General features: G+C 67.5%; 44 protein-coding genes, 1 tRNA gene and 1 pseudogene (1 of these 46 running past the window's edge). 21 read left to right on the top strand and 25 right to left on the bottom strand.

Annotated elements, in window-relative coordinates:
* Positions 1–117, top strand: the 3' portion of a protein-coding gene (locus A5759_RS08495) for a PLP-dependent aminotransferase family protein (protein WP_255392418.1). The gene continues 1,272 nt to the left of window position 1, outside the view; 117 of the gene's 1,389 nt are visible here — the last part of the coding sequence; its start codon lies off the left edge, out of view; it ends in the stop codon at positions 115–117.
* Here the strand turns inward: A5759_RS08495 and A5759_RS26465 are convergent.
* Positions 114–434, bottom strand: a complete 321-nt coding sequence (locus A5759_RS26465; protein WP_197506002.1) for a hypothetical protein — start codon at positions 432–434, stop codon at positions 114–116. The genes A5759_RS08495 and A5759_RS26465 overlap by 4 nt on opposite strands.
* A 136-nt stretch (positions 435–570) precedes the next feature.
* Here A5759_RS26465 and A5759_RS08490 point away from each other — a divergent pair, with 136 nt between their 5' ends.
* On the top strand, positions 571–1,059 hold the full coding sequence (locus A5759_RS08490; protein ID WP_082962053.1) for a hypothetical protein: 489 nt from the start codon (positions 571–573) through the stop codon (positions 1,057–1,059).
* Positions 1,060–1,070: 11 nt separating this feature from the next.
* Here the strand turns inward: A5759_RS08490 and A5759_RS08485 are convergent.
* Both A5759_RS08485 and A5759_RS08480 read right to left on the bottom strand, forming a co-directional pair.
* Positions 1,071–1,157: transfer RNA gene (locus A5759_RS08485), tRNA-Ser, on the bottom strand.
* A 48-nt stretch (positions 1,158–1,205) separates the two neighbouring features.
* On the bottom strand, positions 1,206–1,718 hold the full coding sequence (locus A5759_RS08480; RefSeq protein WP_064394906.1) for a MarR family winged helix-turn-helix transcriptional regulator: 513 nt from the start codon (positions 1,716–1,718) through the stop codon (positions 1,206–1,208).
* A gap of 78 nt (positions 1,719–1,796) precedes the next feature.
* Between A5759_RS08480 and A5759_RS08475 the strand changes: the two genes are divergently transcribed.
* The gene (locus tag A5759_RS08475) at positions 1,797–2,771 is read left to right on the top strand and encodes an NAD(P)H-quinone oxidoreductase (protein WP_068196212.1); all 975 of its coding nucleotides are present in this window, start codon (positions 1,797–1,799) and stop codon (positions 2,769–2,771) included.
* An 8-nt stretch (positions 2,772–2,779) separates the two neighbouring features.
* Here the strand turns inward: A5759_RS08475 and A5759_RS08470 are convergent, their stop codons facing one another.
* The gene (locus tag A5759_RS08470; protein WP_068196209.1) at positions 2,780–3,976 is read right to left on the bottom strand and encodes a cysteine desulfurase-like protein; all 1,197 of its coding nucleotides are present in this window, start codon (positions 3,974–3,976) and stop codon (positions 2,780–2,782) included.
* Between the two features lie 414 nt (positions 3,977–4,390).
* Between A5759_RS08470 and A5759_RS08465 the strand changes: the two genes are divergently transcribed.
* Genes A5759_RS08465 through A5759_RS08445 form a run of 5 tightly spaced genes read left to right on the top strand, consistent with a single transcriptional unit; the run spans position 4,391 to position 7,846 of the window.
* Complete coding sequence (locus A5759_RS08465; protein WP_064394860.1) at positions 4,391–4,897, top strand: bacterial proteasome activator family protein; 507 nt, start codon at positions 4,391–4,393, stop codon at positions 4,895–4,897.
* Positions 4,898–4,906: 9 nt separating this feature from the next.
* Positions 4,907–5,698 carry an ABC transporter ATP-binding protein gene (locus tag A5759_RS08460; protein ID WP_064394861.1) on the top strand — a complete coding sequence of 264 codons (792 nt, stop codon included), beginning with the start codon at positions 4,907–4,909 and terminating at the stop codon, positions 5,696–5,698.
* The gene (locus A5759_RS08455) at positions 5,695–6,654 is read left to right on the top strand and encodes a glycosyltransferase (protein WP_064418456.1); all 960 of its coding nucleotides are present in this window, start codon (positions 5,695–5,697) and stop codon (positions 6,652–6,654) included. The genes A5759_RS08460 and A5759_RS08455 overlap by 4 nt, the downstream gene beginning before the upstream one ends.
* On the top strand, positions 6,651–7,481 hold the full coding sequence (locus A5759_RS08450) for an ABC transporter permease (RefSeq protein ID WP_064394863.1): 831 nt from the start codon (positions 6,651–6,653) through the stop codon (positions 7,479–7,481). The genes A5759_RS08455 and A5759_RS08450 overlap by 4 nt, the downstream gene beginning before the upstream one ends.
* Positions 7,482–7,528: 47 nt before the next feature.
* The gene (locus tag A5759_RS08445) at positions 7,529–7,846 is read left to right on the top strand and encodes a zf-TFIIB domain-containing protein (protein ID WP_068196206.1); all 318 of its coding nucleotides are present in this window, start codon (positions 7,529–7,531) and stop codon (positions 7,844–7,846) included.
* Here A5759_RS08445 and A5759_RS08440 read toward each other — a convergent pair.
* A complete protein-coding gene (locus A5759_RS08440; RefSeq protein ID WP_068196203.1) occupies positions 7,843–8,589 on the bottom strand; it encodes a phosphotransferase family protein in 747 nt (248 codons plus the stop codon). The two genes, A5759_RS08445 and A5759_RS08440, sit on opposite strands and share 4 nt — an antisense overlap.
* Positions 8,590–8,653: 64 nt before the next feature.
* Between A5759_RS08440 and A5759_RS08435 the strand changes: the two genes are divergently transcribed.
* The 5 genes from A5759_RS08435 (at position 8,654) to A5759_RS08415 (ending at position 16,445) form a co-directional block, all read left to right on the top strand.
* Positions 8,654–9,049, top strand: coding sequence for a GtrA family protein (locus tag A5759_RS08435; protein ID WP_064425864.1), 396 nt, complete (start codon positions 8,654–8,656; stop codon positions 9,047–9,049).
* Between the two features lie 72 nt (positions 9,050–9,121).
* On the top strand, positions 9,122–10,522 hold the full coding sequence (locus A5759_RS08430; protein ID WP_068196198.1) for an FAD-binding oxidoreductase: 1,401 nt from the start codon (positions 9,122–9,124) through the stop codon (positions 10,520–10,522).
* Positions 10,523–11,305, top strand: coding sequence for a decaprenylphospho-beta-D-erythro-pentofuranosid-2-ulose 2-reductase (locus tag A5759_RS08425; RefSeq protein WP_064425847.1), 783 nt, complete (start codon positions 10,523–10,525; stop codon positions 11,303–11,305).
* Complete coding sequence (locus A5759_RS08420; protein ID WP_068196194.1) at positions 11,305–13,200, top strand: galactan 5-O-arabinofuranosyltransferase; 1,896 nt, start codon at positions 11,305–11,307, stop codon at positions 13,198–13,200. Before A5759_RS08425 ends, A5759_RS08420 begins: the two co-directional genes overlap by 1 nt.
* Before the next feature lie 11 nt (positions 13,201–13,211).
* Positions 13,212–16,445: an arabinosyltransferase domain-containing protein gene (locus tag A5759_RS08415; RefSeq protein WP_064394869.1), complete on the top strand. Its 3,234-nt coding sequence runs from the start codon at positions 13,212–13,214 to the stop codon at positions 16,443–16,445.
* Between the two features lie 206 nt (positions 16,446–16,651).
* Here the strand turns inward: A5759_RS08415 and A5759_RS08410 are convergent, their stop codons facing one another.
* Positions 16,652–17,449 (bottom strand): hypothetical protein, encoded by a 798-nt coding sequence (locus A5759_RS08410; RefSeq protein ID WP_231984597.1) that lies wholly within the window; start codon positions 17,447–17,449, stop codon positions 16,652–16,654.
* A 187-nt stretch (positions 17,450–17,636) separates the two neighbouring features.
* On the opposite strand from A5759_RS08410, the gene A5759_RS08405 reads away from it, so the two are divergent.
* The 3 genes from A5759_RS08405 to A5759_RS08395 all read left to right on the top strand — a co-directional run bounded on the left by A5759_RS08405 (position 17,637) and on the right by A5759_RS08395 (position 25,261).
* The gene (locus tag A5759_RS08405) at positions 17,637–20,882 is read left to right on the top strand and encodes an arabinosyltransferase domain-containing protein (RefSeq protein ID WP_068196191.1); all 3,246 of its coding nucleotides are present in this window, start codon (positions 17,637–17,639) and stop codon (positions 20,880–20,882) included.
* Complete coding sequence (locus tag A5759_RS08400; protein WP_068196187.1) at positions 20,879–24,088, top strand: arabinosyltransferase domain-containing protein; 3,210 nt, start codon at positions 20,879–20,881, stop codon at positions 24,086–24,088. Before A5759_RS08405 ends, A5759_RS08400 begins: the two co-directional genes overlap by 4 nt.
* A 756-nt stretch (positions 24,089–24,844) precedes the next feature.
* Positions 24,845–25,261 (top strand): hypothetical protein, encoded by a 417-nt coding sequence (locus A5759_RS08395; RefSeq protein WP_131805083.1) that lies wholly within the window; start codon positions 24,845–24,847, stop codon positions 25,259–25,261.
* Between the two features lie 16 nt (positions 25,262–25,277).
* On the opposite strand, the gene A5759_RS08390 is transcribed toward A5759_RS08395, so the two are convergent.
* From A5759_RS08390 to glf, 13 genes are all read right to left on the bottom strand, one after another.
* Positions 25,278–26,828: an acyl-CoA carboxylase subunit beta gene (locus A5759_RS08390; RefSeq protein WP_094288866.1), complete on the bottom strand. Its 1,551-nt coding sequence runs from the start codon at positions 26,826–26,828 to the stop codon at positions 25,278–25,280.
* Positions 26,829–26,848: 20 nt separating this feature from the next.
* Entirely contained in the window at positions 26,849–32,281 is a 5,433-nt protein-coding gene (gene pks13 / locus A5759_RS08385) for a polyketide synthase Pks13 (protein WP_197506004.1), read from the bottom strand.
* 49 nt (positions 32,282–32,330) lie between these two features.
* The gene (fadD32, locus tag A5759_RS08380; protein ID WP_068196182.1) at positions 32,331–34,220 is read right to left on the bottom strand and encodes a long-chain-fatty-acid--AMP ligase FadD32; all 1,890 of its coding nucleotides are present in this window, start codon (positions 34,218–34,220) and stop codon (positions 32,331–32,333) included.
* Positions 34,221–34,398: 178 nt separating this feature from the next.
* Positions 34,399–35,403 (bottom strand): cutinase family protein, encoded by a 1,005-nt coding sequence (locus A5759_RS08375; RefSeq protein ID WP_068196179.1) that lies wholly within the window; start codon positions 35,401–35,403, stop codon positions 34,399–34,401.
* 18 nt (positions 35,404–35,421) lie between these two features.
* The gene (locus tag A5759_RS08370) at positions 35,422–35,877 is read right to left on the bottom strand and encodes a DUF732 domain-containing protein (RefSeq protein WP_068196176.1); all 456 of its coding nucleotides are present in this window, start codon (positions 35,875–35,877) and stop codon (positions 35,422–35,424) included.
* Positions 35,878–35,935: 58 nt separating this feature from the next.
* Positions 35,936–36,823, bottom strand: a complete 888-nt coding sequence (locus A5759_RS08365; RefSeq protein ID WP_064425866.1) for an alpha/beta hydrolase-fold protein — start codon at positions 36,821–36,823, stop codon at positions 35,936–35,938.
* A gap of 140 nt (positions 36,824–36,963) precedes the next feature.
* On the bottom strand, positions 36,964–38,013 hold the full coding sequence (locus tag A5759_RS08360; RefSeq protein ID WP_064394879.1) for an esterase family protein: 1,050 nt from the start codon (positions 38,011–38,013) through the stop codon (positions 36,964–36,966).
* 120 nt (positions 38,014–38,133) lie between these two features.
* Positions 38,134–39,132, bottom strand: coding sequence for an alpha/beta hydrolase family protein (locus tag A5759_RS08355; protein WP_064427484.1), 999 nt, complete (start codon positions 39,130–39,132; stop codon positions 38,134–38,136).
* Between the two features lie 69 nt (positions 39,133–39,201).
* A complete protein-coding gene (gene zomB / locus A5759_RS08350) occupies positions 39,202–41,277 on the bottom strand; it encodes a flagellar motor control protein ZomB (protein ID WP_064394881.1) in 2,076 nt (691 codons plus the stop codon).
* Positions 41,255–42,169: a decaprenyl-phosphate phosphoribosyltransferase gene (locus tag A5759_RS08345; protein ID WP_068196173.1), complete on the bottom strand. Its 915-nt coding sequence runs from the start codon at positions 42,167–42,169 to the stop codon at positions 41,255–41,257. The genes zomB and A5759_RS08345 overlap by 23 nt, the downstream gene beginning before the upstream one ends.
* 38 nt (positions 42,170–42,207) lie before the next feature.
* Positions 42,208–42,780: a phosphatase PAP2 family protein gene (locus tag A5759_RS08340; RefSeq protein WP_082962050.1), complete on the bottom strand. Its 573-nt coding sequence runs from the start codon at positions 42,778–42,780 to the stop codon at positions 42,208–42,210.
* Positions 42,773–44,710, bottom strand: coding sequence for a glycosyltransferase (locus tag A5759_RS08335; RefSeq protein WP_068196171.1), 1,938 nt, complete (start codon positions 44,708–44,710; stop codon positions 42,773–42,775). The genes A5759_RS08340 and A5759_RS08335 overlap by 8 nt, the downstream gene beginning before the upstream one ends.
* Positions 44,707–45,945: a UDP-galactopyranose mutase gene (gene glf / locus A5759_RS08330; protein ID WP_064394883.1), complete on the bottom strand. Its 1,239-nt coding sequence runs from the start codon at positions 45,943–45,945 to the stop codon at positions 44,707–44,709. Before glf ends, A5759_RS08335 begins: the two co-directional genes overlap by 4 nt.
* 233 nt (positions 45,946–46,178) lie before the next feature.
* On the opposite strand from glf, the gene A5759_RS08325 reads away from it, so the two are divergent.
* Positions 46,179–47,078: a hypothetical protein gene (locus tag A5759_RS08325; protein ID WP_068196168.1), complete on the top strand. Its 900-nt coding sequence runs from the start codon at positions 46,179–46,181 to the stop codon at positions 47,076–47,078.
* Between the two features lie 132 nt (positions 47,079–47,210).
* Positions 47,211–48,833, top strand: coding sequence for an N-acetylmuramoyl-L-alanine amidase (locus tag A5759_RS08320; protein ID WP_068196165.1), 1,623 nt, complete (start codon positions 47,211–47,213; stop codon positions 48,831–48,833).
* Between the two features lie 3 nt (positions 48,834–48,836).
* Here the strand turns inward: A5759_RS08320 and A5759_RS08315 are convergent, their stop codons facing one another.
* The 3 genes from A5759_RS08315 to A5759_RS08305 are packed head-to-tail and all read right to left on the bottom strand — an operon-like array spanning position 48,837 to position 51,239.
* Entirely contained in the window at positions 48,837–49,652 is an 816-nt protein-coding gene (locus A5759_RS08315; protein WP_068196163.1) for a Cof-type HAD-IIB family hydrolase, read from the bottom strand.
* A gap of 43 nt (positions 49,653–49,695) precedes the next feature.
* Positions 49,696–50,457: a 1-acyl-sn-glycerol-3-phosphate acyltransferase gene (locus A5759_RS08310; RefSeq protein WP_064425860.1), complete on the bottom strand. Its 762-nt coding sequence runs from the start codon at positions 50,455–50,457 to the stop codon at positions 49,696–49,698.
* A gap of 5 nt (positions 50,458–50,462) precedes the next feature.
* Positions 50,463–51,239, bottom strand: coding sequence for a 1-acyl-sn-glycerol-3-phosphate acyltransferase (locus A5759_RS08305; protein WP_068196160.1), 777 nt, complete (start codon positions 51,237–51,239; stop codon positions 50,463–50,465).
* A gap of 172 nt (positions 51,240–51,411) precedes the next feature.
* On the opposite strand from A5759_RS08305, the gene A5759_RS08300 reads away from it, so the two are divergent.
* A complete protein-coding gene (locus A5759_RS08300) occupies positions 51,412–52,962 on the top strand; it encodes an MBL fold metallo-hydrolase (RefSeq protein WP_068196157.1) in 1,551 nt (516 codons plus the stop codon).
* Positions 52,959–53,291 (top strand): hypothetical protein, encoded by a 333-nt coding sequence (locus tag A5759_RS08295; protein ID WP_064394890.1) that lies wholly within the window; start codon positions 52,959–52,961, stop codon positions 53,289–53,291. The genes A5759_RS08300 and A5759_RS08295 overlap by 4 nt, the downstream gene beginning before the upstream one ends.
* On the opposite strand, the gene A5759_RS08290 is transcribed toward A5759_RS08295, so the two are convergent.
* The 3 genes from A5759_RS08290 to serS all read right to left on the bottom strand — a co-directional run bounded on the left by A5759_RS08290 (position 53,288) and on the right by serS (position 56,355).
* Complete coding sequence (locus A5759_RS08290; RefSeq protein WP_068196154.1) at positions 53,288–53,851, bottom strand: hypothetical protein; 564 nt, start codon at positions 53,849–53,851, stop codon at positions 53,288–53,290. The two genes, A5759_RS08295 and A5759_RS08290, sit on opposite strands and share 4 nt — an antisense overlap.
* A gap of 11 nt (positions 53,852–53,862) precedes the next feature.
* Positions 53,863–55,011 carry a zinc-dependent alcohol dehydrogenase gene (locus A5759_RS08285; RefSeq protein ID WP_064394892.1) on the bottom strand — a complete coding sequence of 383 codons (1,149 nt, stop codon included), beginning with the start codon at positions 55,009–55,011 and terminating at the stop codon, positions 53,863–53,865.
* Between the two features lie 84 nt (positions 55,012–55,095).
* Positions 55,096–56,355 carry a serine--tRNA ligase gene (gene serS, locus A5759_RS08280; RefSeq protein ID WP_064394893.1) on the bottom strand — a complete coding sequence of 420 codons (1,260 nt, stop codon included), beginning with the start codon at positions 56,353–56,355 and terminating at the stop codon, positions 55,096–55,098.
* 93 nt (positions 56,356–56,448) lie between these two features.
* Here serS and A5759_RS08275 point away from each other — a divergent pair.
* Positions 56,449–57,540 (top strand): annotated as a pseudogene (locus A5759_RS08275) (septum formation family protein); the annotation flags it as partial.
* Positions 57,541–57,671: the final 131 nt, after the last annotated feature.

Below are 57,671 nucleotides of genomic sequence, written 5' to 3'. Positions count from 1 at the left end.
GCACCGTGCTACGCCAACCCCGCCTCGGCGCCGCCTGGCCTGCTCCTCGGCTACGCCAATCTCACTGAGTCCCAGATCGATTTGGGCGTGCGAGTGTTGGCCGGCGCTATGCCCTAAGCTCCGCCGCCGCCACAACCTCCACCGCCACAGCCGCCGCCACCGCAACCTCCGCCGTCCCAGCCGCCACCGGAGTCGGTGTAGCCGAGACCGGCTGCCGCCGCAGTTCCCGCCGCCCAACGCTTTCGACGCCGTTGCGCCTTTGTCATCCGCCTGTTGCGCAGACTGTGGAGATCCCCCATCTCCCTGCGGTATCGGTCCCCCGCCGACTCAGCGCGGCGCTGGCCGACGCGACTAGCTACGAGCAAGATCACCGCCGCGCCAACGAGGATCACCGCCACCAACGAGACGGTGATCACTACCACCGCTGTACTCATAGAGGGATGCTACGCCGCGCCCGGTCCCCGAGATGCTCTCGATTTGGTGTGGATTCGGTGAGGAACACCATCCGCCAGAGTGGCGGCCCGGCCACCGCTTATGTTCAACGGCCCACGCCGCGCCTACAGTGATTCTGTGCTGCGGTCACGCAGGAGTGACTCCGATCGGCTATATGCCGCCGTCGCCCGGCTCGAGTTGCCCGAGGCGGTGTTCAAGACGTGCCCGTGGCAACCGCGTGAGCTCATAGCGGTCGGTCTGCGGCAGTGGCTGCGATGTTGCGCGCCTGCGCTACGTGACGACCAGGTGATCGGGATGCCCTCCCGCGCCGTCGACGAGGCATGGCACGGTCTGATCCTCTGCACCGCAAGGTATTCGACGTTCTGCACGGATGCATACGGCCGATTTCTACACCACCACCCCGACGGTGGTGCGCCCCCGAATGCTCTTGTCGACCCGCCGGGCGAACAGCTCCGCAGAACCGTCGTCGCGTGGTCGATGGTGGCGATGCCGGGCGAGAAGTGCGTCCTGTGGGATCTCGACGAGCGTGTCGGGGTGGACAAGCCATGGGGCGTCGATGCCGCCCTGGTCAGCACGGTCGAGTCGGCAGTGACCAATCGAAGCTGAGGTGAGACCAGCGGTGGCGGAGGGATTTGAACCCCCGGACGGTGTTAGCCGTCTCTCGCTTTCAAGGCGAGTGCATTAGGCCGCTCTGCCACGCCACCGCCGACAAGAGTACGGGGCGGCTCACACCGTCGCGACGGCGAATCCCCTCAGACGCGGCCGAGCTTGGCGTTCATCGACCCGTTCTTGAGCCCGACGCTGATCCGCCTGCAGTTCTCACCGATCGCCGCGACCTGGGGCCGCGACAGCCGGTCGAGAAAGTGCGCCCGCACGCTCTCGCCGTAGGTGACCATCGCGTCGCGTACCGCGGTCCGCCCCTCGTCGGTGATGCTGGCGAGCACGCCACGGCCGTCGTCGGGACTGGCTCCCCGGCGAACCAGGCCCTGCATCTCCAGGCGGCGGATCTGCCGGGTGACCCGGCTCGGCAACGACATCAAGCCCTCGGCGAGATCGCCCATGCGGGCCGATCCCGTCGGTGACTTGTCCAGGATGTCGAGCAGTCTGACGTCGTTGAGCGTCAGATGATGCTTATCCACCAGCGACCGATTCAAGGTCGCATACAGCCGGAGCGCGGCATCCAAAAAATTTTGCCAGGACCGCTGCTCCGCGATGTCCAGCCCCGGCATATCCCCCGCGGTACGACCCGCAATAATCCCCTCCATGCGGCCATAGTAAACGGCCATCACATTGCTGGCGACTAATTCGTGAGACTGTCGACGCAGGCTAGTAGCGTTATCGGGATGCATGCAATCGTCGCCGGCCCGGAGGGCCGATTGACCTGGCAAGAGGTTCCCGACATCACGCCGGACGAGGGCGAAATTCTGATCAAGGTCGCCTCTGCCGGCATCAATCGGGCCGACCTTTTGCAGGCCGTGGGCAAATACCCGCCGCCGCCGGGCGCCAGCGAAACCCTCGGCCTCGAAGTCTCGGGAACGGTCGCGGCGGTCGGCGAGAAGGCCTCCGATTGGACGGCCGGACAACAGGTCTGCGCGTTGCTGGCGGGCGGGGGCTACGCCGAGTATGTGGCTGTGCCGGCCGGGCAGGTGATGGCGGTTCCGGAGTCTGTGCCGCTGCACGAAGCTGCCGGTTTACCCGAGGTGGCCTGCACCGTGTGGTCGAACCTGGTGATGACCGCGGGCTTGACGGCGGGCCAGCTCGTCCTCATACACGGGGGTGCCAGCGGCATCGGCACCCACGCGATCCAGGTGGCCCGCGCGCTCGGCTGCCGCGTGGCGGTAACCGCCGGGTCCGCCCACAAGCTGGACCTGTGCGCCGAGCTCGGGGCCGAGGTGACGATCAACTACCGCGACGAGGACTTCGTCGAACGCGTCAGGGCCGAGGGCGGCGCCGACGTGATCCTCGACATCATGGGCGCGGCCTACCTCGACCGCAACATCGATGCGCTCGCCAACGACGGTCGGGTGGTGATCATCGGGATGCAGGGCGGTGTGAAGGCCGAACTCAACATCGGCAAGCTGCTCGGCAAGCGCGCGGGCGTCATCGCCACCGCTCTTCGCGCGCGCCCGGTGAGCGGCAAGGGGAGCAAGAGCGACGTCGTCGCCGCGGTGGTGGCCAACGTGTGGCCGATGATCGAACGCGGTGAGGTGGGCCCGATCATCGGTGCGGAGTACCCGGTGCAGGAAGCCGGGGCGGCGCACGAGCTTCTGCAGTCGGGCGAGGTATCGGGGAAAGTGCTTCTGCGCGTAGCGGATTAGCGCGGCCGTCAGCCCAGCGAAGCGAGCGCGCGCACCAGCTGATCGACCTCGGCGGTGGTCGTGTAGTGCGCCAGTCCGACCGTCACCGCGCCGCCGATGTCGTTGACGCCGATGACGTCCAGCACGCGCGAACTCGCATTCGATATCGCCAGGATGCCGTTGTCGGCCAGGCGCTGAACCACCCGCTCGGCGGGCACGCCGTTGACCGCGAAACTGAGCACGGGGATTCGCGATTCGGGCGCACCGATGACCATCACCGTCGACAGCGATCGCAGCGAGATCAGCAGATAGTCGAAAAGCCGGCTCATATAGGCGTTCGCGGAGTGCATCGAGATCGCGAGGCGTTCGCGGCGCGTACCGCGCGCGTTCTCGTCCAGGGACGCAAGGTACTCGATGCTGGCCACCACTCCGGCCAGCAGACCGAACTGGTGCGCGCCGACTTCGAGCCGCGCCGCTCCGCTTGCGTCCGGATCCAGCGATACCGAACCGAAGGAGTCGATGAGCGAGGGATCGCGAAAGACCAGGGCTCCGATGGGCGGACCGCCCCACGCCAATGCGTTGACCGCCACCACGTCCGCGTCGATCTCGTCGATGTCGATCAACTGGTAGGGCGCGGCCGCGGAGTGGTCGACGACCACCAGTGCGCCCTGATCGTGTGCCAGTTTCGTCACCGCGCGCAGGTCGGTCACGGTACCCAAAGTCGAAGAGGCAGAAGTGATTGCGACCAAGCGGGTCGGCTTGGTGACCAGGCTCTCCCATTGCCAGCTGGGCAGTTCGCCGGTCTCGATGTCGACCTCTGCCCACTTGACCTTGGCGCCATAGCGATTCGCGGCGCGCAGCCATGGCGCGATGTTCGCCTCGTCATCCAGACGGGTGACCACCACTTCGTAGCCGAGGCCGACACGCGACGACGACGCGTCCGCCAGCGAGGTCAGCAGGATCGCCCGGTCGGCGCCCAGAACCACACCGCGCGGATCGGCGTTGACCAGATCGGCCACGGCCAGCCGGGCGGCCTCCAGCACTGCGGCGCTGCGCTGCGCCGAGGGGTGCGGACCGACCGGGGTGGCCATCGACCCGCGGAACGCCGTGGACACCGCGCGGCCGACGGTGTCGGGCAACAACATGCCGTGCTGGGCGTCGAAACGCACCCACCCGTCGCCCAGAGAAGGGTGCAAACCGCGCACCCGGGCGACGTCGTATGCCATGCCAGCCCACCTTCGAGCATCCGTGAGTTCGCGAACCCACACGATTCTGGCCGATACTCGGCCCGACCCGCCATGTCGGACTGGGTCTGCTGGGCAGCCATACTAGTCCAGTGACCTTGGCGTTCGGAGTGCTAAACCCGTTGTCGTTGCTGCTCACGCCCGCCACTCCGCCAGAAGGCCGTGTCGAGTTAACTTGCCTGCATATTCGCGACGGTGGCCGCCGGTGAAGCCGTTTGCTGAGTTGCCGAAGTTGTTCGAGCGACCGGTTTGCGGTCACCGACCGGGGTTCGCCTGTGCGCAGCGTGGGGACCGCCCCGCGCACGACCCGACTAGTGTCGCTAGTTGGTTCGCGGTCGAAGGCAACGCGAGGCTTGCGCGACGAATGCCGTGGAGATTAGAGGGAACGCAGGGAGTATGACCGACGACGACAACATCGAGATCATCAGCGGAGCCGACACCGGAGCCGAGACCGACGAGGAAAAGGACGGCAGGTCGCTGACCGACCTCGTCGAGCAACCGGCGAAGGTGATGCGGATCGGCACCATGATCAAGCAGCTCCTCGAGGAGGTGCGCGCAGCTCCGCTCGACGAGGCCAGCCGCAATCGGCTCCGGGAGATCCACCGCACGAGCATCACCGAACTCGAGGACGGCCTGGCCCCCGAGTTGCGCGACGAGCTCGAGCGGCTCACGCTGCCGTTCACCGAAGAGGCCGTACCCTCGGACGCCGAGCTGCGCATCGCGCAGGCCCAGCTGGTGGGCTGGCTGGAGGGCCTGTTTCACGGCATCCAGACCGCGCTGTTCGCCCAGCAGATGGCGGCGCGACAGCAGCTGGAGCAGATGCGGGGCCAAGGCGCGCTGCCACCGGGAGTGGCGATACGCGGCGGCGGTCCGTCGCATCCGGGGACCGGGCAGTACCTGTAGGGGCATGCGTTGGTCCCACATATCGAGACCCGCAACGCGTGGGTGGAGTTCCCGATCTTCGATGCGAAGTCACGCTCGCTGAAGAAGGCCTTCCTCGGTAAGGCCGGCGGCGCGATCGGGCGCAACGACTCCAACGTCGTGGTCATCGAGGCGCTGCGGGACATCACCATGTCGCTGGAACTCGGCGACCGGGTGGGTCTGGTGGGGCACAACGGTGCGGGCAAGTCGACGCTGCTGCGCCTGCTGTCGGGTATCTACGAGCCCACCCGGGGGGTGGCGACCGTGAGCGGCCGGGTGGCGCCGGTGTTCGACCTCGGCGTCGGGATGGACCCGGAGATCTCCGGCTTCGAGAACATCATCATCCGCGGCCTGTTCCTGGGACAGACGCGCAAGCAGATGATGGCCAAGATCGACGAGATCGCCGAGTTCACCGAGCTCGGGGACTACCTGTCGATGCCGTTGCGCACCTACTCCACCGGTATGCGCGTGCGTCTGGCGATGGGCGTGGTGACCAGCATCGACCCCGAGATCCTGCTGCTCGACGAGGGTATCGGCGCGGTCGACGCCGAGTTCCTGAAGAAGGCGCAGACCCGGTTGGCCGAACTCGTCGCGCGCTCCGGGATCCTGGTGTTCGCCAGCCACTCCAATGAGTTTCTGGCCCGGCTGTGCAACACCGCGATGTGGATCGACCACGGCACGATCAAGATGACCGGCGGCATCGAGGACGTCGTGCGGGCCTATGAGGGCGAGGACGCCGCCCGGCATGTCAGGGAAGTGCTCGAAGAGACGCGCCAGGGATGACGGCCGACGAGGGCTTGCCCGAGGAGCCGACCAGCCCCGTCATCTGCGCGGTGGTGGTCACCCATCGTCGTCCCGACGACCTGGCGAAGTCACTGGAGTCGGTGGCGGCCCAGACCCGCGCGCCCGACCACCTGATCGTCGTCGACAACGACGACGATTACCGCGTCGCCGAACTGGTTGCCGGACAACCCATCCCCACCACCTATCTCGGATCACGCCGGAACCTGGGCGGTGCGGGCGGTTTCGCGTTGGGCATGCTGCATGCTCTGGCGCTCGGCGCGGACTGGGTGTGGTTGGCCGACGACGACGGCCGCCCGGCCGACTCGGAGGTGCTGGGCACGCTGATCGCATGCGCCGCGCGCCACGGACTTGCCGAGGTGTCGCCGATGGTCTGCGACATGAACGATCCCGGGCGGCTGGCCTTCCCCCTGCGTCGCGGACTGGTGTGGCGTCGCCGTGTCGACGAGTTACGCACCGAGTCCGCTTCAGTGGGGGCACCTCCCGCTTGCGGGGGACTGTTGCCGGGCATCGCATCACTGTTCAACGGTGCGCTGTTCGCCGCGTCGACGCTGGAGGCGACCGGCGTGCCCGATCTGCGCCTGTTCGTGCGCGGCGACGAGACCGAAATACACCGCAGGCTGGTGCGCTCCGGGTTACCGTTCGGCACCTGCCTCGACGCGGTGTACCTGCATCCGCAGGGCGGTGACGAGTTCAAACCGATCCTCGGCGGCCGAATGCACACGCAGTTTCCGGAAAACGCTGCCAAGCGCTTCTATACCTACCGCAACCGCGGATATCTGCTGTCCCAGCCCGGGCTGCGTCGTCTGCAGTTGCAGGAGTGGGCGCGCTTCGGTTGGTTTTTCCTGGTGTCGCGCCGCGACCCCGCCGGGTTGATGGAGTGGATTCGGTTGCGGCGCATGGGCCGCAAGGAGAGGTTCGGGAGGCTTCAGCCGTGACGTTCACCGATGCCGCTGCGCAGTCGAAGACCATGCGCCGGGCCTGGGGCGACCTGGTTGCCGGCTTCGGCAAGCACGAACTGTGGTTGCACCTCGGCTGGCAGGACATCAAACAGCGCTACCGCCGCTCGGTTCTCGGCCCGTTCTGGATCACGATCGCCACCGGTGCCACCGCTGTCGCCATGGGGCTGCTCTACTCGAAACTGTTCAAACTCGAGCTGTCCGAACATCTTCCGTACGTCACCCTCGGTCTGATCGTGTGGAACCTGATCAACGCGGCGATCCTGGAGGGCGCCGACGTGTTCGTCGCCAACGAGGGTCTGATCAAACAGTTGCCGACTCCGCTGTCGGTGCACGTCTACCGGTTGGTGTGGCGACAGATGATCCTGTTCGCCCACAACATGATCATCTTCGTGATCATCGCGATGATCTATCCCAAGCCGTGGAAGTGGACGGACCTGGCGGTCATCCCGGCGCTGGGTCTGATCGTGCTCAACTGCATCTGGGTGGCGTTGTGCTTCGGCATCCTGGCCACCCGCTACCGCGACATCAGCCCGCTGCTCGTCAGCCTGGTGCAGTTGCTGTTCTTCATGACCCCGATCATCTGGAACGAGTCCACCCTGCGACAGCAGGGCGCCGAGCAGTACACCAAGATCGTCGAGCTCAATCCGCTGCTGCACTATCTCGACATCGTGCGGGCCCCGCTGCTCGGCGCCGACCAGGAACTGCGCCACTGGGTGGTGGTGATCGTGCTGACCGTGGTCGGCTGGACCTTCGCGGCGTTCGCCATGCGGCAGTACCGCGGCCGTGTCGCCTACTGGGTGTAGCTTGCTCGCCGCGGAACTCAGGCGTCGCTCGCGACCGTTATGCGGATATGAGCATCCCGCCATATCAGCCGCCGTCGTCCACGCCGTCCGCACCGACGAGCACGCTGACCTGCCCGAAGTGCGCGGGCTCGATGCGGACCTACGAACGCAACGGCATCCACTTGGAGCAGTGTGACACCTGTCGCGGCATCTTCCTCGACTTCGGCGAACTCGAGTCGCTGACTCAGATGGAGAACCGGTTCGTGCAGGCCGCACCGCCTCCGCCACCTGCCCAGCCGGGATACGGATATGGCCCGGGCTGGGGCCATCGCGGCAACAAGTACTACCGTAAACAGGGGTTCGGCCGGCTGTTCTTCTCGAGCTAGCCCATCCGCGCGCAGGCCGCCACCAACAGTTCGTCGTCAGGATGGTGGGCCGCCGCCTGCACCACGGCCGCGCGCGCGTACGCGTCGAGCACCGGCCACGGGTCTCCATCGGGCAGCGCGGGGCCGCCTGCGGCGCGATAGGCATCGACGAAGCTGTGCCAGTCGGCGTCCGGGATCAGTCCTGCCGCCCAGAATCCGGCCGGTCGAGCCAGGTCCCACGCCGGATCGCCGGCACCCAGGTCGTCGACGTCGAGAAGAATCCAGGGCCCGTCTGCGTGCGGGCGCGCGAGTTGACCCAGATGCCAGTCGCCGTGCACCAACGTGTGCGGACGGTCCGGTGAGCCCGGTCGCCACACCGCGTCGGGCAGGGCGGCCGCGGCCCGTCGCACCGTCGGATCGCCGTCGGAGCGCAGCACGTCGACCGCGCGCCGCAGCCGTTGCGGCCAGCCGTGCGGGGGCACTCGCGACGACCATGGCTCCCGGTGCAGCCGGGCCAGCAGCTGTCCGGCTTCCGACCACGGCACCGACTCTGGTTGCGGGGCAAGGGGTTGCACGCGCGGCCACCGACTGCGCCAGCGCGCTGCGACCGGCTCGGGAACCGTCGACAGCGGCGAGAGAAGGCAATCCGAGCCCGCAGCGATGCCGAGTCGGACCGTCAGTGCCCGCGGATTGGTACCCGGCCGGTGCAGCTTGTAGACGACGTCGCCGTCGACGACGATCTCTGCACCGGACCGGGTCTGCACACCTGAAACCTAGCGACGTGACGGCTGCACATGCCGCTAAGCTGCCCGGGTGGCCGAGCCCCCGATGCAGCCGACCCTGAGCCTGGGCACCCAGATCTGGCGGTTCATCGTCACCGGTGGTTTCTCCGCGATCGTCGACTTCGGCCTGTACGTCGCCCTGCTCGCCGCCGGTCTGCACGTCAACGTAGCCAAGACGCTCAGCTTCATCGCGGGCACCACCACGGCATATCTGATCAACCGCCGGTGGACCTTTCAGGCGCCGCCGAGCACCGCGCGGTTCATCGCGGTGTGTGCGCTCTATGCGGTGACCTACGCCGCGCAGGTCGGCATCAACTACGTGCTGTACGTGGCGTGGGACGACAAACCGTGGCGGGTGCCGGTCGCGTTCGTCATCGCCCAGGGCACGGCGACGGTGATCAATTTCGTCGTCCAGCGTGCGGTCATCTTCCGCCTGCACTGACGCGACACCGCTGCCGGCCGCGTGATATCCAGCGGTCATGGCGCCGGCTGTCCGCACGGTACCCTCGTCACGATGTCCGAGAACTTACCGACGACCTCGCGTGCCCTGACCGGCTTCGGTCGCACGGCACCGTCGGTCGCTCAGGTGCTGAGCACGCCGGACGTCGACGTGATCGCCGCTGCGGTCCGTGAGGCCGCCGACCGCAGCGCATCCAGCCCGTCGTTCCTGCACCGGGGCGTCCTCGCCCGCGGCCTGGGTCGCTCCTACGGCGATCAGGCATGCAACGGCGGTGGCCTGGTCGTGGACATGACCGCGCTGCACAAGGTCCACTCGATCAGCGCCGAGACGGCCGTGGCCGACGTCGATGCGGGCGTCAGCCTCGACCACCTGATGAAGGCCGCGCTGCCGTTCGGGCTGTGGGTACCGGTGCTGCCGGGCACGCGGCAGGTCACCGTCGGCGGCGCGATCGCCTCCGACATCCACGGCAAGAACCACCACAGTGCAGGCAGCTTCGGCAATCACGTGCTGTCGATGGACCTGCTGATGGCCGACAGCGAGGTTCGTACCCTCACCCCCGACGGGCCGGACGCCGAACTGTTCTGGGCGACGGTCGGCGGTAACGGGCTCACCGGGATCGTGGTGCGCGCCCGAATCGCGATGACGCGCACGGAAACCGCGTACTTCATCGCCGACGGTGTGTCCACCAGCGACCTGGACGAGACCGTCGCCGTGCACCTCGATGGCAGCGAGGACCGCTACACCTACTCCAGCGCGTGGTTCGACCTGATCAGCCCGCCGCCGAAACTCGGAAGGGCCGCGATCAGCCGTGGCAGCCTCGCGACGCTCGATCAGCTTCCTCCGAAGCTGGCCAAGGATCCGCTGAAGTTCGATGCGCCACAACTACTTTCGGTGCCGGATATCTTCCCGGTCAGCGCCATGAACAAGCTCTCGTTCATGGCGATCGGCGAGGTGTACTACCGGCTCGGCGGCACCTACACCGGCAAGATCATGAACTTGTCGCAGTTTTACCACATGCTGGATCTGGTCAGCGGGTGGAACAACGCTTACGGCCCAGCGGGTTTCGCGCAGCACCAGTTCCTGGTTCCGCCCGATGCGCTCGAGGAGTTCAAGTCCATCATCCGCTGGATTCAGACGCGCGGGCACTATTCGGCACTGAACGTGTTCAAACTGTTCGGTCCCGGTAACCGCGCGCCGCTGAGCTTTCCGATGGCGGGATGGAACGTGGCGATGGACTTCCCGAACAAGCCCGGTGTCAACGAATTCCTCAACGAGCTCGATGAGCGGGTCATGGAGTTCGGCGGCCGGGTGTACACCGCGAAGGACTCCCGGGTCAGCGCGGAGCGGTTCCACAAGATGTATCCGAGGATCGACGAGTGGATTGCCGTGCGCCGCAAGGCCGACCCGAACGGCGTCTTCGCATCCGACATGGCACGACGCTTGGAGCTCCTGTAGATGGTTCTCGACGCTGTAGGTAACCCCCAGACCATCCTGCTGCTCGGCGGGACATCGGAGATCGGGCTGGCGATCTGCGAGCGCTACCTGCGCAACGCGCATGCCCGCATCATCCTTGCGGACCTGCCGAATCACCCCCGCAAGGACGAGGCGATCGCGGCGATGACGGCCGCGGGGGCCAAGTCCGTCGAATGGATCGACTTCGACGGCGCCGACACCGCCGGGCATCGCGCCGTGATCGACAAGGCCTGGGGCGGCGATGATGTCGATGTCGCGATCGTCGCCTTCGGGCTGCTCGGCGACGCCGAGGAGCTGTGGCAGAACCAGTCCAAGGCCGTGCAGGTCGCCCAGATCAACTACACCGCAGCGGTTTCGGTCGGCGTGCTGATCGGCGAGAAGATGCGCGCCCAGGGCTTCGGGCAGATCATCGCGATGAGTTCAGCGGCCGGTGAGCGGGTGCGGCGGTCCAACTTCGTGTACGGGTCGACCAAGGCCGGCTTGGACGGTTTCTACCTCGGCCTCGGAGAGGCGTTGCGGGAGCACGGAGTTCGAGTGTTGGTGATCCGGCCCGGTCAGGTGCGCACCACGACCACCATCGAGCACTGGAAGGCCACCGGCGCGAAGGAAGCGCCGTTCACCGTCGACAAGGAAGACGTCGCCGAACTGGCCGTCACGGCGGCAGCCAAAGGCAAGGAACTGGTATGGGCGCCGGGAGCGTTCCGGTACGTGATGATGGTGTTGCGCCACATCCCGCGGCCGATCTTCCGCAAGCTACCCATCTGATGCGCGGCGGCGCGCGGGCCCTGCCGATCAAGGTCGCCGGCCAGATGGTGGCGGCCGCCGCGGTGGCGATCGTCGTCGCGGTGGTCTCGCTGGCCGCGATCGCGCGCGTGGAGTGGCCCGCCTACAACTCGTCCAATCAACTGCACGCGCTGACCACGGTGGGCCAGTTCGCCTGTCTGGCAGGGTTGTTGGTGAGCGGATGGGTCTGGCGGCGCGGCCGGCAGCTGCTCGCGAAGGTGGGGGCGACGCTGTTCCTGTCGGCGTTCTCGGTGGTGACGCTGGCGATGCCGCTCGGTGCGACGAGGCTGTATTTGTACGGCATCTCGGTCGATCAGCAGTTCCGCACCGAGTACCTCACCCGGCTCGCCGACAGCGCCGCGCTGCGCGATATGACCTACATGGGTCTGCCGCCGTTCTATCCACCGGGCTGGTTCTGGATCGGGGGCCGCCTGGCCGCGCTGACCGGAACTCCGGCGTGGGAGATGTTCAAACCGTGGGCGATCATGTCGATCACCGCCGCGATCGCGGTGGCGTTCGTGTTGTGGGCAGCCATGATTCGCTTCGAGTACGCGCTCATCGTGACCACCGCCACCGCCGCGGCCACGCTCGCATACTCACCGGCCGAGCCCTACGCCGCGATCATCTGCGTACTGCTGCCGCCGGTGTTCGTGCTCGCGTGGTCAGGTCTGCGCGGGGGTGACCCGGATGGGGTGGCGGGCGGGAGGACGCGAGCCGGCTGGCCCGCCGTCATCGGCACCGGCCTCTTCCTCGGCGGCGCCGCGCTGTCCTACACGCTGCTGTTCGCCTACGCGGCATTCACATTGGCGATCATGGGGGTGCTTCTGGCCGTCGCGCGCAGACGCATCGAACCGCTGCTGCGGCTGGTGGTCATCGCGGTCATCTCGGGCGCCATCGCGCTGATCGGCTGGGCGCCGTACCTTCTGGCGGCGTTCTCCGGCGAGCCCGCCGACTCCGGTACCGCGCAGCACTATCTGCCGACCGACGGCGCGCAGCTGGAGTTCCCGATGCTGCACTTCACACTGCTGGGAGCGCTGTGCATGCTCGGCACGCTGTGGCTGGTCTGGCGCGCGCGCTCCTCCACCAGGGCCGGCGCTCTGGCGATCGCGGTGCTCGCCGTCTACGCCTGGTCGCTGCTGTCGATGCTGACCACGCTGGTGGGCACCACATTGTTGTCGTTCCGACTGAATCCGACGCTGACCGTGCTGCTGACGGCCGCAGGTGCCTTCGGCTTCATCGAGGTCACCCGGGCCGTCGCGGCGCGGGTGCGACCCGAGAACGCGCGCCGCGTCGTCGCCGCGGCGGCCACGCTGGGCGCCATCGGCGCCGTCACCTACAGCCAGGACATCCCCGACGTGCTGCGGTCCGACATCGTGGTCGCCTATACCGATACCGACGGCTACGGTCAGCGCGCGGACCGGCGACCGCCCGGCGCCGAGCGCTACTACCGCGAGATCGACGCCAGGATCACCGAGGTGACCGGTCGTCCCCGTGACGAGACCGTCGTGCTGACCGCCGACTACAGCTTCCTGTCTTATTACCCCTATTACGGCTTTCAGGGCTTGACCTCGCACTACGCCAACCCCCTCGCGCAGTTCGAGAAGCGTGCCGAGGCCATCGAGAGCTGGGCCACGCTGACCGACGCCGACCAGTTCATCGAGGCACTCGACACGCTGCCGTGGGAGCCGCCGACGGTGTTTCTGATGCGCCGCGGCGCCGACGACACCTATACGTTGCGGTTGGCCTCCGACGTATATCCGAACCAGCCCAATGTGCGCCGCTACCACGTCGCCCTCGACGAGGCGTTGTTCGACGACCCCCGCTTCGAGGTCTCCAGCATCGGACCGTTCGTGTTGGCGATCCGCAAGCCCAATTAAGATCGAACCCCGTGGTCGGTGAAGCCGGTGTCGGGTCGAACCATCGGACGGTGCGGCTCATCGCCATCGTCGCGGGGTTGCTCGGCGCACTGCTGGCCATCGCGACGCCGTTGATGCCGGTCACGCAGACCACCGCCGAATTGAACTGGCCGCAGAACGGCGTGCTGCGCAGCGTGGACGCCCCGCTCATCGGCTACGTCGCGACCGACCTGGAGATCTCAGTGCCGTGTCGCGCGGCGGCCGGCCTGACCGGTCCCGGTAGCCAGGGCCGCACGGTGCTGTTGTCGACCGTGCCCAAACAGGCACCCAAGGCCATCGACCGCGGCCTGCTCATCGAGCGGGTCAACGACGACCTGCTGGTGATCGTGCGCAACACCCCAGTAGTCAGCGCGCCGCTGGATCAGGTGCTCAGCCCGCAGTGCCAACGGCTGACCTTCACCGCGCACGCCGACAAGGTGACCGGCGAGTTCGTCGGCCTAGTCCAGGGTCCGGGACGGATTCCGAACGACGACCCCGGTGAACCGCTGCGCGGTGAGCGCGGCGGCTACGACTTCCGCCCCCAGATCGTCGGCGTCTTCACCGACCTCAGCGGTCCGGCGCCCCCGGGTCTGGAGTTCTCCGCGACGCTCGACACCCGCTACAGCACGTCGCCGACGCTGCTCAAAACCCTGGCGATGATCATCGGGGTGGCGATGACCGTCATCGCCCTGGTCGCGCTTCATCTTCTCGACATCGCCGACGGCCGCGGCGTCAGACGGTTCCTGCCCCCGCGGTGGTGGACGCTGCGACCGCTCGACGGCGTCGTGACCGCGGTGCTGGTGTGGTGGCACTTCGTCGGCGCCAACACCGCCGACGACGGCTACATCCTGACGATGGCGCGGGTCTCCGAGCACGCCGGCTACATGGCGAACTACTACCGGTGGTTCGGCACGCCGGAGGCGCCCTTCGGCTGGTACTACGACCTGCTGGCGCTGTGGGCCCACGTCAGCACGCACAGCGTGTGGATGCGCCTGCCGACGCTGGTGATGGCGCTGGCGTGCTGGTGGGTCATCAGCCGTGAGGTGATCCCGCGCCTGGGCCACGCCGCGAAGAAGACACCTGCGGCGGCGTGGACGGCGGCGGGCCTGTTCCTGGCGTTCTGGCTGCCGCTGAACAACGGGCTGCGCCCCGAACCGATCATCGCGCTCGGCATCCTTCTCACCTGGTGCTCGGTCGAGCGGGGTGTGGCCACCAGCAGGCTGCTGCCCGTGGCGATCGCGATCATCATCGGTGCGCTCACGCTGTTCTCCGGGCCGACGGGCATCGCCGCCGTGGGCGCACTACTGGTGGCCGTCGGGCCACTGAAAACCATTGTCGCCGCGCATGTCTCACGCTTCGGCTATCTGGCGTTGCTGGCGCCGATCCTGGCCGCGGCCACCGTCACGATCATCCTGATCTTCCGGGACCAGACGCTGGCCTCCGAGATGCAGGCCAGCACCTTCAAGTCCGCGGTCGGGCCGAGCCTGAGCTGGTTCGACGAGCACATCCGCTACGAGCGGTTGTTCACGCTGAGCCCCGACGGTTCGGTGGCGCGCCGGTTCGCGGTGCTGACACTGTTGCTGGCGCTGGCCGTTGCGGTCGCGATGTCGTTGCGCAAGTTCAAGATTCCCGGCACGGCATTGGGGCCCAGCCGTCGCATCATCGGCATCACGGTCATCTCGTTTTTCGCCATGATGTTCACGCCGACCAAGTGGACCCATCACTTCGGGGTCTTCGCCGGGCTGGCCGGCTCGTTGGGCGCGCTGGCCGCCGTCGCCGTCACCGCCACGGCGATGCGCTCGCGGCGCAACCGCTCGGTGTTCGGCGCCGCGGTCCTGTTCGCGATGGCGCTGTCGTTCGCCACCGTCAACGGCTGGTGGTACGTGTCGAACTTCGGTGTGCCGTGGTCGAACGCCATGCCGGAGTGGAAGTTCGGCTTCTCGACGATCCTGCTCGGGCTGGCCGTGCTGGCCCTGATCGCCGCGGCGTGGTTCCACTTCTCCGGGCGCGACTCGTCGCCACCCGGACCGCAGCGGCGCTGGCAGCGAATGTTGCAGGCGCCGTTGGCCATCGCCACATGGCTGCTCGTGGTTTTCGAGGTGCTCTCGCTGACGCTGGCCATGATCGACCAGTACCCGGCCTGGAGCGTCGGCCGATCCAACCTCGAAGCCCTGACCGGCAAAACGTGCGGGATGGCCGAGGACGTCCTCGTCGAGGAGGACCCCAACGTCGGCATGCTGAGGCCGATCGGTACTCCCGTCGGTGAGGCGCTCAGCGCAGGCACCGCGCAGGGGTTCAACCCCAACGGGATACCCAGTGACGTCTCCGCCGACGAGACGATGAGCGGTCAGGGCACCTCGAGCAACTTCGCCGATACCGACAACGAAGACGACCAAGCTGGAAACGGTGGGACCGAGGGCGGCACGACGGCCGCCGCCGGTGTCAACGGTTCACGGGCCCGGCTGCCCTACAAACTCGATCCGGCCACCACCCCGGTGATGGGCAGCTGGCGGGCCGGCACGCAGCAGCCCGCGCAGTTGCGCTCGGCGTGGTACCAACTGCCTTCCCGCGACGACGCCGGCCCGCTGCTGGTCATCTCGGCGGCCGGCCGGTTCGACGCGGGTGAGGTCACGGTGCAGTGGGCGACCGACGAGCAGGCCGCCGCCGACGAGCCCGGGGGTGGGATCGGGTTCGCCGACGTCGGCTCCTCCCCCGCATGGCGCAACCTGCGGGCGCCGCTGTCCGCGATACCGCCCGAAGCCACTCAGATCCGACTGGTGGCCTCCGACGAAGACCTCGACCCGCAGCACTGGACTGCGGTGACGCCGCCGCGGATCCCGGAATTACGCACGCTGCAGGACGTCGTCGGGTCGTCGGATCCGGTGCTACTGGACTGGCTGGTCGGGTTGGCGTTCCCCTGCCAGCGGCCGTTCGGCCACCAGAACGGCGTCGTCGAGGTGCCCAAGTGGCGGATCCTGCCCGACCGGTTCGGGGCCGAGGCGAACTCCCCGGTGATGGACTACCTCGGCGGCGGGCCGCTCGGCATCACCGAACTGCTGGTGCGGGCCACGACGGTGCCGACGTATCTGGACGACGACTGGTTCCGGGACTGGGGCTCGCTGCAGCAGCTCACGCCGTGGTACCCGAACGCCGCGGAGGCCCGCCTGGACCTGGGCACGGCGACGCGCAGCGGGTTGTGGAGCCCGGCGCCGCTGCGCCTGTCCTGAGCTGCGGGCCTTAACTGGTTGGTCGCACCCACCTGGTGCGTGGGATCAACCCGTTAGAGCGATCGCGGGACGACAGGTCGAGCAGCTTCGCGGCCGACCGGTCCAGCCGCGGCGGCGGAACAGGTCGCCGATCAGTAGAGCCGTGCGGCACGCGCCGCCGAAGACGAGTCCATAGGTGACCCTGATCGTGACGAGGTCCGACCGGCTCAGCTCTGCGAGGTCACGCAGCGCATCCCGATCGCGATCGCGCGGTGACTCGTGAATCGCGCGACCGTCCAGCTCGACGACGACTCCCTGGCGCTTGTAGCGCACATCCTGGAATGTCGACCGGCCGGTCGCGGTGCTGCGGATCTGGCGCTCCCCTCGCGGCAGCCCGTGCGCCCGCTCGACTCGATGCAGGTAGCCACGCTCCAGCACCGAACACGCGCCGTCGCGGACGTCGGTGAGCATCGCCTCCACCGTCCGCCGACCCGCGACACGGCGGCGTGAAGGGTCTGCAGGATGCGCTGGGGGGTGGTGCGCCGCGCGGCACCCACCCGCGCCAATACGGCGAAGGCGGCGGCGACATCTTCGTCGCGAAGTTCACTGCTGATCACGTCGATCAGTGCGTGTTCCAAGCGGATCGCCGGCGGGCTGCGGTCGAGATCGGCGCGCTGAGCGAAATCCGGCATTCGATGCAGCACCACCCGTCGCAGTGGCCGCAAATTGCGCGACGGGTCGACGGCGACGTGCACGACGGTCATCGGCGGATCGGGCAGCGCCGACGCGTGGGCCAGCGCGGCGGGCCAGAATGCCAGCACCGCGGCCCAGTGGCGCTGCGTCTGCGTGAGGCGGCCGCTGTGATTCACGTAGACGCCGCGCTCGAGCGGTATCAACTCGCGACGGCGTACCAGTCTGGCGATATCGAAGTCGCTACCACCGGCGGCCAGTACCTGGCGGCGAGCGACGACTCCGTCCTGCGCGACAGTGAGGTCCGCGACATGTCCGAGGTGCCAGCGCGTCACGCAAATAAGCGTGAACGAGACACCGCCCGCGAACCAGTCGCCACCGAGGCCGCTGTGGATAACCCCTTAACCGGTGGGTCGCACGCACGTGGTGCGTGGGATCAACCCGTCAGAGCGCAGGAGGCGTTTGCCCATATCGGCCCGGGGTCACCGACTCCGATGATCGAGTCGCCTACCATCGACGCTCGTGCCTGCCCATCGGATCGCGCGACTGATCGCCGTCGTCGCGGGCATCGCCGGTGTGCTGTTGTGCGGGCTGGTCCCGCTGCTGCCGGTCAAACAGACCACCGCGACCATCCTGTGGCCGCAGGGCACCGGACCCGACGGGTTCGTCAGCGACATCACCGCCCCGCTGGTCTCCGGCGCCCCGCAGGCCCTCGATATCTCGATCCCCTGCCGGGCCGTCGCCACGCTGCCCGCCGACGGTGGGCTGGTGCTGTCCACCGTCCCGCCGGGCGGCATCGACGCCAGCCGTAACGGGCTGTTCGTGCGCGCCACCTCCGACCTCGTTGTCGTGGCGTTCCGCGACTCCGTCGCCGCCGTCGCACCGCGGCCCGCCGTCGAGGACGGCGCCTGCAGCACTCTGCACATCTGGGCCAACCCCGGCGAGGCCGGCGCCGACTTCATCGGGCTGCCCGGGGCCGTGGGAACGCTGCCGGCCGAGGAGAAGCCGCAGGTCGCGGGCGTCTTCACGGATCTGGAGGTCGCACCACAGGAGGGGCTCGAAGCGCGCGTCGACGTCGACACCCGCTTCATCACCTCCCCGACCGCGCTCAAGCTCGCCGTGATGGTGCTGGGGGTCTTGTGCGTGATCGCGTCGATCGTGGCGTTGGCGGTGTTGGACCGCCGGAGCCGCGCCTGGCGGCGTGTCTGGGGGGTGGGCTTCTGGCACTGGGTGGCCGACCTGGCCGTCGTGGGCACCTTGCTGCTGTGGCACGTCATCGGCGCGCTGTCATCGGACGACGGCTACAACCTCACCATCGCCCGCGTCTCGGCCGACGCCGGCTACACCGCGAACTACTACCGCTTTTTCGGCGCCACGGAGGCCCCGTTCGACTGGTATCAATCGGTGCTCGCGGCGTTCGCCTCGGTCAGCACCGCCAGCGTGTGGATGCGGGTGCCCGCGACGCTGGCGGCCATCGGCGCCTGGTTGATCGTCAGCCGCTGCATCCTGCCGCGCCTCGGCCGTCGGCTTGCGGCCAACCGGGTGACGGTGTGGACGGCGGGGGCGGTGTTCCTGGCGGCGTGGCTGCCGTTCAACAACGGCCTGCGGCCTGAACCGTTGATCGCGTTCGGCACCGTCGCGGTGTGGGTGCTGGTGGAGAACGCCGTGGCCACCCGGCGGACGTGGCCTGCCGCGCTGGCGATCGTCATCGCGGTGTTCAGCGTGACGTTGGCGCCGCAGGGACTGATCGCGATCGCGCCCCTTCTGGTCGGCGCCCGCGCGATCGTCCGCACCATCCGCGCGCGTCGTCCCGTCGACGGTGTGCTCGCGCCGCTGGCCGCGCTGCTGTCCGCGCTCGCGCTGATCTTCGTGGTGGTGTTCCGCGACCAGACTCTGGCCACGGTGGCGGAGTCGGCCCGCATCAAGTACGTCGTCGGCCCGACGATCGCCTGGTACCAGGAGTTCCTGCGCTACTACTTCCTCACCGTCGAGGACAGCGTCGATTCGTCGCTGACCCGACGCTTCGCGGTGCTGGTGCTGTTGCTCTGCCTGTTCGGGATGCTCGCGGTGCTGCTGCGGCGCGGCGGTGTCGCCGGCATGGCGCGCGGGCCGGTGTGGCGGCTGATCGGGTCGACGGCGATCGGCCTTCTGCTGCTGACGTTCACGCCCACCAAGTGGGCGGTGCAGTTCGGCGCGTTCGCCGGTCTGGCGGGTGCGCTCGGTGCGGTGACGGCGTTCGCGTTCAGCCGCGTCGGGCTGCACAGCCGTCGCAACCTCGCGCTCTATGTCACCGCGCTGTTGTTTGTATTGGCTTGGGCGACATCGGGGATCAACGGCTGGTTCTATGTCGGCAACTACGGTGTGCCGTGGTTCGACAAGCAGCCGGTGATCGCCGGTATCCCGGTCACCGGGATCTTCCTCGCGCTGGCGATCATCACCGGCCTGCTTGCGGGGTGGCTGCACTTCCGCATGGACTACGCGGGGCACACGGAGGTCGCCAACACCAAACGCAATCGCGTCCTCGCCTCGACGCCGCTGCTGGTGGTGGCGACGATCATGGTGGTGCTCGAGGTCGGCTCCATGGCCAAGGGCGCCGTGCAGCGCTACCCCGTCTACACCACCGCCAAGGCGAACTTCTCGGCGCTGAAGTCCGGGCTCTCGGACACCAGCTGCGCGATGGCCGACGATGTGCTCGTCGAGGCCGACACGAATGCCGGTATGCTGCAACCGGTTCCGGGGCAACGCTTCGGCGAGTACGGCCCGCTCGGCGGGGAGGACCCCGTGGGCTTCAACCCGAACGGCGTCAGCGACACCCTCGAACCGCCCGAGCCGATCACCGCCAACCCCGGCACCGTCAACTCCGACGGCTCACCGAACGAACCCAACATCGGGATCGGCTTCGCCGCAGGCACCGGCGGTGGATACGGACCCGTCGGCGTAAACGGTTCAAATGTGTTCCTGCCGTTCGGACTCGACCCCGACCGCACGCCGGTGATGGGCAGCTACGACGAGAACACCGTCGCGGCCAAGGTGACCTCGGCGTGGTACCAGCTGCCGCCACGCACCCCGGACCGGCCTTTGGTCACCGTCGCGGCGGCGGGGGCGATCTGGTTCTACGAAGAGGACGGTTCGTTCAACTACGGGCAGTCGCTGAAGCTGCAGTGGGGTGTGCACCGCCCCGACGGCAGCTATCAGCCGCTGGCCGAGGTGCAGCCGATCGACGTCGGCCCCGGTCCTCAAAAGGCCTGGCGCAACCTGCGTTTCCCGCTCGCCACGGCGCCGCCGGAGGCGAATGTCGCGCGCATCGTCGCCGACGACCCGAACCTGTCCACCGACCAGTGGTTCGCGTTCACCCCGCCGCGGGTGCCGGTGCTCGTCACGGCGCAGCAGTTCCTCGGCTCGCAGACACCCGTCCTGATGGACATCGCGACCGCCGCGAACTTCCCTTGCCAGCGCCCGTTCTCCGAACATCTCGGCATCGCCGAGTTGCCGGAATACCGCATCCTCCCGAACCTCAAGCAGGTGGTCGTGTCCTCGAACCAGTGGCAGTCCGCCGAGGACGGCGGTCCGTTCCTGTTCATCCAGGCGCTGTTGCGCACCTCGACCGTGCCCACCTATCTGCGCGACGACTGGTACCGGGACTGGGGTTCGATCGAGCGGTACCTACGGGTGGTCCCCGAATCCGAGGCGCCGGACGCGGTCGTCGAGCAGGGGGCGGTGCGCGTGTTCGGTTGGAGCCGTAGCGGACCCATCAGGGCGCTGCCATGAGCCAGACATCGAGTTCCGACGTGCGAATCGCCCGATGGGTTGCCGCGGTCGCCGGCCTGATCGGCTTCGTGCTGTCGGTGGCAACTCCCCTGCTTCCCGTGGAACAGACCACCGCATCGCTGAACTGGCCGCAGCAGGGCGAGTTGAACAGCGTCACCGCGCCGTTGATCACGCAGACTCCGGTGCGGATGTCGGTGACCGTGCCGTGCGAGGTGATCCGCTCGATGCCGCCGCGCGGCGGAGTCGTGTTGGGCACCGCGCCCAAGGACGGTAAGCAGGCCGCGCTGCAGAGTCTGTTCGTCACGGTCAACCCGCAGCGTGTCGACATCACCGACCGAAACGTGGTGGTGGCCAGCGTCCCCCGAGCCCGGGTGGTCGGCACCGGGGACTCCCCGGGATGCTCTCGCATCGAGATCACCTCCTCGGAGGAGGGCACCTTCGCCGACTTCGTCGGGCTGACGAAGGCGGACGGTTCGCCGCAGTACACCGGTTTCCCGGACCCGAACCTGCGCCCCGCGATCGTCGGCGTGTTCACCGACCTGACCGGTCCTGCGCCGTCGGGGCTGAGCCTGTCGGCAGAGATCGACACCCGGTTCACCACCAATCCGACACCGTTGAAGTTGACGGCGATGGTGCTGGCCATCGTGTCGACGGCGATCGCACTGCTCGCGCTGTGGCGCCTGGATCGTTTGGACGGCAGGCGAATGCGGCGGCTGATCCCGCAGCGGTGGCGGACGTTCAGCCCCACCGATGTGGTGGTGGTCGGCGGCTTCGCGGTCTGGCACGTGATCGGGGCCAACTCCTCTGACGACGGCTACATCCTCGGGATGGCCCGGGTGGCCGGTCACGCGGGGTACATGTCGAACTACTTCCGATGGTTCGGCAGCCCCGAGGACCCGTTCGGCTGGTACTACAACCTGCTGGCGATGATGACCAGCGTCAGCGACGCGAGCATCTGGATGCGACTTCCGGACCTGGTGTGCGGAATCGTGTGCTGGCTGTTGCTCTCTCGTGAGGTGCTGCCGCGCCTCGGTCCCGCTGTTGCCGCGAGCAAGCCTGCGCTGTGGGCGGCGGGGCTGGTGCTGCTGGCGGCATGGATGCCGTTCAACAACGGCCTGCGCCCCGAAGGCCAGATCGCCACCGGCGCGCTGATCACCTACGTGCTGATCGAGCGGGCCATCACCTCAGGACGACTCACTCCCGCGGCGTTCGCGATCATCACGGCGGCGTTCACGCTCGGGATCCAGCCGACGGGTCTGATCGCGGTGGCCGCGCTGCTGGCGGGCGGTCGACCGCTGTTGCGCATCCTGGTGCGTCGCCGCCGGGTGGTGGGCGTCTGGCCGCTGGTGTTGCCACTGCTGGCCGCAGGAACGGTGATCCTTACGGTCGTCTTCTTCGACCAGACCATCGCAACGGTGTTGGAGGCGACCAGGATTCGCACCGCCGTCGGCCCGAACCAGGAGTGGTACACCGAGAACCTGCGCTACTACTACCTGATCCTGCCGACGGTGGACGGATCGCTGTCACGTCGCTTCGGCTTCCTGATCACCGCGCTGTCGCTGTTCGCCGCGATGTTCATCATGTTGCGACGCGGACGCGTGCCCGGGGTGGCACGGGGTCCCGCGTGGCGGCTGATCGGGATCATCCTGGGCACGGTCTTCTTCCTGATGTTCACCCCCACCAAGTGGGTGCACCACTTCGGACTGTTCGCCGCGGTCGGGGCGGCGATGGCGGCGCTGGCCACCGTGCTGGTGTCGCCTGCGGTGCTGAAGTGGTCACGCAACCGGATGGCTTTCCTGGCCGCTGTGTTGTTCGTGCTCGCACTGTGCTTCGCGACCACCAACGGCTGGTGGTACGTGTCGAGTTACGGCGTCCCGTTCAACAACGACGAACCCGCCATCGGCGGCATCACCGTCAGCACGGTCTTGTTCGCGCTGTTCGCGATCGCGGCCATATGGGCGGCCTGGCTACATTTCTCGTCGCGGACCCGCGGCGAAGGGCGCATCGCCCGGGCGCTGACCGCGGCGCCGATCCCGGTCGTCGCGGGCTTCATGGTGGTCGTGTTCGTCGGATCGATGCTCGTCGGCGCGGTCCGCCAGTACCCCACCTACTCGAACGCGTGGGCCAACCTGCGCGCCTTCGCCGGCGGTTGCGGCCTGGCCGACGACGTGCTCGTCGAACCCGACGCCAACCAAGGCTTCCTGACAGCGCTGCCCGGGCAGTACGGGCCGTTGGGCCCGCTTGGTGGAGACGGGCCGGTCGGGTTCACCGCCGATGGTGTGCCGGAAAAGATTGTCGCCGAGGCGATTCGGATGAATCTGCCGATGCCCGGCACGGACTACGACTGGGACCAGTCCACCGAGCTGGACGAGCCCGGTGTCAACGGGTCGACGGTGCCGCTGCCGTACGGGCTCGACCCGAACCGGGTTCCGGTGGCGGGAACCTACGTCGAGGGACCCCAGCAGCAGAGCAGGTTGACGTCGGCCTGGTACGAACTGCCCGCCCCCGACGACGGGCATCCGCTTGTCGTCGTCACCGCCGCCGGAACCATCACGGGCGACAGCGTGTTCAACGGGCGCACCGAGGGCGAGACGGTCGAATTGGAGTACGCGCGCCGCGCTCCGGACGGTGCCATGGTGCCCGCCGGCCGGATGGTGCCCTACGACCTGGGTCCGATCCCGTCGTGGCGCAACCTGCGCTTCCCCCGCGCCGACATCCCGACCGATGCGGTCGCCGTTCGCGTTGTTGCCGAGGATCTTTCGCTGACGCCGGGCGACTGGCTCGCGGTGACTCCGCCCCGGGTCCCCGAACTGCGGTCGGTTCAGGAGTACGTGGGCTCGGAGCAGCCGGTGCTGATGGACTGGGCGGTCGGTCTGGCATTCCCGTGCCAACAGCCGATGCTGCACGCCAACGGCGTGACGGAGATTCCGAAGTTCCGCATCACCCCGGACTACAACGCCAAGCGCAAGGACACCGACACGTGGCAGGACGGCCTCAACGGTGGTCTGCTGGGGATCACGGATCTGCTGTTGCGCGCGCACGTGATGGCGACGTATCTGTCGGAGGACTGGGGTCGGGACTGGGGCTCGCTGCGCCGGTTCGAGCCGACCCCTGAGGCGCAAGGGGCGACGCCTGCGACGCTGGACTTCGGGACGGCCACCCGCAGCGGCCTGTACAGCCCGGGCCACATCCGCATCAAGCCGTAATCGTCGACGCGAGCAAGCTCTGCGGCAGTTGTCGCGCCCTCGGCGATCTAGGTCTGAGCCGCCTAGTGGTGAGGGCGGTCCGACGTGGTTCTCCCACCTGGTCGCCGGCGACGAGATCGACGAGTTGTGTCTCACCAGATCGGCATGCGGCGCAAGGTGTACTGCTCGGCGACGACGGCACCGTCATCGTCCGATGGGTTCGGCGCTGAGCGCCCGCTCGCGCGATTTTGAATCGAGGTCAGCCCGTTGTTGCGTTGCGCGGCTGATCTGCTTTTCTCGCATCAGGCGCAGCGACTTGCACAGCAGCCGGGTCTCGCACGGGCCAGATAACCGCGACGCGTGGTCGACCACGCGACGTTCAGCTCCGCCGACAGCTGCGTGGACCCATCACCGCAACGACACGATTCCGCGCCACGGGCCTCTGCTTGCGCTCACAAGGAGTTTGGTGGTGTCCAGGTGCTCGGGTTCGACAAACTGGGCGCTCGCCAGGCCTCCGATGTGAGACCCTCGGAGAAGGTCTTCGTCCAATTCGGCAGTTCGGCGCCAACCACGGGCGCATGAAGGTGAGGACGCATATGGCAGATGAAGTCCGCTAGATAAACCTCTCGGCCGAGCGCCCGGGTACGCGCTCTGATGTGACACCAGGCAATATGCGTGCCGACCGATCTCGGCGATGACCGTCGGCGACCCCACTTGGAGGGCGCAGGTCGCACGTCTCTTATTCGCGACAGACAGCAATGAACTTAGGAACTGACCATGACAATCCGTCGCCAAACCGCCCACCCCTTCCTACTCAGGTGTGTTGTGATGCTGGCCGCCGCGCTCGGATGTGTCGCACTCGGGTGCGGCACGATCGCGAGTGCCGAGCCCGTATGGGACATCGAGGAGTTCGACAACTGCACCCAAACCCTGGACGAGGGCCTCGACAACACGCAGAACTGGATCGATACCGCCAACGAGTACTGCTGTAAGCACAGCGGCGGCGTGTGGAACGACAATCGAAAAGAGTGTGTGGCGCCGCCGGCCGAGGGCCAGGGCGCCGGGCCACAAGTGCCGCCGCGGGAGGTACTCCCGACGGTCCGTGTCAATCCGCCCAACATCGGCGAGCCCATTCCGCCGATGGCGCCCCCGGTGTTGGCACCAGGGGTTCCGTTGCAGCCCCCAGCGGGGTGACCACGGGCGCGGGGGACTAGATCGGGGTGAGGCCGTGCTTGCGTTGCACGCGGGTGATCTGCTTGTCGCGCAGCAGGTTCAGCGACTTGCGCAATAACAGCCGGGTCTCGTGCGGCTGGATCACCGCGTCGATGAAGCCGCGCTCGGCGGCGATCCACGGCGTGGCCATGTTGAGGTTGTAACCCTCAATGAAGTCGGCGCGGATCTTCTGCACCTCCGGCGCCGTCGGATCCGGGAACCGCTTCACCAGCAGCTGGGCGGCACCCTCGGCGCCGATCACCGCGATGCGCGCGGTCGGCCACGCGAAGTTCAAATCCGCCGACAGCTGCTTGGATCCCATCACCGCGTATGCCCCACCGTATGACTTGCGGATGGTGATGGTCACCTTCGGCACATCGGCCTCGACGACGGCGTTCAGGAAGCGGCCGCCGCGCTTGATGATGCCGCCCTTCTCCTGCTGGACACCCGGCATGAATCCCGGCGTATCGACGACGAAAACCAAAGGCAGGTTGTAGGAATCGCAGAACCGGATGAACCGCGCGGCCTTGTCGGAAGCCTCGTTGTCGATCGACCCGGACAAGTGCATCGGCTGGTTGGCGACCACCCCGACCGGGCGTCCGTCGACCCGCGCGAACGCGGTGATGATCGCCGGACCCTGCTGCTCGGCCACATCGAAGACGTCGCCGTCGTCGAAGATCCGCAGCAGGATCTCGTGCATGTCGTAGGCCATGTTGTCGCTGTCCGGCACGATCGAGTCCAGCTCGTAATCATGCGGGGTCAGCTCCGGCTCCAGCCCGGGGTTGACGATCGGCGGATCGTCGAACGTGTTGGCGGGCAGGAACTCCAGGTAATCGCGGACGTACTGGAACGCCGCGGCCTCGCTCTCCACAACCTGGTGGATGTTGCCGTAGCGGGCCTGGGCATCGGCGCCGCCGAGTTCATCGAGCGAGACGTCCTCGCCGGTGACGTCCTTGATGACGTCGGGTCCGGTGACGAACATGTAGCCCTGATCCCGAACGGCCACGACGAGATCGGTCTGGATCGGTGAATACACCGCTCCCCCAGCGCATTTGCCGAGGATGATCGAGATCTCGGGAACCAGCCCGCGGAGCAGCTCGTGGCGGCGACCCAGCTCGGCGTACCACGCCAGCGACGTCACCGCGTCCTGGATCCGCGCGCCCGCCGAGTCGTTGATGCCGATGATCGGGCAGCCGACCATCGCCACCCACTCCATCAGCTTGGCCACCTTGCGGCCGAAGATCTCACCGACCGAGCCCTGGAACACCGTCTGGTCGTGGCTGAACACGCCGACCGGCCTGCCGTTGATCCTGGCGTGCCCCGTCACCACGCCGTCGCCGAACAACGCGTTCGGATCACCGGGCGTCTTCGCCAACGCGCCGATCTCCAGGAAGCTGCCCGGATCGACCAGGGCGTGGATTCGCGCGCGGGCGCTCGGAATGCCCTTTCTCTCCCGCTTGGCGACCGCCTTCTCCCCACCGGGCTCCTTGGCCTGTTCCAGCTTCTCGCGGAGTTCGGCGAGCAGTTCTGCGGTGGTCCTGGTGCGGATGGGCGGCAGAGATTCCGTCGTCACTTGCCCTGCTTCTCCTGATCGGTGTTGTCGGCCTCGATCTGGCTGATCGACTCGCTCATGTGCGCCCCGACCTTCGCAATGTACGGCTCGTCGATCACCTGGATGTGCTCGCCCCCGATCGGGACGACCTCCAGGTCAGAAACGAACTCCCCCCAGCCGCCGTCCGGCTTGCGGGTGGCGTAGCGCGGCTCGAAGTAGATCGCGTCGTCGTGGTAGCGGTCAGCCATGTACAGCGTGACCTTGCCGTCGTACGGCTTGATCTCGGCGGTATCGATGGCCCGCTGATCGAGATACGAGGTGCGCTGGTGCTCGATGATGCCGCCGGGGATCTGCACCCCGCTCTGGCTCACCACGTCGAGGACGTAGCGCACCTGGCCCTCGTCGTCGAGGGCCTCGAGTTCCTCGTAGGGGATCTCGGGGATCTCGACGTTGAACGTGCGCTCGGCGAAGCGGGCGTAGCGATCCCAGCGGGCGCGGGTCTCCTCCTTCGTCTGGGGGATCTCCTCACTCGGACGGACCGCGTCGATCAGACCGACGAACCGCACATCGGCGCCCGCCTGCTTGAGACCGATCGCGCACGCGTAGGCGAGCACACCGCCCAGCGACCAACCGGCCAGGACGAACGGGTGACCCTGCTTGTCTCCCGTCCAACCGTTGAGCTCCAACAGTTTCGGCACGTACTCGCGGGCGCGCTCCTCGATGGTGCCCTCGACGCGCTCGATGCCGTACATCGGTGTGTCCGCGGGCAACCGGTTGAGCAGCGGCTCGTAGACCACCGTCGAACCGCCGGCGGCGTGGAAGACGAACACCGGGATCCGGTCCGAGTCTTGGGACGGGGCGCGCAGGGTCCGCACGAAGCCGTCGACCTTGCCGCCTTCGAGGTAGTCGCGGACGGTGGTGGACAGCTCCTCGATGGTCTTCGCGGAGCGGACGTCGTCGGCGGTGATGGTGCCCTCGTCGACCCGCTCGGTCAGCCGCTCGGCGATCTTGGTCGCGGTCGCGTCATCGACGTCGGGCAGGTCGTTGAAGATGCCGCCCGGCGACTTACCGGTGACGATCGCCCACGTCGCGAACGTGACGCGTTCCGCGGCGTCGCGCGGTGGCACGTCGGAGCCGAGCGCTTCGGTGACCGCCTCCTGGGTGAGTACCTTGCTCGCCGCCGCGACCGTCGACTGTGACGGGCCGCCTGCGGCGGTTTGGGGCGTGGGGCCGCTCGGATCCGTCGGCGGCGGCGGAATCACCGGGCCGCTCGGGTCGGTCGGCGGCGGCGGGATGTCGGATTCCGTCGCCGTGCCCGCACTGGTCACCTCGGAGGCGACGCCGGTCTTCTCGGCCAACACCTGCTCGAGTTCGGCGACGGTGGTCGCACCGCCCATCAACTCGGCCTGTTCGGCCGCGATCTCCTCGGCGGTCTTGGTCTTCTGATGCTCGGCAAGCTGATCGACCTCGTCGCGGTGTTCGATCGCGTACTGGATCAGCTTCTCGACCGCATACAGGTTGGCGTCGCGCACCGCGGTCAGCTGGATCGGCGGCAGGTCGAAGTCGTACTCGACGCGGTTCTTGATCCGCACAGCCATCAGCGAGTCCAGGCCGAGCTCGATCAGCGGCACCTCCCACGGCAGGTCCTCGGGCTCGTAACCCATTGCCCCGCCGACGATCGCGCCGAGACGGTCGCGGATCGACTCACCGGAGTCCGGCGACCACTTCGCGAAGCCGGCGGCCAGGCCCGCACCCGCAGTCAGGTTGTCCTGCAGGATCTCGGCCGCGTCTTCTTCGGGATCGTCTGCGGGCGCCGCCGAAACCTGCTCGGCCACAGTCGCTCCCGTCGCCACCGCGACGGGCAGCGGCGCCGCGGCGCCGGTGCGGCTCACCACGGCGTCGTACACCAGGGTGAACGACTCGTCGATGCGCGCGTGCACCTGCACGCTGGCCCCTCCCGGATGGCGGGTCAGCGTCGTGACCAGCCGTGCGCCCTCACCGGGCACCGCGCGCTGTTCGGAGGCGACCGACTTGGCGTCGGGAATGACCTGAGCGGCAGCGGCTTTGACCAACCCGGCCAGATCCGGCTCACCCTTGGGGGCGTACTCCCAGACGTGCCTGCCGTCCGGGGTGGCGACGTGGTTGCCCGGCATCATCACCGAGCTGTCTCCGGTGAACCGCGCGTCGAGCCAGTGCGGTTTGCGCTTGAAGCGGGTCGGCGGGATGTTCGCGAAATCCAACGCCCCGGCCAACCCCTTGGACCGCCGGGGGAACAGCGTGCGGAAGTCCAGATCGTGGCCGTGCACGAACAGCTGGGCCATCGCCGCGGTCATCGAGTCGACCTCGTCCTGCTTGCGCGCCAGCGTCGCGATCAGCTGGGCGTCGTGCAGGCCGGTCGCCGCCGTCGTCAGGCCGACCTGCATGAGCGCCACCGGGTTCGGCGCTAACTCCAGGAAAGTCGTATGGCCGTTGTCGACGGCGTTGCGGATGCCGTGGGTGAAGTAGACGCTGTGACGCAGCCCCTTCTTCCAGTAGTCGACATCGTGGATGGTCTCACCGGGGCGCAGGTAACGACCCTCGTGCACCGTCGAGAAGTAACCGATCTTGATCGGATGCGGTTCGATCCCGACGAGTTCGGCGGCCAGCTCACCCAGCAGCGGATCCATCTGGGAGGTGTGGCTGGCGCCCTTGGTCTGCATCTTGCGGGCGAACTTGCCCTCTTGTTCGCAGCGCTCGATGATCGCGTCGACCTGGTCGGGCGGGCCGCCGATGACGGTCTGGGTCGGCGCGGCGTAGACGCATACCTCGAGATCCTTGAAATCGGCAAATACGGTATCGATCTCGTCGGCCGAATACTCGACCAGCGCCATCAACCGGATCCATTCGCCGAACAGCATGGCCTCGCCCTCACCCATCAGGTGAGCACGCGAACAGATGGCCCGGGTGGCGTCCTCCAGTGACAGGCCGCCCGCGAAATACGCGGCGGCGGCCTCGCCGAGCGACTGGCCTACCACCGCAGCGGGTTTGGCGCCGTGGTGCTTGAGCAACTCACCGAGCGCGATCTGCAGGGCGAAGATCACGGTCTGGACGACTTCGATGGGGTACTCGCAGGTCTCATTGGTGTAGTCGACCGCGTCATCGAGGATCAGCTCGAGGATCGAATAACCCCGTTCATCCTGGATGAGCGCATCGACCTTGTCGATCCACTCTGCGAACACCTCGTTGCGCAGATACAGGCTCTTGCCCATCTTGCGGTGCTGGGCACCGAAACCCGCGAGCACCCACACGGGCCCGTTCGTCACCGGGCCGTCGGCGCTGAACACGCTCGGGTGCTGCTTGCCCTCGGCCACGGCGCGCAGGCCCTTGATGGCCTCGTCGTGGTCGTGGGCCAGCACCACCGCGCGCGAACGCCCGTGGTTGCGCCGCGACAGCGCGCGGCCGATCGACTCCAGCGACGACGCGCGTCCCTCGGGGCTGTCGATCCAGTCGGCCAGCTCGGCGGCCGTGGCCTTTTTCCGCGATGTCAGGAAACCCGAAACCGCCAGCGGTACAACCGGTGCCGGCTGCTCACCGGCCTCCATCTCCTCGCGGGCTGCCTCGAGCAGGCGCTTGGCCTCGTCCGTCAGGCCGGGCAGTTCGGGCTCGTCCTGCAATGCGTGCGCTGGCTGGTCCAGAGCGTCGTCGTCATCGTCATCGATGAATTCGCCGTACTCGTCCATCCGCACCCCGCCGATGTAGACGGCGTTCGCGTCAGACGACTTGTCTTGCCCGGTTTCGGGTTCCGGCTCCGGTTCGGGCTCGACGAGGTCCGACGGCAGCACCTCGCGCAGCACGAGGTGGGCGTTGGCGCCGCCGAAACCGAACCCCGAGACGCCGGTAATCGCATAGCCGCTGTAGCGCGGCCAGTCGGTGACGGTGTCGGCGACCTTGAGGTGCACACCGTCGAAGTCGATGTAGGGGTTGGGGCCTGCGTAGTTGATCGACGGCGGGATCTTGTCGTTGCGCAGGGCCAACGTCATCTTCGCCAGGCTCGCCGCGCCCGCCGCCGACTCCAGGTGTCCCACATTGGATTTGATCGCGCCCAGCAGCGCCGGCTTGTCGGCCGCCCGCCCCCTGCCCACGACGCGGCCGAGCGCGTCGGCCTCGATCGGATCACCGAGGATGGTGCCGGTGCCGTGCGCCTCGATGTAGTCGACGAGGCGCGGGTTGATGCCGGCGTCCTTGTACGCCTTGCGCAGCACCTCGGCCTGCGCGTCGGGATTGGGCGCGAGCAGACCGTTGGACCGGCCGTCGTGGTTGACCGCGCTGCCCGCGATCACGGCGAGGATCTCGTCGCCGTCGCAGCGGGCATCCGAAACCCGCTTGAGCACAAGCATTCCGCCGCCCTCGGAACGGGCGTAGCCGTCGGCGTCCTGCGAGAACGACTTGATCCGGCCGTCCGGCGCGAGCACCCCGCCGACTTCGTCGAAGCCGACCGTCACCAGCGGGGTGATCAACGCGTTGACGCCGCCGACGACAACGACGTCGGCCTCACCCGAGCGCAGCGCCTGCACACCCTGGTGCGCGGCGACCAGCGAACTCGAGCAGGCGGTGTCGACGGCCACCGAGGGGCCGCGGAAGTCGTAGAAGTACGAAACCCGGTTGGCGATGATCGAACTCGCCGTGCCGGTGATCGCGTACGGGTGGGCGATCGACGGGTCCGACATGGCCAGGAAGCTGTAGTCGTTCAGCGAGCTGCCGATGTAGACACCGACGTTGCCGCCGCGCAGGCTCGATGCGGGGATACGGGCGTTTTCCAGTGCCTCCCAGGTCAATTCGAGCGCCATCCGCTGTTGCGGATCGATGTTGTCGGCCTCCATCTTCGACAGCGCGAAGAACTCGGCGTCAAACCCCTTGATGTCGGTCAGGTAGCCGCCGCGGGTGCGGGCCTTGGCGACGCGCTCGGCGATGCGGGGTTCGCCGAGGAACTCCTCCCAGCGGCCCTCCGGCAGATCGGTGATCGCGTCACGGCCCTCCAGGAGCGCCTGCCACGTCTCGTCGGGGGTGTTCATGTCACCGGGGAAGCGGGTGGCCAGGCCGACGATCGCGATGTCCTCGACGTCGCGCGTCCGCGTCCAGTCCTCGTCGTCATCGCCGGCATCCTCGACCTCCGGCTCACCCTCGACGATCACCGTGGCCAGCGACTCGATGGTGGGGTGGCGGAACGCGACGGTGGCGGTCAACGTGACGCCGGTGAGGTCCTCGATGTCGCTGGCCATCGCCACGGCGTCGCGCGACGACAGCCCCAGTTCGACCATCGGCGCGCTCTCGCTGATCGAGTCGGGTGACTGACCGGTGGCGTTGCCGATCCAGTTGCGCAGCCACTCGCGCATCTCGTTGACCGTCATGTCGGTCCTCGGGGCGGTCAGCGGCTTCTCGGGTGCCAGCTGGATGTCGTCGCCGGACGGCATCTCGGGTTGCTGCGAATCGTCCTGTGTATCAGCCATATTCGAGTTGGTCTCAGTCACTCTCGTCGGGGAACGCATTGGCGATCTTCCCGCTGCGCAGACTGCCGTCCAGGTAGGCCGCGCGGCACGCCCGACGGCCGATCTTGCCGCTCGAGGTGCGCGGGATCGCGCCCGCGGGGGTCAGCAGTACGTCGCGGACCGTGACGCCGTGGCGCACGGCGATCGCGGCGCGGATGTCGTCGGCGATGGGACCCATGTCGAGCTTGTGGGCGCCGGGTGCCCGCTCACCGACGATCACCAGCTGCTCGGAGGTGTCGTCGGGATCGCGCTTGAGTCCGGAGTGGGCGTTGTCGAACACCTCGTCCGGCAACTGGTTGGCGGGCACCGAGAACGCCGCGACGAAGCCGGTGCGCAACGCCTTGGTGGCCTCCTGCGCGGAGTACTCCAGGTCCTGCGGATAGTGGTTACGCCCGTCGATGATCACCAGATCCTTGACGCGACCTGTGATGTAGAGCTCGCCGTCGTAGTAGGCACCCAGGTCGCCGGTGCGCACCCAGGTCGCGTCGTCGGTCGCGCCTTCGGCGTGCGACGGGTTGGTCCGCGACTTGAGGATGTTCTGGAACGTCGCGATGGTCTCCTCGGGCTTCCCCCAGTAACCCGTGCCCATGTTCTGACCGCTGATCCAGACCTCGCCGATCTGCCCGTCGGGCAGCTCGGTGGCGGTGTCGTTGTCGACGATGACCGCCCACTCGGCGATGCCGATCTTGCCGGCGCCGGCCTGCGGAACGGCCTTGGGCGAATCCTCGGACACCGGAACGAAGCGGCCGACGTTGAGCTCGTCGCGGTCCACCGGAGTGATCGTCGGTTCGGCGTCCATCGGCGTGGTCGACACGAACAGCGTGGCCTCGGCCAGGCCGTAAGAGGGCTTGATCGCCTTGGGCTGGAAACCGAACGGGCCGAAGGCCTCGTTGAACCGCCGCACGGTTGCCGCTGAGATCGGTTCGCTGCCGTTGAGGATGCACTTGACGTTGGACAGGTCGAGCGGCGGCTCGCCGTCCTTGGGCACGCCGCGGGCAGCGGCATGGTCGAACGCGAAGTTCGGGGCCACCGAGATGGTCCCGCCGGTGTCGCCTTCCTTGCGGGCCATTTCACGGATCCAACGGCCGGGGCGGCGCACGAACGCGGCCGGGGTCATGAACGTGATGTAGTGGCCGAGCATCGGCGACAGCAGCACTGTGATCAGGCCCATGTCGTGGAAGAACGGCAGCCAGGACACACCGCGGTCGCCTTCCTGGCCGTCGAGCGCCTCGATCACCTGCACCACGTTGGTGGCCAGGTTCAGGTGGGTGATCTGCACGCCGGTCGGGATCCGCGTGGAACCCGAGGTGTACTGCAGGTAGGCGATGGTGTGCTCGTCGACCTCGACGGGCTCCCAGGTGGCGCCGACCTCGTTGGGCACCGCGTCGACTGCGATGACGCGCGGACGCTGGTTGGCGGGGCGGGTGCGGAAGAACTTGCGCACACCCTCGGCCGCATCGGTGGTGGTCAGGATCGCCGACGGATGGCAGTCGTCGAGCACGGCGTGCAGGCGGCCCACGTGGCCGGGTTCGTTCGGGTCGAACAGCGGCACCGCGATGCGGCCCGAGTACAGGGTCCCGAAGAACGCGACGAGGTAGTCGAGGTTCTGCGGGCACAGGATCGCGACGCGGTCACCGGGCTGGGTGACCTGTTGCAGACGCGCACCGACCGCGCGGTTGCGGGCGCCGAAGTCGGCCCAGCGCAGATCGCGGGCGACTCCGTCGCGCTCGCTGGAGAAGTCCAGGAAGCGGTAGGCGAGCTTGTCTCCACGCACCTTCGCCCATCGTTCGACGTGTTTGACCAGGCTCCCGTTGTCGGGAAACTTGATCAGTCCGTCCTTGATGAACGGGTTATGGAACCCCATCGCACTCTCCTGTCAGCGGCACACGCTTCTCGATGCCGATTGCACTTAATTCTTCCGAGCCGCCCCCAAGCCCCGCACCCCGCAAAATGGTACCGGTCGGCTATTCGCTTACTGCTCTTAGTTTTTTCTTAATGTTAGGTGACGTGGTGGCGCCGTCCAAATCAGGTCTGGTCACAGGTCAGCCATGTTTCGGCTGCGGAGCGTTATCGATCTTTTCCTGTGCCCAGCGCTGCGTCCACTGGGTGGCCGACAGTCCGTCGAGACTCCAGAACTGCGTGGTGGCGTACATCGCGTGAATCGGTTGTCCCGCACCGCCGAGCAGGATGTCGATTGTCTTGGGCAGGTTCATGATGTTGAACGCCTCCGGCGGCGCCGAGCAGATCAGGTCACCGGGAGCGCAGATCTCGTTGACGCGGTCGTTGAGTGCGCCGAACCCGCCGGGCCGGGGACCCGTCATGGCCAGGCCCATCCCGTCGAGCATGGGCACGTCGCGCAGCGTGATCTCCGCCCCTTGACCCGGCGGGTTGGGTCCGACGTCCACGCCAACGCCGGTCTGCCGTCGCCCGTCAGCGATCAACGTCACACCCAGCACCAGATCCTCGTCAACGGGGCCGCGTCCGTTGCCGATATCGCTGGCGATGTCACCGGCGATGACGGCGCCCTGGGAGAACCCGGCGATCACGTAACTGGTCAGCGGGCAGCGCTCGTTCATCTCCGTCATGGCCTTGACCGTCGCGTGGAAGCCCTCGGCGCGGCTGTCGTTGTAGGTCATCTGTCCGTCCTGCGAGAACGGATTGTGGAACTGCGCGGTGTACGGGACGGTGAACACCTCGAGCCGGTCGTTCGCGAACTGTCCGCGGATCGGGTTGGTGACATTGAGCAGCAGCGCGATCGGGAACTGAGTCGGGTTGAACGGGTCGAGTTGCGGTGAGGACTCCCACGTGCCAGGAACCGAGATCATCTGCACGTCGGGGCAGCTCGCATCCTGGAACTCCGGTCGCGGCTTCTTGGTCGGGCTGATCCCGGTCGGAGGCACGGCCGTGGGCGGGACGCCGCTCGGGCCGTCGGGCTTCCGCAGGATCACAACGACGATGATGATCAACAGCACCACCACGAGTGCCATCGCGCCGGCCGCGACGAGCGCGAGGATACGGTGGCGTTTCCGCCGGTTGGTTGTGGCCATGTGTCGGTTGGGCTCCTGCTAGCAGAGTCGTTCGGTTGCGATGCGAATGTAATCGGCGGTCGCCGCGTCGACGTTGACGGTCGGCTTCCTACCGGAGATGTGATCCATCGCATCGCCGCGCACCAGCGGATAGATCGAATCCCAGACCTTCTGGTCGTCGTGCCTGGCGGCACGGGCTTGGCACACGTATGACCCGACACGCAGCGCCAGCAGGTCGCTGGACGGCTTCACCCCGGCCGCGGTGAGAGCGTCGAGATAGCTTCGCTGCCGATCGGTCAGCACGAGCGTGTTGGAGTGCCCGGTCGCCGACGGCGGGGCCGCTGTCTCGCTGGGCCGACTGGGCGCAGGCGCGGCCTCCGACGTCGGCAAACCCATGGCCGCCATGACGTCGGGGCCCGAACACCCGGTCAGCAACGCCGTCGCCGCAGCTATCAGCAGCGAGCCTGCCGCAGTCGTCCGTACCGAGCGTTGCACTCCTCCAAGGTACCGGCTGCCGACGTGCGGTCCCGGTTCGGAAACAGCGGGTCTTCGGCTAAGCGATCGTCGCCGCCAACTCGCCGCTCATGGCCGCGAGCTGACCGCTCCAGGAACCCCAGTCGTGGTTGCCGCTGGTCGGAAAGTCGAAGTGTCCGTTCTTGCCGCCGACGGAACGGTAGTGCTGGTAGAACTCGCGATTGGTGCCCGACGCGATGTCGCAGTAGCCGATCATCGCGGGCGGATCGGTGCACCCTCCGACCGGACCGCTCCACACCCACAGCCGAGTGTTGTTGTCGGCCAGCAACTGGACATGGACGTTGGGCGAATGCCACTTCCACCGGCCCAGCTGTGGCAGTCCCCACATGTTGCGGGTCTCGACGCCGCCGAACTGCGCGAGCCCGGCGGTGATGGCGCCGTCGACGCCGGTGCGCTCGGGGGTCAGGAAACCCGACAGGGAGCCGGCGAAGCGGTAGCGATCCGGATGGAAGGTGGCCATCGCCATCGCGCCGTACCCGCCCTGTGCCGCCCCCACGATGCCGTGCCCCGACGGCGCCAGGCCCTTGTTGGCGGCCAGCCAGTTCGGCAGCTCGTCGGCGAGGAACGTCTCCCACTGGCGGCTGCCGTCGGCCTCCCAGTTCGTGTACATGCTCCACGCGCCGCCCGCGGGCGCGGCCACCGAGATGCCCTTACCCGCCAGAGTGTTCATCGCATTGCCCGCGGTGACCCAGTTGCTGACGTCGGGTGCGGCATTGAACGCGTCGAGCAGCACGACCGCGTGCGGGCCGCCGCCCTGGAAGGCGACGGGGATGTCGCGTCCCATCGCCGCCGAGGGCACCATCAGCATCTCGACTTGCGCCTCGGCCTTCGGCGCGACGGCCGTACCCGCGGTCCACAGACCGGCGGCCAGCGCCACGGTCAAGATCGCCCGGAAGATCCCCTGCATCGGCTCGCCCACCTCACATTGGTCTGCTGTCCCCGCGCGAGGTAGTCAATCACACACCGGCGCGGGCGTGGTCGGAAAAGGCCGACGGCGGCGACCCCGAAGGATCGCCGCCGCCGACTATGAACCTATTGCCGTACCAGTCAGTTACCGGCGTCCGTCGTCGTGACCGAGGCCTCGGTCGCGATCGGGGTCGACGGCTGCGGCGTGGCGCCGAGCACGCGCTGGATGTCCGGCTTCATCTGCTGGAGCTGCTGACCCCAGTACGGCCAGTCGTGCGTGCCGCCCTGCGGGAAGTTGAACACGCCGTTCTTACCGCCCGCGGCCAGGTACTGCTCCTGGAACGTCTCGTTGGTGCGCAGCGTGAAGCTCTCCAGGAACTTCGCGTTGAAGTTGTCACCGGCGACGCGGCCGTTGATCTCGGCCGGCTTGCCGTTACCGCAGAACACCCAGATGCGGGTGCCGTTGGCGACCAGCTTGTCGATGTTGACCATCGGGTCGTTGCGCTTCCACGCGGGATCACTCGACGGGCCCCACATGTCCTCGGACTCGTAGCCGCCGGCGTCACCCATCGACAGCCCGACCAGCATCGGCCACCAGCCCTCGGACAGGTTCAGGAACCCGGACAGCGAGGCGGCGTACTGGAACTGCTGCGGGTAGTAGATCGCCAGCGTCATCGCGGCCGATCCGGCCATGGACAGCCCGACTGCGGCATTGCGGTTCGGGTTCACGCCCTTGTTGGCGGCGAGGTATGCGGGCAGTTCCTGGGTCAGGAACGTCTCCCACTTGTAGGTCTGGCAGCCTGCCTTGCCGCAGGCCGGCTTGTACCAGTCGCTGTAGAAGCTGGACTGGCCACCCACCGGCATGATCACCGCGAGGCCGGAGTCCAGATACCACTCGAAGGCCGCAGTTTCGATGTCCCAGCCGTTGAAGTCATCGCGGGCACGAAGACCGTCGAGCAGATACACGCCCGGCGCGTTCGGCCCGCCGTTCTGGAACTGAACCTTGATGTCACGGCCCATCCCTGCGGACGGAACCATGAGGTACTCGACCGGCAGACCCGGACGAGAGAAAGCCTCCGCGGTGGCCGAGCCTCCGATGGCGCTCACCAAGCCCGGCAGCACGGCGGCCGCCAGGGCGGCTCCCGCCAGCCGGCGGACCCAGGCACCCCGGATCTTGCCAACGAACTTCATGCGTCATCTATCCCATCTGTTGTATGCCGCACGCGGAAATGCCGCTCAGGCAAGCCGCGTAACCCGTGCAGTCAACCACACGTCGGCGTGATCTACCCATTCGAGAGATGTCCACCCTGGTCACGCCGCTCCACCGCGGAGTGTTGTGACCAGGTCGGGTTTCAGGGTTTGCAGCTGCGCACCCCAGTCCGGCCACGCGTGATTTCCCTGAGGAGGGAATTCGAACGTGGCGTTGTTTCCTCCGGCCGTCAGGTAGGCCGTCTGGAAGTCTTTGCTGCTCTTCAACGTCATCGATTCCAGGCTGCGGGCATCGAAGGTCTGGTTCGGGTCGGTGTCGGCTTCTCGCGGTGCGGATCCGCTTGGGGCACAGTGAATCCACAGGCGAGTGTTGTTGGCCGCCAACCTGGCCGCCTGGTGGACCGGGTCGTGACGCTTCCACGCCCCGTCCCACGGCGCACCCCACATGTTGTCGACGCTGTAACCGCCGGCGTCGAGCATGGCCACCCGGATGGCCTGCTGCATCGACGGCGCCGACGGGTTCAGGGGACCCGAAAGCGACGCAGCATAAGCGAACTGATGTGGGTGGTGGGCCGACAGGATCAGCGCCGCGCTGCCCGACATCGACACGCCCACGACCGCATTGCCGGTGGTGGAGACGTCTTTGTTGGCGGCCAGCCACGCGGGCAGCTCGTCGGTCAGGAAGGTTTCCCATTTGTAGGTGTAGGGCTGGCTGTTGTAACTCGAGGGCGTGTACCAGTCGGCGTAGAAGCTGGCCTCCCCGCCCACCGGCATCACGGTGGCCACCCCGGACTCGAAAAACCACTCGAATGCGGCGGTTTCGATGTCCCAGCCGTTGTAGTCGTCGCGGGCCCGCATGCCGTCGAGGAGATACACCGCCTTCTGGTCGCCCAATTCCGTTCCGGCAGGCTGGAATTGGACGCGCACGATGCGGCCCATCGACGGGGAATAGACGTCGAGGTACTCGACGGGAAGTCCCTCGCGGGAGAACGCGCTGGCCGGCGCCGCCGCGCCGACCGCGGCGGCCCCGCTCGGCAGCGCCACGGCCGCGGCTGCCGCCGCCAGCACACGGCGAAGCCAGGTTCGCACAGGTCGATCCATCCGTTCGTATCTCGGGCGCCGCGAAAAGAGCAGTTCGCGTCTGTCTATCGGTCCGGAGGGGTCGCGGCGTTACGGACCCGTGGCGGGCATGCCCCTGTACGGCTCGGATACCGGTTCCGGCAGGGGCAAATCACAGCGTTGGAGCTCATAGAGGGGCACGCGGTCGATCCGGTACTGCGTGAACTGGTAGGCGTGCACGAGATTGGACAGGAACCGACGCGGGCTCATCGGGCCGCGCACCGAGTTCAGCATCGCGTCGGTCTCCGGACACTTCAGCGCCGCCTCGGCCTGTCTGACCCAGTCCTCGTCGATGTAACCCGGAATGAACGGCGGCTCTTTGAGGAACGGTCCCTCCGCGATCGCCCAGTCGGCGAACAGGTTCTTGTCGTGGCCGATTCGGCCGTCCTCGAGGCGTTCGGTGTGTGCGGCCAATGGATTGGCCAGCCCGATCTGGTCGATGACCCGAACGTCGAGTCCGACGTTCATGCCCAGCATGCCGAGGTTGGTGAAGAAGACCGTGTGTGGACCTCGGTAGTCGGCCGGCGCGTCCGGTGGCGGTGGCAGCGCGGGAACCACGTCCCACTGGTCATAGTTGCCCGACGGCAGCAGCAGTGCACCGTCGGGTGTGTTCTCCAACGCCTCGAGCACCGCGCGCATCCGCGGATAGTCCAGGTAGTCCGCGGCGGTCAGCGGGTGCGCATGGCCCGTGGCCTGGGAGTAGAACCGCCGCTCGTCGACGATGCCGGAGTACGTGACGCGGGTGGCGTCCCGGCCCATTCCCGGCGAATTGGCCGCCCACAGCGCCCACCCCGCGACCGCCACCCACAGCACGGTGGTGGCGCCCACGAACAGATAGCCCGCGCCGCGGGCCATCCGGGTCTCGTCGGGAAGGACGACGGGGATCACCGCGACCGGCGCCAGCATCACGAACAGCGGGGTCAGGAGCACCCTGCCGTGCATGAAGTCCCCGCCCTGACGGATCCAGTAGATCGCCTGCAGCAGACCGCTGACGAGAAAGAAGACCACCACCGCGGCGGGGCTCTGCACCATCCGCGCCAGGCGTCCGGAGCCCGGGGCCATCGCGGCGCGATTCGGCCGGGGACGCCCGCGGATCACCCACACGACCCCGGCGAGCCCGGCGAGCAGGATCGCCGGCGCCCACAGCAGGTACGGCTGGTTGAAGTTCGCCAGGTAGACGAAGCCCTGCGACCATTTCGCTCCGCCCGCGTCCTTGGCCACCGCGGTATTGGGAACCACCAGGCCGTAGTAGCCCATCCGGAAGATCTGATACGCCACCGGAAGCAGGCCGCCCGCGACGATGATCACCGCGCGGCGACGCCAGTCGCGCACCGCGATCAGCATCATCACGAGTGCCGACCCGCCGATCAGGGCGAGCTCGGGCCGAACCAGCACGCTCAGACCCGCAACGAAAGCCAGTGCGATGTCGAAGGTTCCGCCTGCCGGGGGTGACGCCGGGGTCCCGAGGGGTTGTCTGCGGATTGTCGGTGCGCCTCCGCGCAGGACAGGGGCAGAAGTCGCCCGGTGGCCGCGCGGTCGCTGGGCCCAGCACACCATCATCCACCACAGCAGGCCCAGATATGCCAGTACCAAACCGTTTTCGAGCCCGGAGGTGGCGAAGTCGCGCGCGGGCGGAAGCGCGATGTAGACGAGCACGCCCGCGGGTAGCATCAGCGCACGCCGGCCTTGCAGGCTCGGCGCATACAACCGGCCGGTGCCCAGCATCACGAACGCCACACCCAACAGGCTGAGCACCAGCGCCAGCACGAGCACGACGTACTCCAGCCGCACGGAGCCACCCACCAGCGCGCCGAAGTAGACCAGGTAGGTCCACGCGGTCGAAGTATTGGCCTCGACCCGCTCACCGGCGTTGAACACCGGCCCGTTGCCCGCCAACAGGTTTCGCACGGTGCGCAGCACGATCAGGCCGTCGTCGGCTATCCAGCGCCGCTGCCATGCGCCCCAGCCGAACAGCACCACGACCAACACCACGTTGATCCACAGGCTGATCCGGACCGTGTTGTCGTAACGGAACGCGGGCCAGCGGGCGAGGTTGCGTTCGATCTCACCGACCCACCCGCCCGGCACCGGTCGGCGGAGGGTCTCAGCTGAGGAAGACGGCGGCACCGATGGTCCCGATCCACGCCAGCAGCAACAGCTGCAGTACCCGGTCTTTGAGCGCGATCTCCTCGGGCTCCCCGGCCAATCCGCCGTCGACGTCGACCGCGTACCGAAGGATTGCGATGGTGATCGGAATGATCGTGACCGCATACCACGACGCGGTGGTGCCATCACGTTCGAAGGCCCACAGGCCGTAGCAGAGCACCATCGCCGTGGCCGACAACGTCCACACGAAGCGCAGATACGACGCCGTATAGCTCTCCAGTGACTTGCGGATCTTGGCACCCGTGCGTTCGGCGAGCTGTAGTTCGGCATACCGCTTGCCGGCCACCATGAACAGCGAACCGAACGTCATCACGAGCAGGAACCATTGCGACAGCGGGATGCCCGCCGCGGCGCCGCCGGCGATGGCGCGGATCAGGTACGCCGACGACACGATGCAGATGTCGAGCACCGCTTGGTGTTTGAGGCCGAAGCAGTACGCCAACTGCATGCCGATGTAGACCGCGATGACCACCGTCAGGTTGGTCGAGGCGAGCACCGAGATGGCCAGTGCCGCGGCCGCCAACACCACAGCTGCGATGTAGGCCAACCATTCCGGGACCACACCGGCAGCGATCGGCCGGAACCGCTTCGTGGGATGCTGACGATCGGCTTCCACGTCGCGGGCGTCGTTGACCAGATAGATCGACGAGGCGGCCAGCGAGAACGTCACGAACGCGATCAGGATGTTGATCGCGACGCTGCCGTAGTCGTATTGGACGTCGCCGCCGAGGGAGGCGATCGGCGCGGCCAGCACGAGCAGGTTCTTCACCCATTGGCGCGGTCGGATCGCCTTGATAAGACCCGTCGCGGCGTTGCGCGGCGGGCCCTTCTGCGGTGCCGGTTGTCCATTCATCGGCCGTACGCTCTCTGCGCTGCTGTCACTGGAGATGCTCATGCGTTCCCTTCGGCGCGGTCGGCCACCGTGCCGACGGCCTTCGCGACGACTGCCCCGACCGCGACGCCGGTGAGGACGTCGCTGGGGTAGTGCACGCCGAGTACCAACCGCGACAACGCCATCGGCGGCACCAGCAGCGCAGGCAGCGGCAACCCGGTGACCCGGGCCATCAACACCGACGCCGCCGTCGTCGACGTCGCGTGCGCGGACGGGAAGCTCAGCCGGCTCGGCGTGCCGACATTGACCGAGATCGCGGGATGGTGCGGCCGTTCGCGGCGGACCACCCGCTTGATCAGCACCGCGGCGGCGTGTGCGGTAAACGCACCGGCGCCCACGGCCAGCCAGTCACGCCGACGGTCGGCCTGAAACAGCGCCCCCAACAGGGCTATTGCCAACCAGCCGAGGCTGTGCTCGCCGAAATGGGACAACGCGCGCGCCGTCGAAAGGACCCCGGGGCGGTCACCGAGCGCGGACTGCACGGCGACCAGAGCGGCCTCCTCGCCGCGCTGGTCCCGCGGGCGAAGAGCGGCGTCCCCGACCACAGGGCTCAGCAGCGAGCTCTCATCCATGTGCAGACGACTCCAAGAGGACCGTCTCCCACTTCTGCTTGCTCGTCAGAGTCGGCAACGCCTCGCGGTAGACCTTGCGCATCCGGTTGAACTTGCGCGCGAGGCGCGCCTGGCGCTTGAGTGATTCGCGCAGCAGCTCGAACATCTTCTCGCGGTCGCGCTGGCGGTACACGACACCGCGGCCGTCGGCGGTCGTCACTGTGACGCCGTCCACCCGGCACAGCGAGAACCACCGGGCATCCTGGGTGGCGACGTTGATCTGGGGCCGCCGGTGGTGTTCGGGGTCATGCGGCCGCAGCTGGTGAATCACGCCGCGCGACAACCGCGTCGAGATGGCCACCGCGTTGGTGGGGATCCGCACCTTCTTGCGCCAGCGCTTGTCCGACGGCGTCGGCAGCTCGGCCGCGCTCGGCAGCACCACCGCGTCCGGGTACTGCTGACGCATCTTGCGCACCTCGGGCAGCGCCGACTCCAGGATCGAAAACAGGTGTTCGGGCCCGGCCAGGAAATCGTCCATCGCCTTGTTCTGGATCGCAACGGTCGAATACTCAAGGCACAGAAGGTGTTTGAGTGTCGCCTTCAGATGGCTGGCGATCAGCCCGCTGACATTGCCGTCCCAGTGCAGCGCGGCGACGACCAGCCGGTTGCGCAAGTGGAAGTAGGCCTGCCAGTCGATCGCGTCGTCCTTGTCGCTCCATGCCATGTGCCAGATCGCGGCGCCGGGAAGCGTGACGGTCGGATAGCCGTGCTCGCCGGCGCGCAGGCCGTAGTCGGCGTCGTCCCACTTGATGAACAGCGGTAGCGGCTGGCCGAGCTCCTCGGCGACCTGACGCGGGATCATGCACATCCACCAGCCGTTGTAGTCGACGTCGATGCGGCGGTGCAGCAACCTGCTACGCGCTGAATCCTCGTCCGCCAGAGCGTGCTTGGCGAAGTTGTGGTCGTACTCGGTGTTGACCGCGTTGGTCCACATGAAGTTCTCGGAGTCCACCATCTCCCCCATCACGTGCAGGTGCGAGGGCTCCTGGAGGTTGAGCATCTGGCCGCCGACCAGTGTTGGTGTCTTCGCGAACCGGTTCATCGCTAGCGCCCGCAGGATCGAGTCGGGCTCGACGCGGATGTCGTCGTCCATGAACAGGATCTGTTCACAGTCGGTGTTCTTCAGCGCCTCGTACATCACCCGGCTGTAGCCGCCGGAGCCGCCGAGGTTCGGCTGGTTGTGAATGGTCAACCGGTTCCCGAGGGCGGCCGCGGCCTCATCGAAGTTCGGATGGTCCTTGGCCTTGTTGTTCCCCTGATCGGAGACGATGACGGCGCTGATCACCTCGTCCACCAACGGATCCGACGTCAGCGCCGCCAGCGCGTTGACGCAGTCCGCGGGACGGTTGAAGGTCGGGATGCCGACGGCGATGTTGGCTCGGCTCGGTGCAGGCACCGGCGCGTACCAGCCGGCGTGGTGCAGTGTCGAGGCCGCATCGGTGGCGATGTCGAACCAGATCCAGCCACCGTCCTCGAACGGGCCCAGCTCGACCTCGAACTCGACATGAGCGGGTTCACCCGCGCGCTCGCTGACGATCGGGGCGCCACCGACCGTGATCCGCGCGCCGGTGGCCTTCGACCGGTAGACGTCGACCCGCGCGCTGCCGGTCAACTCGACCCGCAACACCACCGACTGCAGGATCGACCAACGCCGCCAGTAGCTGGCCGGGAACGCGTTGAAGTAGGTCGCGAACGACACCTGCGATTCGGTGCCGATCTCGAGTTCGGTGCGCGACGGCGCGTGTGCGCGCTTGGCGTTGGTTTCCGCTTCCTCGATGTAGAGCTTGCGGACGTCATGGGGTTCGCCTGGACGCGGCAGAATCACGCGGGCCAGCAGGCTGACCGCCTTCGACTCTGCGGATTCCAGTGCGCCGGAGGGAATCTCGCTCATGCGCTACTGCTTTCTGGGCCCGGTTCGGTCAGTGGCGCACCGTCACGCAGGTGCGGTGCGAGTGTGTTGTCGTACATGCTCAACGCGCTGGCGATGGCCATGTGCATGTCCAGGTACTGGTAGGTCCCCAGCCTGCCCCCGAACAACACCTTGGCAGAAGCGGTTTCGGCCTTGGCTCGGGCCCGGTAAGCGGCCAGCAACGCGCGGTCGGCTTCGGTGTTGATCGGATAGTAGGGCTCGTCGTCGTTGTCGGCGAACCGGGAGAACTCGCGCATGATGACCGTCTTGTCGGTCGGATACGTGCGCTCGGGGTGGAAGTGCCGGAACTCGTGGATCCTGGTGTATGGCACATCGAGGTCGTTGTAGTTCATCACCGGTGTGCCCTGGAAGTCCCCGGTGTCGAGCACCTCCATCTCGAAGTCGAGGGTGCGCCACCCCAGCCGTCCGTCGACATAGTCGAAGTACCGGTCGAGCGGACCGGTGTATACGACCGGCGCATCGGGGTTCTCGGCGCGCAGTCGGTCGCGGACGTCGAACCAGTCGGTGTCCAACCGGACCTCGATGCGGCCGTCGGCGGCCATGTTCTCCAACCACTTGGTGTAGCCCTCGGCGGGCAGCCCCTCGTAGGTGTCGTTGAAGTAGCGGTTGTCGAACGTGTAGCGCACCGGAAGCCGGGTGATGTTGGCCGCGGGCAGGTCCTTGGGATCGGTCTGCCACTGTTTGGCCGTATAGCCCTTGACGAACGCCTCGTAGAGCGGGCGCCCGATCAGCGAGATGGCCTTCTCTTCGAGGTTCTGCGCGTCCTCGGTCTTGATCTCGGCGGCCTGCTCCCTGATCAGTTGTCGCGCCTCATCGGGGGTGAAGTACTTGCCGAAGAACTGCGACACCAGCCCCAGCCCCATCGGGAACTGATAGGCCTGACCGCCGTGCATCGCGTACACCCGGTGCTGGTATCCGGTGAACTCGGTGAACTGACGCACGTAGTCCCAGACCCGCTTGTTGGAGGTGTGGAACAGGTGCGCGCCGTACTTGTGCACCTCGATACCGGTCTGCGGCTCGGCCTCGGAGTAGGCGTTACCGCCGATGTGCGGGCGACGCTCGATGACGAGCACCCGCTTATCCAGCTGGGTCGCCACGCGCTCGGCAATCGTCAGGCCGAAGAATCCGGAGCCGACGACAAAGAGGTCAAAACGGGCTCCGGAGAGCGGAGCGACCGGAGAAACAGGCGTGGTCATCGGCAGCAAGGGTATCCGACCGCGAGCGCACTGCCCGAATCCGACAGGAGCCGAATATTGCGATCGGCTCACGATTACATATCGTCACTTTCGCCTCAGAAGTCACACCAGTACCGTCGATCACGTCGGTCCCGACTACCGACAGCGCACGACCTGGGCTGTTCACCTGAATCGCCTAGCCGAACCACAAAGCGACCACTAATAGTCGTAGCCCATGTATTGAGGAGACTTCCGTGCCGAACCGACGTCGACGCAGGCTGTCGACAGCCACGAGCGCAGTCCTGGCCTTGGCAGTCGCGAGTCCCGCTGCAGTAGTCGCCGTGACCGAGCTGACGGAGGCCACCAAGCCGGCCCCCCAGCACCGTGAATTCGTCCAGGCGGCGACGATCACCGATCTTCCGAATGAGCTGATGTCCGCCTTGACGCAGGGCCTCTCGCAGTTCGGCATCAACCTTCCGCCGATGCCGACCGGCATTCTGACCGGAACGGGCTCGAGCTCGCCCACCACGCTGACGTCTCCGGGCCTGACCACGCCGGCGCTCACCACCCCCGAGCTGACGTCGCCCAGCCTGACGGCGCCCGGGCTCAGCACACCCGGCCTGACGGCTCCGAGCCTGACGGCCCCGAGCGCGACGGTTCCCGGTGTGACCGCGACCGCGCCCTCACTGACCGATCCGGCCCTGACCAACCCCGCGCTGACCAGCCCGGCGCTGACCAGTCCGACCGGTGACGCGGGCCTGACCACGCCGGGGCTGACCACGCCGGGACTGTCGACGCCGCCGGCGCTGACCGACCCTGCGCTGGGCGCCACGCCGATCTCGTCGGCCACGGGGCTGCCCGCTCCGAGCGAGGTGCCGATCGCGGCACCGATCGGGCTGGACCCGGCCGCGGGCACCTATCCGATCCTCGGCGACCCCTCGCTGGCGACGATGCCGGCGGCGACTGGCACCTCCGGTAGCGGCGGCATCATCGGCGAGCTGTCCAGCATGGCCGATCAACTCGGTGCGGGGCAGGCGATCGACCTGCTCAAGGGCATGGTGATGCCGGCGATCATGTCGGCGGCCAAGCCGCCCGGCGCGCCGGCGGTGCCCCCGGTCCCGGCCCCCGCGCCGGCACCCGCACCCGGCGCCTGAGACCTGTCACCAGACGGCACCGCAGAAGCCGCTTCGGCTCTGCGGTGCCGGTGCCGGTCTGGCGATCGATTAGTTCTGCTTCGAACCGTGTCGCACCACTAGCATCACCTGGCACATACGTAACATCAGTCCGTGCCGACTCGCCGTCCCACGCCGTCACTGCTGTTCACCGCGCTTGTGGCGACGGTCGTGACGTTGCCGATGGCCCTTTTCGGCTTGCCCGGCGACGGTGACGACGACGCGATCGCCGAGGCGCCGCACCTGGCGCAGCGACCGCTGACGGGGCTGGGCGGCGGGGAGACGATCCGCGAGATCCACCAGGACACGCCGTTCTCGTTGGTGGCGCTGACCGCTCAGGACTTCACCGGCACCACCGCACGGGTGCGCGCCAAGAAGGCCGACGGCACCTGGGGACCCTGGTACGACGCCGAACCCCTGGAAGGTGTCGGCCCGGACACTCCGTCTGCGGGACCGGCAGGCACCGAACCCGTGTTCGTGGGCCGCACCACCACGGTGCAGATCGCAGTGACCCGTCCGCCCGATGCGCCCGAGATTCCGGAAGCGGCGCCCCAGTCCGCCCCCCAGGAACTGGGCTACGTCCCGGCGAACACGCAACATTCCTTCGGCCAGAACCTCAACGCGGTGTTGATCAGCCCGCCGGAGGCACCGCCGGTGGACACGCTGCCTCCGCCGTCGGCGGTGAACGCACCCGGAGTGCCGCCCAACATCATCAACCGCGCGCAGTGGGGCGCCGACGAATCCATGCGGTGCGGAGATCCCCGGTTGGACGCCGGAGTTCGGGCGGGGGTGGTGCACCACACCGCAGGCAGCAATGAGTACGCCCCGCAGGACTCGGCAGGCATCATCCGATCGATCTACGAGTACCACACCCGCACACTGGGCTGGTGCGACATCGCCTACAACGCACTGGTCGACAAGTTCGGACAGGTCTTCGAGGGGCGCGCGGGCGGTGTCACCAGACCCGTCGAGGGGGCGCACACCGGAGGGTTCAACCACGACACCTGGGGTGTCGCGATGATGGGCAACTTCGAAGTGGTGCCGCCGACGCCGATTCAGCTGCGCACCACGGCCCGGCTGCTGGGATGGCGGCTCGGCCTCGACCACGTCGACCCCCGCGGCGCGGTGGTGCTGGCGTCAGGGGGCGGGTCGTTCTCGAAGTTCCCGACCGGGGCGACACCGCGGCTGCCCGCGATCTTCACCCACCGCGACGTCGGCGCCACGGAGTGCCCCGGCAACGCGGCGTACGCCCTGATGGACCACATCCGCGACATCGCCGCGCGCTTCAACCAACCGCCGGGACCCGACGACCTGGCCGAATCACTGCGCGGAGGCGCGATATTTGCGAAATGGGAAGCAATGGGCGGGATGAAGAGCCCGCTCGGCAGGCCGACGTCGCTGGAGGCGTCGGGCCAGGATGGCGCCCGCTACGTCACGTTCGAACGCGGCGCGATCTACTGGTCACCGGTGAGCGGCGCCGAACCGGTCACCGGTGAGATCTACAAAGCTTGGGGCACACTGGGTTTCGAACGCGGTGCGCTCGGACTGCCCACCAGCGGCGAGATCCAGGAGCCGCTGTGGATCGTGCAGAACTTCCAGCACGGCACGCTGAACTTTGACCGCGAGAAGGGCACGGTGACACGCGTTTTCGACGGTATCCCCGTGGAACTGCCGAAGCCGGACTTCGACACCCCGCCCGTGCAACTCGAGCGATTCACCCCGCCGATCAGCACCTGAGGTCTACGCCCACCACCGCTCGAGCACACGCGCGACACCGTCGTCGTTGTTGGTCGAGGTGACCTCGTCGGCCGCGGCCAGCGCGGCCGGATGGGCGTGGCCCATGGCGACCCCCAGGCCGGCCCATTGCAGCATCGGCACGTCGTTGGGCATGTCACCGAATGTGACGATCTCATCGGCGGTGATGCCCAGCGGTTCGGCCACCTCGGCGACCCCGGTGGCCTTGCTGATGCCGACCGGCATGATCTCGATCAGGCCGTTGTTGGTCGAGTACGTGATATCGGCAACTTGCCCGACGTGATCGGCGAGCTCGGCCGCCATGTCCGAGCTGCGCGCGCCGGCCTTCCTGACGAGGAGTTTGATCGCGGGTGCGCTGAGCAGGTCCTCGAACGACACCTCGGTGTTGTCCGGATTGAGCCACGCGTGTTCGTACCCGGGCGAGCTGACGAACTGCGGGGTCGCGGCGTCGTGGGCGCTTTTGCCCACCCGCTCGACGGCCAGGCCCGCCCCCGGGATCACTCGGGTCGCGATGTCGGCGAGCTCACCGAGCACGTCGGTGGTCAGCGTGCGCGCGGACACGATGCGGTCGGTGGCCGGGTCGTAGAGCACTGCACCGTTGGCGCACACCGCCATCGGGGCGAAACCCAACGCGTCGACGACCGGTTGCACCCACCGCGGCGGCCGTCCCGTGGCGATCAGGAACTCGGTGCCCGACTCCACCGCGGCGGTGACCGCCGCCCTGGTGCGCGTCGAGACCTTCTCGTCGTCGTCGAGCAGCGTCCCGTCGACGTCGGAGGCGATCAGCAAGGGCCGGTTCATCGCGGGGACCGCCGCGGGAATCCGCGTTCGCCGGTGTCCGGGCTCACCGGTGACTCTTGGCTTCGCGCAGGGCACGCTTGCGGGCACGCTCGGCCAGTTCGGCCTCGTCGAGAGCCTTCGCCTCGTCCAGGGTGGGTGCGGAGCCGCCGAGTCGGCGCGGAACCCAGTACGCCCCTTCCGGGTGCGGATAGTCGCGTTGCGCCTCGTGCAACAGTTCGGTCATCGCCGAACGCAATTCCTGCAACGTCTGCTCCATCGTCTCGCCGGCTCGTAGGGGACTACCCACCTGCACCGTGATCGGAATCCTGTTGCGGCTCAGACGACGCGGATGGTCCTTGGTCCACAGCCGCTGCGCACCCCAGACGATGAGCGGAACGATCGGCACATCGGCGTCGCGGGCCATCCGGGCCGCGCCGGTCTTGAAGTCCTTGAGCTCGAAGCTTCGGCTGATGGTCGCCTCCGGGTAGACGCCGACGAGCTCGCCGGCGCGCAGGCGTTCCACCGCGACGGCGTAGGCGCCCGCACCGGCGCGGCGATCCACCGGAATCGTGCCGGTGTGGCGGATCAGGAAGTTGACCACCTTCACGTCCTGCATCTCTTCTTTGATCATGAACCGCAGGCGCCGCTTGCGATAGTGCACCGCCAGCGCGGCGGGCAACCAGTCGACGTAGCTCGTGTGGTTGATCGCGATCACCGCACCGCCGCCGGCGGGGATGTTCTCCAAGCCCCGGTAGCTGATCTTGTAGCCATTGATCCTGACCGCCGCCTTGACCAGAACCTCGAGCGTGTAGAAGACCGGCTCCATGGCGGCTACCCGGTTGCTCCGCTGGGGTCGGGACGCTGGGCACGCCTGGCGGCCTTCTCTGCGGCCTCCTCCGCGTCCATCAGGTCGGCCTCGGCGAGCGTCGGCGCGCCCCCGCCCAACCGGTGCGGCACCCAGAACTCGCCGGCGGGGTGCGGGCCGTAGCTGTCTTGGACTTGCTCGAGCAGGTGCTGCATCCGGGAGTGCAGCAGAGCCGTCAGGTCCGCCGCGGGCAACGTCGGCTCGATCGGTTCGCCGACGGCCACGGTGATCGGCACCTTGGGGCGCCACATCTTCTTCGGGTGGCCCTTGGTCCAGATGCGCTGCGCACCCCACACGATGTGCGGAACGATCGGCACGCCCGCCGCGATCGCCATGCGCGCGGCGCCGGACTTGTACTGCTTGATCTCGAAGCTGCGGCTGATCGTGGCCTCGGGATAGACGCCGACGAACTCGCCCTCCTTGAGCCTCTGACATGCCTGCTCGAACGAAAGGGCGCCGCTCTCGCGGTCCACCTCGATGTGGCGCAGACTGCGCATGACCGGGCCCGAGATCTTGTGGTCGAAGACCTCTTTCTTCGCCATGAACCGCACCTTGCGCCCCATGCCCTGCCGGTAGGCGGGCAGCCCCGCAAAGGTGAAGTCGAAGTAGCTCGTGTGGTTGATGGCGATGACCGCGCCGCCGGTTCTCGGCAGGTTCTCCACACCGGTGACGGTGAATTTGAGTCCCTGCACGCGCCAGATCAGCCGCGCCAGCTGAATGACGGTGCCGTATACGGGTTCCACATCAGGCAGCCTAGTCGCGCGACCACACGACCTTCGAGGTCGGCGGTGCCGAGTTCGTCGAGGCCCGCCGAGATGCCGGCGCCACCTGCCGGCTCCGCGGCGCGTGGGATGGGGACGAGCCTGCGGCGGGCTAGACTCGCGGCAGGCATCCACATTCGCAGGAAGGGTATTTGTGCAGGTCACCAGCATCGGCCACGCGGGTTTCCGCATCGACACAGCGGCCGGGAGCATCCTGTGTGACCCCTGGGTGAACCCTGCCTACTTCGCGTCGTGGTTCCCGTTCCCCGACAACAGCGCCCTGGACTGGGATGCGCTCGGCGACTGCGACTACCTGTACGTCTCGCACCTGCACCGCGACCACTTCGACCCCAAGCTTCTGCGCGAGCACGTCAACAAGGACGCCATCGTGCTGCTGCCCGACTATCCGGTGCCCGACCTGCGGCGCGAACTCGAGAGGCTCGGCTTTCACCGGTTCTTCGAGACCGTCGACTCGGTGCGCCACACCGTGTCCGGCCCCAAGGGCGACCTCGGCGTGATGATCATCGCGCTGCGAGCCCCCGCCGACGGCCCGATCGGCGACTCGGGACTCGTCGTCGACGACGGTCGAACCGTGGCGTTCAACATGAACGACGCACGCCCGGTCGACCTCGACGTCGTGCACGCCGACTTCGGCCACGTCGACGTGCACATGCTCCAGTACTCCGGCGCCATCTGGTACCCGATGGTCTACGACATGCCCGTGCGAGCCAAGGAGGCGTTCGGCATCCAGAAGCGCCAGCGCCAGATGGACCGCTGCCGCCAGTACATCGCGCAGGTCGGCGCCACCTGGGTCATCCCGTCGGCAGGCCCGCCGTGCTTCCTCGATCCGGAGCTGCGCGACCTCAACGACGACCACGACGACCCAGCCAACATCTTCCCCGACCAGATGGTTTTCCTGGAGCAGATGCGTACACACGGCCACGACGGCGGGCTGTTGCTGATTCCGGGCTCGACGGCCACTTTCACCGGCTCGCAACTGGATTCACTGAACCACCCGCTGCCCGACGACGAGGTGGAGTCGATCTTCACCACCGGCAAGGCCGACTACATCGCCGACTACGCCGAGCGGATGGCGCCGGTGCTGGCCGCGGAGAAGGCGAGCTGGGCCGACGCGGCGGGCGAGTCGCTACTGGAGCCGCTGCGCACCGCGTTCGAGCCGATCATGATCCAGAGTGATCAGATCTGCGACGGTATCGGCTATCCCGTCGAGCTGCGGCTCGGGTCCGAGACCGTGGTCGTCGACTTTCCGAAACGCGTTGTTCGCGAACCGATCTCTGCAGAGAAGTTCCGTTACGGCTTCGCGATCCCGCCGGAGTTGGTGCGCACCGTGCTGCGCGACAACGAACCCGACTGGGTCAACACCATCTTCCTGTCCACCCGATTTCGGGCCTGGCGAGTGGGCGGATACAACGAGTACCTGTACACGTTCTTCAAGTGCCTGACCGACGAGCGGATCGCGTACGCCGACGGCTGGTTCGCCGAGGCGCACGACGACTCCGCGTCGATCACGCTGGACGGCTGGGAGATTCAGCGGCGCTGCCCGCATCTGAAGGCCGATCTGTCGAAGTTCGGCGTGGTGGAGGGCTCCACGCTGACCTGCAATCTGCACGGATGGCAGTGGAATCTGCAGAACGGCCGCTGCCTGACCACCAAGGGCCACGAGTTGCGGAGCGAGCGAAAGTGAGTGTGCCGCAACAGCTCTACGACGACGGCATGATCCAGGTCGACCGGGAGGCGGTCACGCTGCGCCGGTACCACTTCCCCTCTGGCACGTCGAAAGTCATTCCGCTGCCGGCCATCCGCGGGTACACCGCCTCGCCGCTGGACTGGATGCACCGCTACCGGTTCTGGGGCAGCTCGGATCTGCGCCGCTGGCTGCCGCTGGACGTGCGTAGGCCGCTGAAGGCCACGCTGGTCACCCTCGACGTCGACGGCAACCGGTGGCGACCGGCGTTCACGCCCGAACACCCCGACCAGCTCATCGAGGTCCTCGACGAGCTGCTGCGGCCTTAGCGCCGGTTCCGGCGCAACCGGCGCGCGGCCAGCAGCCCGATCCCGGCGGTCGCCACCCATGGGCCACCGACGATCAGCGGGTCGAGCCATAGGTGATTGACGTCCGCACGTTTACTTTTCGCGCGCGCGGCCAGACCGTTGTGCGTCAACTCGGTCTTGACTCCGGTCTGAGTGATGGGGTTGTCCGGGCGACGGCTGACCAGCGACTGCAGGTGGTGTTCTACGGCGTCGACGCGGTCGGCGAGGATCAGCAGCAGCCAGTGCGCGGCACGGCCCTCGCTGTACGTGCGATACGAGTAGCGCCGGATCGCACCCGAGAGCCCTCTCGGCGGAGTCGACGTACCGAAAACCGGTGTCAGGAACCTGTGTTCGATGGACCGCTCCCGCGGCCACGTCTCGGGTTGCCGGTCGGGAAAGTCCCAGTGGGCGCCGGTCTCGACCGCCTTGAGCTTGGGCACCGAAGGCCGGTCGGCCGGGTCGAGGTCGGCGCCCCACCCGGGGATGCGGGCGCGCAGGTCTTCGGATGTCGGTACGGGCGGATGGTCGGCGGTGTAGGTCATGATGATTCCCCTCAGGCGGCGTTGGCCACGATGACCGGTTTGATGCAGTCGTCGAGCTTGGCGGAGAAGATGTGATACCCCTCGGCGATGTGCTCGAGCGGAATACGGTGAGTGACAATGTCATTGGGCTTGAGATAGCCGTTCTGGATATGCGAGAACAGCCTGGGCCACTGGCGTTTGACGGGGCACTGGTTCATCCGCAGCGTCAGCCCCTTGTTCAACGCGTCGCCGAACTTGACCGCGGAGAAGATCGGTCCGTAGGCGCCCATCACCGAGATGGTGCCGCCTTTGCGCACCGCGTCGATCGCCCAGTTCAGCGCCACGGGCGAACCGCCCTGCATTTTGAGCTTGGCGCCGGTGACGTGCTGCAGCAGGTTGCCGTCCGCCTCGGCGCCCACGGCATCGATCGCCACGTCGGCGCCGAGATAACCGGTGGTCTTCTTCATCTCCACGACGATGTCGTCGCATTCGGCGAAGTTGAGGGTCTCGGCATGCGCGAACGTGCGGGCCTTCTCCAACCGGTACTCGAGGTGGTCGATGACGATCACCCGGCCAGCGCCCATCAGCCATGCCGATTTCGCGGCATACAGACCGACCGGGCCCGCGCCGAAGACCGCGACGACGTCACCCTCGACGATGTCGCCGAGTTGCGCGCCGAAGTAGCCGGTAGCCAGGGCGTCGGTGCACATCAGCGCGTCCTCGTCGGCCATCCAGTCGGGGATGAGCGCCGGGCCCACGTCGGCGAACGGCACCCGGACGAACTCCGCCTGCCCGCCGTCATATCCACCGCACGTATGCGAGTAGCCGTAGATCCCACCGACGGCGGTCGCGTTCGGGTTGACGTTGTGGCAGTTGGAGTACAGCCCGCGGGTGCAGAAGTAGCACGAACCGCAGAAGATGTTGAACGGCACCATGACCCGGTCGCCGACCTTGAGGTTGCGAACCGAGGGCCCGACCTGCTCGACCACACCGATGAACTCGTGGCCGAAGGTCATGCCGACCCGGGTGTCGGGCATCATGCCGTGGTAGAGGTGCAGGTCCGAACCGCAGATCGCCGCGAGGGTCACCCGCACGATCGCGTCGTTCGGATGCTCGATCGGCGGAATGTCTTTTTCTTCGACCCGTATCTTGTACGGGCCGCGGTAAACCATCGCCTTCACGGCGCCTCCTAGAGTCGGGATGCGAACGCGTCTACCCGTGTCCGGGCGCGCGAAACCACCTCTCCGCCCAGCGAGGCGCTTGCCCTACTTGGCCGGCGTCAGGACGTCGGTTCCGACATACGGCCTCAGCGCTTGTGGCACCCGGACGCTGCCGTCGGGCTGCTGATGGTTCTCCAGGATCGCCACCAGCCACCGCGTCGTCGCGAAGGTCCCGTTGAGCGTTGCCGCGGTCTGCGGACGCCCGTTCTCGTCGCGGTAGCGCACCGCCAGCCGGCGGGCCTGAAACGTGGTGCAGTTCGACGTCGAGGTCAGCTCCCGGTAGGTCTGCTGCGTGGGAACCCAAGCCTCACAGTCGAATTTGCGCGCCGCAGAGGAACCGAGATCACCGGCGGCGATGTCGACCACGCGGTACGGCACCTCGATATCGGCCAACATCTGGCGCTGCCAACCCAGCAGGCGTTCGTGCTCGGCCTCGGCGTCTGAGGGCTTGCAGTAGATGAAGCCCTCCACCTTGTCGAACTGGTGCACGCGGATGATGCCGCGGGTGTCCTTGCCGTGGCTGCCCGCTTCGCGCCGGAAGCATGACGACCAACCCGCATAGCGCAGCGGTCCGTCGGACAGGTCGAGGATCTCGTCGGCGTGGTATCCGGCCAGCGGCACCTCGGAGGTGCCGACCAGATAGAGGTCGTCGGACTCGATCCGGTAGACCTCCTCGCTGTGCGCACCGAGGAAACCGGTGCCCCCCATGATCTCCGGGCGCACGAGCACCGGCGGGATCATCAGCGTGAACCCGTTCGCGGTGGCGAGTTTGACGGCCAATTGGAGCAGACCCAGCTGCAGCAGCGCGCCGGCCCCGGTGAGGAAGTAGAAGCGTGAACCGGACACCTTCGCACCGCGTTCGAGGTCGATGAGACCCAACGACTCACCGAGTTCGACGTGATCTTTGGGGTCGTCGATGCGCGGTGGCTCACCGACCGTGTCGAGTACGACGAAGTCGTCCTCGCCGCCCGCGGGCACCCCGTCGATGATCACGTTCGAGAGCGCCATGTGCGCCTCGGTGAACGTCCGCGCGGCGTCGGCCTGAGCCGTCTCGGCGGCCTTGACCTTTTCGGCGAGCGCCTTGGCCTGCTCCAGGAGCGCGGGCCGCTCCTCGGGCGAGGCTTTGCCCACCTTTTTGCTCGCGGCCTTCTGCTCGGCGCGCAGATTGTCGGCCGCCGACACCGCGGCCCGGCGCGCGGCGTCGGACTCGAGCAACGCGTCGACGAGGCTCGGATCTTCGCCGCGGGCGCGTTGCGAGGCACGGACCACATCCGGGTTTTCGCGCAGCAACTTGAGGTCGATCACGGGCGCAACCCTACTGGTCGAGCACCCAGGCCAGCACAACCGCATAACTTTACAACTGCATCACTTGTCACAGCGCCTGACACGCCTGTCACAATGGAGCAGATGTTGGAGGCACCCGGTCGCCCGTTCGGCGAGCATGAACCCGCCGATCTGCAGCAAGGCGACGCACAGGCGCAGGAGCGGGTGGCGTGGTGGACCAGTTTGCACGCCACGCCGACGCGCCGAGCGCTCGTGTTGACGGCGCTGGGCGGGTTGCTGATCGCGGGCCTCATCACCGCGCTGCCGCAGAATGACAGCGCCAGCGGGCTGACCGCGAGCACGATCTCCCTCGGTCCCCGGGGCAATGCGACGTTCGAACACGCCAAGGCGGGCGACTGCCTCAACTGGCCCGACCGGACACCCGACGCCGCCGAGATCGTCGACTGCAGCCAGGAGCACCGGTTCGAGGTCGCCGAGTCGGTGGACATGCGGACGTTCCCGGGCAGTGAATACGGTCCGGACGCCGCGCCGCCGTCGAGCGCGCGTATCCAGCAGATCAGCCAGGAGCAGTGCTCGACGGCCGTGAAGAATTACCTGGGCCCGCGCTTCGACCCGAACAGCCGCTTCACCGTGAGCATGCTGTGGTCCGGCGAAAAGGCCTGGCGCCAGTCCGGCGAGCGCCGCATGCTGTGCGGACTGCAGCTGCCCGGCCCGAACAACCAGCAGCTGCCGTTCTCCGGCAAGGTCGCCGAGGTCGACCAGTCCAAGGTGTGGCCTGCGGGCACCTGCCTGGGCATCGATCCCACCACCAACCAGCCCACCGACATCCCGGTCGACTGCGCGGCGCCGCACGCGATGGAGGTCACCGGCGCGGTGAACCTCGCCGAGAGGTTCCCCGGCGGGCTGCCGCCCGAGCCCGAGCAGGACGGCTTCATCAAGGATGCGTGCACCCGGATGACGGATGCCTATCTGGCGCCCATCGAGTTACGCAGCACCACGCTGACGCTGATCTACAGCACCATTTCGCTGCCGAGCTGGGCGGCGGGAAGTCGTCAGGTGTCCTGCAGTATCGGCGCCACGCTGGGCAACGGCGGCTGGTCGACGCTTCTCAACAGCGCCAAGGGCCCGCTGCTGATCAACGGTCAGCCGCCGGTACCGCCTCCGGACATCCCCGAAGAGCGGCTGAACTTCCCGCCGATCCCGATCACGGACAACGAGCCGGTCAACACCTCGCAGTCCCTGTCTCTTATACACATCTCCGAGCCCCCGAGACCGATCAGTATCTCGTATGCCGGCTTGTGGGTGTAAAAAAAAAGGGGGGGGGGGGGGGGGGGGGG

It is taken from the genome of Mycobacterium sp. 852014-52144_SCH5372336 (assembly GCF_001665615.1).
Taxonomy (GTDB): Bacteria; Actinomycetota; Actinomycetes; order Mycobacteriales; family Mycobacteriaceae; genus Mycobacterium; species Mycobacterium neumannii_A.
This window is presented reverse-complemented; position numbering and strand designations above follow the sequence as displayed.

Bases quoted from the DNA above. Each gene is read 5' to 3' on its own strand.
- A5759_RS08425 (WP_064425847.1), top strand. From the start codon at position 10,523: ATGGTTCTCGACGCTGTAGGTAACCCCCAGACCATCCTGCTGCTCGGC.
- A5759_RS08470 (WP_068196209.1), bottom strand. From the start codon at position 3,976: ATGGCATACGACGTCGCCCGGGTGCGCGGTTTGCACCCTTCTCTGGGC.
- A5759_RS08445 (WP_068196206.1), top strand. From the start codon at position 7,529: ATGAGCATCCCGCCATATCAGCCGCCGTCGTCCACGCCGTCCGCACCG.
- A5759_RS08400 (WP_068196187.1), top strand. From the start codon at position 20,879: ATGAGCCAGACATCGAGTTCCGACGTGCGAATCGCCCGATGGGTTGCC.
- A5759_RS08315 (WP_068196163.1), bottom strand. From the start codon at position 49,652: ATGAACCGGCCCTTGCTGATCGCCTCCGACGTCGACGGGACGCTGCTC.
- A5759_RS08340 (WP_082962050.1), bottom strand. From the start codon at position 42,780: ATGGATGAGAGCTCGCTGCTGAGCCCTGTGGTCGGGGACGCCGCTCTT.
- A5759_RS08335 (WP_068196171.1), bottom strand. From the start codon at position 44,710: ATGAGCGAGATTCCCTCCGGCGCACTGGAATCCGCAGAGTCGAAGGCG.
- A5759_RS08360 (WP_064394879.1), bottom strand. From the start codon at position 38,013: ATGAAGTTCGTTGGCAAGATCCGGGGTGCCTGGGTCCGCCGGCTGGCG.
- A5759_RS08465 (WP_064394860.1), top strand. From the start codon at position 4,391: ATGACCGACGACGACAACATCGAGATCATCAGCGGAGCCGACACCGGA.
- A5759_RS08430 (WP_068196198.1), top strand. From the start codon at position 9,122: ATGTCCGAGAACTTACCGACGACCTCGCGTGCCCTGACCGGCTTCGGT.
- A5759_RS08395 (WP_131805083.1), top strand. From the start codon at position 24,845: ATGACAATCCGTCGCCAAACCGCCCACCCCTTCCTACTCAGGTGTGTT.
- A5759_RS08355 (WP_064427484.1), bottom strand. From the start codon at position 39,132: ATGGATCGACCTGTGCGAACCTGGCTTCGCCGTGTGCTGGCGGCGGCA.
- fadD32 (WP_068196182.1), bottom strand. From the start codon at position 34,220: ATGGGGTTCCATAACCCGTTCATCAAGGACGGACTGATCAAGTTTCCC.
- A5759_RS26465 (WP_197506002.1), bottom strand. From the start codon at position 434: ATGAGTACAGCGGTGGTAGTGATCACCGTCTCGTTGGTGGCGGTGATC.
- A5759_RS08435 (WP_064425864.1), top strand. From the start codon at position 8,654: ATGCAGCCGACCCTGAGCCTGGGCACCCAGATCTGGCGGTTCATCGTC.
- A5759_RS08455 (WP_064418456.1), top strand. From the start codon at position 5,695: ATGACGGCCGACGAGGGCTTGCCCGAGGAGCCGACCAGCCCCGTCATC.
- A5759_RS08375 (WP_068196179.1), bottom strand. From the start codon at position 35,403: ATGGCCACAACCAACCGGCGGAAACGCCACCGTATCCTCGCGCTCGTC.
- A5759_RS08345 (WP_068196173.1), bottom strand. From the start codon at position 42,169: ATGAATGGACAACCGGCACCGCAGAAGGGCCCGCCGCGCAACGCCGCG.
- A5759_RS08290 (WP_068196154.1), bottom strand. From the start codon at position 53,851: ATGACCTACACCGCCGACCATCCGCCCGTACCGACATCCGAAGACCTG.
- pks13 (WP_197506004.1), bottom strand. From the start codon at position 32,281: ATGCCGTCCGGCGACGACATCCAGCTGGCACCCGAGAAGCCGCTGACC.
- A5759_RS08475 (WP_068196212.1), top strand. From the start codon at position 1,797: ATGCATGCAATCGTCGCCGGCCCGGAGGGCCGATTGACCTGGCAAGAG.
- A5759_RS08420 (WP_068196194.1), top strand. From the start codon at position 11,305: ATGCGCGGCGGCGCGCGGGCCCTGCCGATCAAGGTCGCCGGCCAGATG.
- A5759_RS08365 (WP_064425866.1), bottom strand. From the start codon at position 36,823: ATGCAGGGGATCTTCCGGGCGATCTTGACCGTGGCGCTGGCCGCCGGT.
- glf (WP_064394883.1), bottom strand. From the start codon at position 45,945: ATGACCACGCCTGTTTCTCCGGTCGCTCCGCTCTCCGGAGCCCGTTTT.
- A5759_RS08480 (WP_064394906.1), bottom strand. From the start codon at position 1,718: ATGGAGGGGATTATTGCGGGTCGTACCGCGGGGGATATGCCGGGGCTG.
- A5759_RS08310 (WP_064425860.1), bottom strand. From the start codon at position 50,457: ATGGAGCCGGTCTTCTACACGCTCGAGGTTCTGGTCAAGGCGGCGGTC.